The following is a 57,671-nucleotide window of genomic DNA, read 5'->3' on the forward strand; positions in this document are numbered from 1 at the left end:
GTTTGGGACTATCGATTTTCGATTTTCGATTTTCGATTTTCGATTGGGGAATATTTACTCAGTAGAGGTTTGGGACTATCGATTGCGCGATTTTAGATTTTAGATTTTAGATTTTAGATTGGGAAAGATTTACTCAGTAGAGGTTTGGGACTATCGATTTTAGATTTTAGATTTTAGATTTTCGATTGGGGAATATTTACTCAGTAGAGGTTTGGGACTATCGATTTTCGATTTTCGATTTTCGATTTTCGATTGGGGAATATTTACTCAGTAGAGGTTTGGGACTTTGGTACAGTACGCTGTGCAGCGTAAGCGTTGCGATCGCAATCAAAGCAATCGCAGAGGGTTAAAATTACTTGAGCGATCGATCGATTCTCTGAACAATGCTATGACATTTGAATTCGACCATCTTTTCATCCTTACTGATATTGGTGCTTCGGAAGCTAATCGTTTATCATCCTTCGGTTTAGTCGAGGGCTCCTCTAGAACACATCGCGGACAAGGTACAGCCAATCGCTGTTTCTTTTTCCATAACGCAATGTTGGAATTGTTATGGATTCACGATCCAGAAGAGGCGCAGTCTGAGCTAATTCATCAGACTCGTCTTTGGGAGCGATCGACCAATCGGAATAATGGTGCGTGTCCGTTTGGCATCTGTTTGCGTTCAGCCAAAGATTCTGATGACACAATTGCATTTTCTAGTTGGGCATATCGTGCACCTTATTTACCTGAAAAAATCAGTATAGCGGTGGCTACAAATAGTGATGTGTTGACAGAACCGATGCTTTTCCAAATTCCCTTTGGTAAACGTCCCGATCGATACTCTGCTGATAAGTCACAGCCTTTGGAGCATGGTGTTGGTTTACGCGAAATTACTCGTGTAGAATTAGTCAGTCCTGCTGCCCATAATCCGTCACCTGAAATGCAAGCAGTGCTTGACACAAATCAGGTAAAGTTACGGATAGGAACCGAGTATTTTGTGGAGCTTGGTTTTGATGGAGAAGTGCAGGGACAACAGGTAGATTTTCGACCGGAATTGCCGCTTATTATCAGTTGGTAATCTAAAGCCGACAGCTAACAAGGAGTTCTATAAGCTGTAGCAGTCATAAGCTGTTGCGGCCTTTAAATTGTCTGTCAAAAAACAATCAAACAATGAGTGGGGTGTCCCGCCCGCCGAGTATGTGCAATTTAAATGCGCGACAGCTTAGGAGACTCTAACCAGCAAGCTACTTTGAGAAAATTTTTTAGTTTTTTACTCGATGCCTGCCTAAGCTGTACTGCATTTAAATTGTATGTTGAGGGCGGGATATCCTGCCCAACCCCTACTCCCCACCAGAGTGAAAATTCATTTGACCGTGCAATTTATTTAAATGCGGATTAGGTTAGCGATCTTTTTTTCTCAAACGCTTTGATACCTTTAATTTTGCTTTCATACGATAGTGTAATTGCTTGTGTAATGTTTGATATTTTACTGATATTTGATAGTTATCTTCTACCCATTGACCAATTTCTTTATAAGTCTTAAAATCACAGGATTCTTCACTTAATTTTTGTGAAAGTCCGGCTATTACCGCTGAGGGAATTACTCGGGGTCTACCAGTTGCTTGCCGTATTTTTAACAGTTCTTGCAGACCGCCCGCACTATATTGTTTTAACCATCTATGTACAGTAATTCTATGTACGCCTAAACGTTCAGCTACATCTGTAAGGCTTTGACTCGCTCCAGTTTTTAACCAATAAAGTGCCTGAATTTTTTGTTTATTAGGTAGAGTTCGATGCTGCGACAGAATTATTTTTAACTCTTCTGCTGTTAAATCTATTCTTTCTGGGTAGTTTACTTTCATAAAATATTCCTCAAACTCTCAGCATGATTATAGCATCGTTTTTTGGAAATGATATCATTCACTAAATTTCCTTTTTCAGTAACGTCAGCCTGCCGCTTAAAGACTAGCAACGTAATATCATCAAACACTTTCTGTTGACCGATATGTTGCCGCACATCTACAATTACCGCATCCTTAACTTCTGCTGCAGACTTGTGCCAATTTTGACCGATCACTTCACACAGTTGCTTCAGTCCATACTGCTTTTTGCCGATGTTATAGGCTTCTGGAATGCCATCAGTATAAAGCACCACGCCATCCCCAGGTTCTAGCTCAATCAGGATGTGACTGATGAAGTTTGCGATATCATCATCTAAAGCGATCGGGAAGCCTAAATCCATCGTGTCGATGCGCTCAACTTTTCCATTTTTTCGCACCACTAGCGTTTCTTCATGCTGACCGCTGATGCCGATCCGTCCTTCGGAATAGTTCAAAATCGCCAGCGTCAGACTTTTCTCAGAATTCATGCGCTGCACGTTTTTGTAGAGGGTACGGTTGAGTACATCCAGGAATCGAACGGGGTCTAGTTCGCGAATCTCTTGCAGGGTGCGAACTGAGGTTTGCGCCATCAGCATCAGAATACCGCTTTCCAAACCGTGTCCGGTGACATCACCGATAGCCAGTGTGACAATACCATCTATCTGTAGCACGTCGTAATAATCACCTCCTACTTCATCGGCGGATTCCATGTATGCGGCGATATCTAATCCGTCAATTTCCAGTTCATCAGGGTTGGGCAAAATCATTTGCTGGATATGACGCGCCACATTCAATTCTGCACCTAAACGGAGGTTGTCTTCTTTGAGTTTTGCATTGAGGGCAATGATTTCTTGATTAGCATTAGCTAGTTCTGCTGTTCGTTCTTTAACTTTGGCTTCGAGGGTTTCAAAGGATTCTTGGAGTTGCCCCGCCATGCTGTTGAAGGATCGTGCCAGCAGACCGATTTCGTCTTGCGATCGCATCTTCACACGGATGTCTAAGTGACCGGCCGTAAACTGGGCAACCGCTTGGGTGAGGTAAATCAGAGGCTTTGTTAATAGTTGTGCGATCGCAAAGGCGATGATAGTTACAATTGTGGCGATGATTGCTAATAAAATAAGTGCATCGCGTATTTGTTTTTCTACAGGTGCTAGGGCAACGCCAATGGGCTGTGCGAAGAGGACTGACCAAGGTTTATATTGCAGGCGGGCGATCGCTAAGAGGCTCAACTCATTATTACCCGTAGCTGCCAATCGTGTGGTTAGATAAGGCTGTTTAGTGTCTAATGCTTGCTTGAGGTCGGGCAAATTGATTGCAAGTTCTTTAGTTAGAGTCTTAGGCAAACGCCCTTCGCGTTGCAGTTTCGCTACAACATTGGGTGACAAAGGTACAATCGATTTGAAAAGGAGTTGAGGTGTAGTGCTATGTGCCAGATGGATATAGTTTTCATCTAAAAGAACTGCTAACGATTTCGCACCTGCGCGTTCAGTTTGTCGAGTCACCAACTGCTGGACAGATGTGGCATTGTATGTCACCCGCAATACACCCAATATATTTCCATTCGCAGCGCGAACAGGACTGCTAAAGAAGAGCGTAACGAGGTTGGGAATTGTCGGCGATTGCCTAATACTAGAAACAAAAGATAGTTGAGTTTTGAGCGGTTCTTGGAAGTAATCTTGACCGGATTCATCTCGTCCAACATCCCGTGTATTCGTATCGAGTACATTCTGTCCCTTTAAGTTGAGCAAGGCATAGGAGATAATATTAAGCATATCTTTGCGACTGAGCCGGGTTAAGGTTTCAGTCGCTAATATCTCTTGGGGACTACCATTTTGCCGTTCTGGAGGTAGGCTTAGATAGGCGGCCAAACCTGGTAAAATCCCTTCTACGCGCACGGCATTGAGATTCTCATCGATAAACGCATCTATTCTGTTAGCGGTTTCGTGAGCCGCCGCAGATAGGGCTTGTCGTGCGTTGTCGGTCAATGCCTTTTCAGTTGTCTGCTTGTCGATAAATGCTAACAGCAGCAACGGAATCAGAGCAACGACTAGAAACGACACGATTAACTTTGTACGAATGCTTTTGAAAAAATAGCGCTTCATGGTTTCAGACTAGGAGGGGGGGTTAAGAAAGAAGAATTGAACAAGGTTTCTAGATTGGGAAGGCGCGTCACATTGCCAGCGCGAATAAAAAAGTCTGCATATTTCTTGGCGGTTTTGTAGATATAATTAGGACTATTTGATTGAAAGAACTTTTGATTTTCTGCAAAGTCAGTGAGGTCTATTCCCTCGAAAGAGAGTGTATTGCTGGGAATATTCAACGCTTTGCTCGCGATCGCGTTTCCTTCGGGAATATTTGCTTCCCAATAAGACAAGGCTTGAAGCCAGCCTCGCACAAAGGCGCGAATATCTTCGGGGCGATCGCGTATGACCTCACCCCGAAACGCGACCACATCTAAAATTAAGCCTGGGGTTTGTTTGCTTGTAAACAAAATTTTTGCCCCTAATTTTAATGCTTCAGAAAGATACGGTTCCCAAGTGTGTCCTGCTTGGATAGCATTGTTTTGTAAGCGCTGGGGAACTTCTAAAGCATCGACTTTAACCAGCCTAACATCATCGCTCGTCAGCTTAGAGGTTTTCAACATCTCAGTAACGAAGACTTCGCTAAAGCTGCCTAGATTTGCACCAAGCTTTTTTCCTTTCAAGTTAAAAATTGTTTTAATCTCTGATTGCGCGACTACCACATCTGCACCTGTCGATTCATCCACAACCATCACAGCTTGGATATCAGGATTTGTGGCACTCAAGATAATCAAATTGCCCAAGGCCAATCCGATCCCATCATACTTCCCTGCAATGAAATCCGCTTGTTGCAATTTTGAGTAGTCTGCATAACTAAGTTCCACGTCTATCCCTTGCGCTTTGAAGAATCCTTTCTCTCGAGCAATGATGGCAGGTATATAGCCAACAAAAGGAACACAAGATACTTTCAGGGGAGGACGTTTTACTTTTAGAGATTCCGGGGAATGACAAGCAAACAGCAGCCAGCCGAGAATAATAAATATACAGATGTAATTGAGTAGTTTAGACATACTATCTAGAGCATTCCTGGTGTAGAAAAGGCGACTCATATTTTCTCGAGCCCGATCGACCTAAGTGCATCCTCCGCAATCGCCGCTAAACCTGTTGCGGTGGCTATATCTAGAACTTGCTCGCCCGATCGCACTTTTGCCAATTCTACTAACCGAGTTGCAGCTTGTTTGTGAAATTCATTTTCGCAGCCGGGACGGTTGTTGAAGTCATTGAGAATAAGTTGTTTGTAGGCACTTAGCGAGTAAGTCATGCCGAATTACTGGTTTAACTTTCTACATTGTGGCAGTTATGGTCGATCGCGACGAGAGTCGCAGGTGACATCAGTCAATCGATTGCGCGATTTTAGATTTTAGATTTTAGATTAAAGAATTGAAGGATTGACCCAGCCCAAAAACGGATACGCTGCCACGTACTTAAGTCGTGGAAAGATCAAAATTTTAGACCAAGGTTCAAGCTCCCAGATTGCATCTGTGGGGTAAATCTAAAATCTCAAATCTAAAATCTCAAATCGACTGACCCCACGGATCGAGTCGGGGGCTCCTTTATCGGATACAGGTTTTTTATTTCTGGACGGATGAATCACGTGGCGGGTATCCTGGATGCTTTCGGTTTGCAATCTCTACAATGCGCGCAAATGTACGCAAAACCGCTACCGAGTATCAACTCCCGCGCCACAAACACCCGCAAAATTGGGAGCGCGAAGCTGTAATCAGCTACAATCTGTGTTTGGTAAAGAATTTTTACGAGTTCGCTGCCCATTACAGCCTTTGCGGCTTGTACTACCCAACCTGCGTGAAAATATGGATTTTGCTACTCTTGCCGCCCAGCTAAATGCTGGAACTATCTTACCGGAGGGAATTGTCATCATCACCCTCTTGGTTGTTCTCGTCGGCGATTTAATCGTAGGCCGCAGTTCCTCGGGTTGGACTCCCTACGCTGCCGTTGCGGGTTTGCTGGCCGCCGTCGCTGCCTTGTGTTTGCAGTGGGATAACACGGATACCATCTCGTTTCTGGGCGGTTTTAACAGCGATGCCTTGAGTTTAGTATTTCGCGGAATTATCGCTTTGACTGCGGCTGTCACTATTTTGATCTCCGTCCGCTACGTACTGCAAACTGGTACTGCTTTAGCGGAATTTATCGGCATTTTGCTCAGCGCTACTTTGGGCGGAATGTTCCTCAGCGGCGCTGATGAATTGGTGATGATTTTTATTTCGTTGGAAACTCTGAGTATCTCGTCTTATTTGCTGACGGGTTACACAAAACGCGACCCGCGTTCCAATGAAGCTGCTTTGAAATATTTGTTAATTGGTGCATCTTCTTCGGCGGTGTTTCTCTACGGTATTTCGCTGTTGTACGGGTTGTCTGGCGGCGAAACTAAACTGAGTGCGATCGCGGCTAACCTTTCTACTGTGAATGAAGGTCAATCTCTCGGTTTGGTGATTGCTTTGGTTTTTGCGATCGCCGGAATCGCCTTCAAAATCTCTGCGGTTCCCTTCCACCAGTGGACTCCTGACGTTTACGAAGGTTCTCCTACACCCGTGGTTGCCTTTCTTTCTGTCGGTTCCAAAGCAGCGGGTTTTGCCCTAGCAATCCGCTTGTTAACAACTGCTTTCCCCGCACTTACCGAACAGTGGCACTTCGTATTCACGGCCTTAGCTATTCTCAGCATGGTGTTGGGCAATGTGGTTGCCCTGGCCCAGACTAGCATGAAGCGGCTTTTGGCTTATTCGTCGATCGGGCAAGCCGGTTTTGTAATGATTGGTTTGGTTGCAGGAACAGAAGCCGGTTACTCCAGCATGATATTTTATCTGTTGGTTTATCTGTTTATGAACTTGGGCGCTTTCGCCTGCATCATCCTGTTCTCGCTGCGGACTGGAACCGACCAAATTAGCGAATACTCGGGTTTGTATCAAAAAGACCCGCTGCTAACTTTAGCGTTGAGTATTTGCCTGCTTTCTCTCGGCGGAATTCCGCCGCTGGCTGGATTTTTCGGCAAAATCTATCTGTTCTGGGCCGGCTGGCAAGCTGGACTTTACGGCTTAGTTATTCTGGGATTAATTACCAGCGTGGTTTCGATTTACTACTACATCCGCGTCGTCAAAATGATGGTAGTGAAGGAACCTCAAGAAATGTCAAATGCGGTGAAAACTTATCCCGAAGTTCGCTGGAACCTTCAGGGAATGCGGCCTTTGCAGGTCAGCGTTGTACTCACCTTGGTTGCGACAACCTTGGCAGGGATTTTGTCTAACCCTTTGTTTAATTTGGCTAATGATGCTGTTACCAAAACTCCCATATTGCAGTCGGCATTGAGTCAGGTGCAACCTGTTGTGGCTGCAAAACTAGAATCGAATTTGTTGTCTAGCCGGAATTAATTTTTCCTGGTTTTGAGAGATTGAGAAACGCCTGACTTTTTGAAGTTGGGCGTTTTTTTTGTGGGTGCGATCGACTCAAATCATGGCGACGCAAGGGTCTTTGTAAATACGCTCGCTGCTTTGTGTAACCAAAAATCGATCGAGGATGTCCTGCGCCGGGGGCATAACCGCTTTGGCAGTTGCTATAATCTTAAGAAGGGAGCGAAAAAATATGATGGTAATTTGAGGGGATATTCATAGATGAATCTTGTTTTGGAAGTTGAAGCGCCTCCTTTTCGAGAAGATGCAACCGGAGCTATTCGGGTGGGAAACTCAAGAGTTTTGCTGGAATTGGTGATTAGAGCTTTTCAGGATGGTGCGTCGCCGGAATCTATTGTACAGCGTTATTCAACTCTGTCATTGTCTGATGTCTATAGTGCGATCGGCTATTATCTCCGACACCAAGAAACAGTAGAAGCTTATCTGAGTTATCGCGAGCAGTTAGCAGATTCCGTCCGTCAGCGTTTGTTTACTATTCAACCCGATCTGGGCGTTATTCGATCGCGTTTGTTAGCCCAAAAACAATCTTGAGGGTTAACTATGCTGCGGCTGTTGAGCGATGAAAATTTTAATGGCGATATTGTTCGAGGGCTTTTCTTGCGTCAGCCTGACCTTGACTTGCTGCGCGTTCAGGATGTTGGTTTGCGAGAAGCTGACGATCCAACAATTCTCAACTGGGCGGCCCAGAACGATCGCATTGTGTTAAGCCATGACCGAGCAACTATGCCCGATTTGGCTTACGAACAGTTGAGGGATAAGGAACAAATGTCAGGTTTGTTTGTAATTAACGATCGAATGCCAGTTAGACAGGCTATTGATGAACTTCTGGTGCTGGTTAACTGTAGCGAACAATCGGAGTGGAAAGGAGTTGTGTTGTATCTGCCTTTGTAACAATTAGCTATATATTTAGGACTATTCTCCAACCATTTTAACATACTGTTTTAACACAGGTGGAATCGTGAAAACTATTTCAGATTCACAGCTCAATTTTTCGATCTTTCCCCGTCTTGCTAAAGATTGAATTGCTTGACATAATTCGCGCTGCGAACCTTGATATTTTGTCATAAATTGGGGAAACGAAACAGGTTCAATTTCATTACTAAGTTGCAAAATAGCCTGTTTTTCTATTTCCGACAACCGCTGATATAGCGTTTTTCATAGCTATGAGGTACACTTAGTAAAGTAAAATTATTTAGAGCAAAATCATCAATGCAACCCTATTCAATAGACTTGAGAAAAAAATCATAGAATTGAGACAACAAGAAAATATTTCAATAAGAAAACTAGCAGAAGGTTTTAAGGTAGCCAAGAGCTTTGTTCAAAAATTACTAAAAAGATTTGAAGAGACAGGAGATATCAGTCAAGAATGCTCGAGGAGGAAGTCCACCCACAAAATTAATAGGGCGAACAATTAGTGACTTTAGTGGAAATAATAGAAGAGAATAATGATGCAACTTTAAAAGAGTTAACTGAATTGCTTGAGTCAAAAACCGGAATAAAAGTAAGTATAAGCTGTGGAGCATTTAAACCATTAACGAGCTAGGTAAGGTGCGTCAGCTAGAACACTTACTATACATGGGAAACGCTTCTCTACGCCCGGCACCCTACTATCCTCCTTTAAATGCCGAACAGCTTATCGAGTATGGGAATAATTAGCAATTAACTTAATTATACATTTAAAAAAAAACACTCACTAGCGGCAGAGAAAAGAAGCGAACGAGGTCAAAAAGCCCGAGTGGAATTTTGGGATAAAATCAGGGATGTCAGGGCACAAGACCTGATTTTTATAGATGAATCAGGAGTTAATCTAGCAATGGTACGACTATAGGTCAGAGCATTAAAAGGTCAAAGAGCGAGAGGAGAAAAACCACTAAAAAGAGGAACAAATATTTCTTTGATATCTGCTTTGTCGTGCGCCGAAGTAGTGGATTCAAGAAATATTTATGTGCAGTAAATAGAATAACATTTGAAGCATTTATCCTGAGAGAATTAGTCCCTAAACTTTGGAAAGGTGCTTGTGTAGTTATGGATAATGCTAAAATTAATTGCGGAGAAATGGTGAAAGAATTTATCGAAGAGGCAGGAGCAAAGTTAATTTATTTATCTCCTTACTCTCCCGAGTTTTCCCCATAGAAAATTTTTGGTCACAAGTGAAATCTATATACCAGAAAACTTAAAACCAGAAATTATTTAGACTTAATTGATGCAATTACAGATGCTATGCTACAAGTTACTAAAAAAGATATTCATAACTGGTTTGCTCATTGTTGCTACTGTACCTCATGACTGTAGGAAACGCTATAATTGGGTTGGTGGTGATGACTTTAGTCTTCTAATTTTTAGGAGGGAAGATATGGATAAGTACCGAATTGTCGAAACTTTGACTGACAGCCAGATTTCTGACTTAATGGATTTATACAAAAACGAGTTTTGGAGCGACAAGCGGACGCGGGAGGATGTTGTCAAAATGCTGGCTTCTACTGATGTTATCATTGGTTTGGTCGATGAGAGCGATCGACTAATTGGCATTACCCGCGTCATCACCGATTTCGTATACAGAGCCATGATTTTCGATCTCATTATCAAGCCGACACACAGAAAAATGGGACTGGGTGCGAAGTTGATGGATGCAGTTTTAAGTCATCCCGAACTGCAAGCTGTCGAGAGTTTTTCTCTTAGTTGTTTGCCGAACATGATACCGTTTTACGAGCGTTGGGGTTTCACGGATGATATGGGCGAACTTAAGTTTTTGCGGCGAACAACAGGCTGAACTCAACCCGTTGAAAGCCCCAATTTTTCTCGAATTGCGTCTTCTTTGAAACCTACTAAAACAGCCGTTCCATCTTTAACGAAAAGAGGACGTTTCAGCAGCATCGCATCCTTAGCAAAAGCCTCCACCCACTGTTCGCTAGTCCAATTTTTCTTGTCGTCGCCCAAAGCGCGGTAAGATTGACCGGAAGTATTTCGCATGGGTTGAAAACCCAAAGCAGTTACCCAGCTTTGAATTTTTTCGCGAGTTGGCGGCTGTTCTTTTGTGTTAATGAACTCGTAATTAATGTCGCTATCTTGGAGCCACTGAAAAGCTTTTTTGCAGGTGCCGCAGTTCGGGATTCCGTAAACTTGAATTGACATAATAATGACTGTTGACTGTTGACTGTTGACTGTTGACTGTTGACTGTTGGCTAATAACAACTGACAACTGACAACTAATAACCAATAACTAATAACCAATAACTAACGACCACTGACTAATGACTAATGACTAATGACTAATGACTAATGACTAATCTAGCTTGTTGAACCCATTTTTGCACGCGATCGACTGAAGGAGTCAAGTCATTGCGCTGCATTGTCGCTACGTGCAGCCTTAAAATTTGTTGGTGCAATCTCTCCACGGGCATTTGAGCCAATTGAGCCGGAGAAGCAACGCCGGCGTGCAGTAACAGCCCGCAATACTGACAGCCTACACTCGGAATTCGAGCCAAATTTGCCATCGCTACCCATTTATTAACGTATTGAATGTTAACCTGTAATTGATGCGCTAGCAATGCTTTCGCAGCCTGCGTTTTCGTCATGCGAATTAGTTTTCCGGTTGTTGTGACGCCGCATCCTTCCAGTTGAGATTGGTTTTCTTTGCTCAATCCCGGTAAGTGTGCGATCGGCCAGTCGCGTACTTGTACGGAAGTTTGATGAGCTTTGGGAGAAATTTTCATGTTTTTTCAGTGAATTTTACTTATACTTTAAAGTCTCAAATATCAAACCGTCAATACAGGCGATCGCTTATGTTACAAAATCAACAAAAACCCGACCAACAAATTTCGCTAATTGCAGGTATGGTGACATTTCTGCTAATTGGCTGCCAAGTAGGACTTTCAGCCTTTTTGTCCTCGCAGTCGGCAGGGTTCCTGCTTAACAAAATCATGCCGGCGATGACGGCAAATACGATTAAAAAGACCGCCCTAAAAATGATAGCAAAAAATCAGAGCAAGATGAGACTTTTTCCAAAAATGGCTGCCAAGTTGGCAGTCAGGACTTTAGTGCTTTAATGCCGAGAATCAAACGACTTCCGCTTTATTGCAAACCCAACTCAAAATAATCGGTTTTTACCTATGAGAATTACAGCAGGTGATGATTTGTTAACTAATACTCTACACCAACGGCGGCAAAAACTGGCCAATTTAATTAATTTTCCGGTAATTTTATGGTCGGGGCGCAGCATTCCTCGCAATTATCCGGCACTTCCTTATCCTTTTCGCGCCAGCAGTCACTTTCTATATTTTGCTGGTTTGCCCTTAGAAAATGCTGCCATTCGCTTAGAATCGGGCAAATTAGAACTGTTTTTAGATGACGCACCTGCTAGCAGCACGCTTTGGCACGGAGAAATGCCGAAAAGAGCAGAAATTGCCGAACTAATTGGGGCTGATGCTGCTTTTCCAATGGCCGAATTGAAATCGCGATCTACAAATGCAGCAACGATCGCCGTTCAGGATTCTTGGACTCAGTTGCAACAGTCTCAAATTCTCGTAGCTTGCGGGGCGGGACGCCATCGCCCTCTGGCACCGCCCAACTCGCCAACCGGAATCGACCTAGAATTAACTCAGGCGATCGTATCTCTGCGCCTGAGCCACGATGCAGCCAGTTTGGCCGAATTGCGTCAAGCTGCGGCTGTCACCGTAGAAGCTCACAAAGCGGGAATGGCGGCAACTGGAAATGCTCAAATTGAAGCAGGGGTGCGCGCTGCAATGGAAAGTGTCATCATCTCGGAAAATATGACCTATGCCTATCCCAGTATCGTGACAGTACGTGGAGAAGTTCTGCACAGCGAACATTATCACAATCCCCTACAAGCAGGAGATTTGCTGTTAGCAGATGTCGGTGCGGAAACCTCAACGGGATGGGCGGCTGATGTGACTCGCACTTGGCCGGTTTCTGGCAAATTCTCGCCGACTCAAAAAGCAATTTATGATGTGGTTTTGGCAGCGCACGATGCTTGTATCGATAAAATTAGTCCGGGCGTGGAATATCAAGACATTCACCTGTTAGCTGCTCGAATTATGGCGGAAGGATTGGTTGATTTGGGCATTTTGCGGGGGAATGTTGAAGATTTGGTAGAAATGGACGCTCACGCGCTGTTTTTTGTGCACGGTATCGGACATTTAATCGGTTTAGATGTTCACGATATGGAAGATTTAGGAGATTTGGCGGGTTATGAAGAAGGGAGAGTTAGAAGCAGTCGGTTTGGGTTGGGATTTTTGCGGCTGAATCGAGTTTTGCGTCCGGGAATGCTGGTATCGATCGAACCGGGGTTTTATCAAGTTCCGGCAATCTTAAATAACTCGGAAAATCGCGCGAAATATAAAGATTTTGTAAAGTGGGAAAAGTTGGAAAAATTCGCAGATGTGCGGGGAATACGCATAGAAGATGATATACTTGTCAGCGAACAGGGTAGAGAAGTATTGACAGGGAAATTGCCAACAAAAGCTCTGGAGATTGAGGAGTTAGTTGCGGTAAATACGTAAGTATCGATCGAATTCGATCGATCGCCCTCAGTTCGATCTGGTGTGAAAAAAGATAAAGAAACATGAATAAAGCTTGGCAAATAGGTCTTTTGATGCTCGTTGAAAAACTGGCCGCGCAAGTCCAAAAATTCGCAGCACAGAGACTTGCGCGGATTTTTCGGAAACCTGTATCCTCGCCGCCGATGCAAGCTGCACCTTTGCCCAGCAACGAAGCAGAGAGGCTAGAAGCACTCTACCGCTACAACATTCTCGATACAGATGCCGAAGCAGCTTTTGATGACCTAACAGCTTTAGCATCCTATATTTGCGGCACTCCTATTGCTTTAGTCAGCTTAATAGATTCTAACCGACAGTGGTTTAAATCAAAAGTCGGTCTGGAAGCGCTAGAAACTCCGAGAGAGTTAGCTTTTTGCGCCCACGCTATTTTAAATCCCAACGAATTGCTAGTTGTACCGAATGCTCTAGAAGACGATCGCTTTGCCGGCAATCCGCTAGTAACTTCCGATCCCAATATTAGATTTTATGCTGGAGCCCCGCTAGTAACTGCTGACGGTTTCCCGATCGGCACTTTGTGCGCGATAGATACAGTTCCTCGCAATCTGACGCCAGAACAGCTAGAAGCGCTGCGGACTTTAGGACGGCAAATTATTAACCAAATGGAGTTGCGAATTAATCTGACTAAATTAAAGCGCGCCAAGTTTCGGCAGAAACAAGTTGAAGGAAAACTCCGTTCAAGTGACGAGCAAATTGTCAATTTTTTAGAAGAAATGAGCGATGCTTTTTTTGCTCTCGACCCCCAGTGGCGATTTACTTACGTCAACTACAAAGCATCGCAATTTTTGCACCGATCGCCGGAAAAACTTTTTGGTAAAATTTTTTGGGAAGAGTTTCCCGAGTTAGTAAATTCGGTATTTTATGAAGAGTGTCATGAAGCTGTAGCCAAACAAGTTGGAGTGAGTTTTGAAAAATATTCTCATCCCTTAAAAGTCTGGTTGGAAGTCCGGGCTTTTCCGAGTCACGACGGTATTTCTGTGTTTTTTCACGACATCACCAAGCGCAAGCAGATGGAATCTGCACTCAGAAAAGAACAGAAAAAAACTGAAAGTTTACTGCTAAATATTTTGCCAGAAGCGATCGCCGACAGGTTGAAGTACCAACCGGGGGTGATTGCAGACAAGTTTGAAAAAGCAACAATTCTTTTTGCAGACTTGGTGAATTTTACCCAAATTTCTACTACCATGCCCGCCACTAAATTAGTATACTTGCTGAATGAAATTTTCTCAGCTTTTGACGAACTGAGTGACAAGCACGGGTTAGAAAAAATCAAGACGATCGGGGACGCTTACATGGTAGCAGGCGGTATTCCCATTGAACGTCCAGACCACGCAGAGGCGATCGCCGAAATGGCGCTGGATATGCTAGCAGCAATTAAGGAATTAAATGTGAAGCTAGACGCCAAATTTGACCTCCGAATCGGGATTAATAGCGGCCCGGTGGTAGCGGGGGTAATCGGGACTAAAAAATTTATTTACGATTTGTGGGGAAATGCCGTGAATACAGCCAGCCGCATGGAATCTCACGGCATAACAGGTCGCATTCAAGTCAGCCACTATACTTATGACTTGCTGCAGGATAAATATGAATTTGAAGATCGCGGCGAGATCGAGATTAAAGGTAAAGGGGAAATGCGGACTTATTTGCTGAATGGTAGAAAAACAGCAAGCGAGAACGAAATCGGAGAGTAAATAGGGAGCATCCCGATTTTATAAAAAGCGTTTTTTTAGGAGTGTTCGCTGTGAGAGCTCGAAGGGAGATACAGCCATTGTAGGGACACGGCAATGCCGTGTCCATTGGTGTCAACTTAACGTCAAATCTTGAGTCTCTCTTGTTTATATCAAAGCTTAGATCCCCCCTAACCCCCCTTAATAAGGGGGGAACAAGAAATTTTCTCAAAGTCCCCCTTATTAAGGGGGATTTAGGGGGATCTAGACTTTGCCTAAAAGCGATATTTATTATAGGTTTCAGTCTTAAGTTGACACCAATTGGCACGGTGGAGTGTCCCTACGGGGAACGAGAAAGCGGCTGCGATCGCCCTGTGGCAGAACGGCCGCAGCAGATGAACAAAATCAGATTATGCTATAGACAGAGATATCCGAGCAATTCTATGCGCGGTACTCGACGTTATAAAAATACTAAGTTGAAGTCCTCGGAGCCTTTAATAATGGTTCAGTTTCATATTCAAACAGATAGCGATATTCCAGCATCCACCCAACTATTCAATCAAATCAGGTTTGCGATCGCCTCGCGACAATTTCCGCCCGGGCACCGCTTGCCCAGCACCAGGCAACTAGCCATGCAGACGGGTTTGCACCGCAACACCATCAGCAAAGTATACCGACAGCTCGAAAATACGGGACTCGTAGTAGCCCAAGCAGGATCGGGTATTTACGTCCGCGCTCAAGGCAACGAACACGGCAACAAACTCAAATCCCCGATCCTCGAAGAATATCCTCTTGCCAACAAAATAGTGCAAGAAAGTATCGATCAACTGCTGGGAGAGGGCTGTACGCTCAACCAAGCGAGGGAATTATTTTTGGCCGAAATTGACTGGCGGCTCAGGTGCAGCGCCCGAGTGCTCGTCACAGCCCCCACAGAAGACATCGGCGTGGGCGAGCTGATGGCGAAAGAACTCGAACAAGCTCTCCGCATTCCCATACAGTTAGTGCCGATGGAACAGCTAGGTACTTTTCTGGATCAAATCTCTTCGGGAACTGTGATCACCAGCCGGTATTTTATCGGAGAAGCAGAATCGATTTCGGCACCGCGTTCGGTGCGAGTCATTCCCGTAGACATCTACGACTACAGCCAGGAAATCCAGCTAGTGGGGAGTTTGCCGAAAGACAGTTATTTGGGTCTCGTCAGCCTGAGTCCGGGAATGCTGCGATCGACCGAAGTCATCATCCACAGCATCCGGGGAGAGGATTTGCTGGTGATGACGGCCTTGGTGTCAGACGAGTACAAGATTAACTCGATCGTGCGATCGGCCAGAACAATTCTCTGCGACCAACCGAGTTTTGCTACAGTAAAAGCTGCCATTAACGCCGTCAGAGAAGATATTATTCGTCCCCCTCAACTGGTATGCTGCGAAAATTACATCGGCTCTAAGTCGATTAATTTGCTCAAACGCGAGTTGGGCTTGGGATAAGTCATTAGTCATTAGTCATTAGTCATTAGTCATTAGTCATTAGTTATTAGTCATTAGTCATTAGTCATTAGTCATTAGTCATTAGTTATTTGTTGGTTCCGATGCCCGATGCCCGATGCCCGATGCCCGATGCCCAATGCCCCAATGCCCAATGCCCAATGCCCAATGCCCAATGCCCAATGCCCAATGCCCAATGCCCAATGCCCAATTACCGATTACCAATAACCAATAACCAATAACCCATGACTATTGAAATCCAACCTTCAATTAATGTTAAAACCGCGATCGAAAGCCGGCGGGCCGCGCGCAGCTTCAAACCCGATCCGATTCCCCCAGCAATATTGGCAGAGATTTTGCGATTGGGAGTGCGATCGCCCTCCGGTTACAACTTGCAGCCTTGGCGGTTTATCGTACTTCAAAACCCAGCAAGCAAGGAAAAATTAAAAGCTTGCGCTTTCGATCAGCGCCAAGTGGTAGAAGCCCCAGTAGTATTAATCTGTTGTGGCGATCGGCGCGCCGGTGAACCCGAAAACACCGAAGCCGTCATCGAATTGGGCAAAGCCGCAGGCGCAATGAATGACAATTTAGCCGGTTATATGCGACAAGCAATCCCGCAATTGTTCGAGAACCGTCCCTGCTTCGAGTCCCTAGAAACTTGGACAAACAGGCATACAATGCTCGCAGTAGCCCACTTAATGATTGCAGCTAAAAGCTTTGGGGTAGACAGTTGTCCGATGGAAGGTTTTGTCGGCGCTAAGGTGAAAGAAGCCTTTCAAATTCCCGAAGAAGTAGATGTTTGCTGTTTGCTGCCGCTTGGTTATGCAGCAGAACCTTTGAAACAATACGGCGGGCGTTTTGAGGTGACTCAAGTTTATTACAGCGAAAGTTATGGAGAGACCTTGCAAATTGAGATTTGAGAGTTAAGATTTGAGAGTTAAGATTTAAGAATTGAGATTTGAATGAGTCGGTACAAGTTCAAACAAATCGGAAATACCGACAATTTCGCTATTTCGCAATCCGAAATCTAAAATCTCAAATCTAAAATCTAAAATCTAAAATTTCAAGTGGTGATATCAGACAGAGGAAAAATATGACAGTAGCAGCGCGACAAAGCAAAGCCCAAATTCTAGAAGTAAAGTTGCAGCAGCACTTACAAGCAGCCGGATTTAAAAAATTACCGCTTTATCTCAGTTGCGATTTTCGAGATGAATCTTTAACGGTTGTGGGAGAACACCCGCGCAGTTTAGTTCTCAAAGCCAAACCAACTTTTGCCGTGCTAGAAGCAGCAATTCTCGAAATAGAACCGGAATCTATTCAACAGATAGGACTTTGCCTAAAAATCACCGGGCAAAAACAGCCTTATGCTTTCCATTCTTTTACAATGCACAACCCTGTTTTGTCAAGACCAAAAACAGTGCAGTTGTTCAAAAAAGCCGAGAATATCCCGGCAGCAGAAACGGGGATGGTACTAGCAGAAAATGCTGCCCAGACTGCGGATGTAGAGAAGGAGATACCGTTAGAAACGGATGAGAAAGATGCGTGGGATGAAGAATATTTCCCCAATTTTTCTGAGAGTTCCAGCAATTCCGATCCGATCGCCTTTAAGGTAGCTGCAATCCCGGCAGATATTGGAGACAATCCATTCAATCCGCTGGATATGGAGCCAGCGGTAACAGTTACTCAAAAACCCAAGCATTCACCGTTGGCGATGCTGGCTGCTGCAGGAATCGTCAGCATGGCGGCGCTAGTTTTGGCAGGCGGTTATTACCTGCTGAGCCGCCCCTGCGTCATCGGAGAATGTACTGCACTAGCTAATGCCAAACAGTTGAGCGAGAATTCGGCTAAGACGCTGAAAACGTCAAAAGTTGCCAACAGCCCCCAAGAAGCGCAGGAACAGTTAAAACAGGCGATCGCCCTTTTGGAACCGATTCCCTCTTGGTCAATTCATCGCGGTGAAGCTCAAACCGCCCTGGAAAACTACCGGGAACAAAGTCAGAATTTAAACTCTGCGATCGACGCCGCGCGCCTCGCACGATCGGCAGCCCAGAAAACCCAAAATCCGCCTTATTCTGCCGAGAACGGGCAGGAAGCGCAAACTCTGTGGCAAAGTGCGATCGCCGAACTCGGAGAAATCCCCACAGATAGCCCAGTTTATCCGTTTGCTCAGAGAAAGTCAAAAGAATACCGGAAGAATGTAGCAACTGGAAATCGGCTGTTAAGCACAGAGAAACAAGCCGAAAAAACGCTGCTCGCCGCCAAAAGTACAGCCCAAATAGCAGAAGCTCGCGAAGCCGTAGCTCAGACAGCCGAGACTTGGGCTCAAGTGCAATCAGGTTGGGAAGAATCCCTCGACATCCTATCAGGAATTCCCACGGGCACGACATCTTACCAACAAGCTAAACTGCTAGTTCCGAAATACGAAACCAAACTTTCAGAAGCTCGCGAGCGCAAAAATGTCGAAGGAATTTCCGAAGATGCCTACACTCAAGCAGTGACTTTAGCAGCTCAAGCTAAAATTTTGGAGGGGAAAAACGGTTGGTTTAAAGCATCAGAATACTGGCGGAGAGCTTTGAGTTACGCGGAGCAAGTGCCGGCGGCAACTTCTTATTCCCAGAAAGCCCAACCGCTGATCGCTTCCTACAAAACTTCATTGCAGCAAGCAGAAGTAAGGTTGGAGGAAGAAAGAAACCTGCAAAAAGCCCGCACGGATTTAGATAGAACTTGCAAAGGCAACCCCAAGATTTGCGACTATACTGTTAGCAAAGGTTTGATTGCGGTGCAGATGACTCCAGGTTACGTGCAGAAACTGCAACAAACTTTCATCCAAGCAAATAACAACAATGCTGTGAAGACTCGCCAAGCTGTAGAAAAGCACGTTCAAACGTTGCAAAAAGCTTTGGAGGCGATCGCCGAAAACGCCAAAATCCCGATGCAGGTGTACGATGGCGAAGGCAAGCGGATTGCGAGTCACGAACCGAAGTAAGCTGTTACGGCATTTAATTTTAGTTTTTGGGGCGGGCTAGGAGCAACGCCCCACTCATTGTTTCAAGAAAAATGATTGTTACAATTAAATGCGCGCTAACAACTTAGAACATCCGAACACACACTACAATTTCGGCAATCAAAAAGTATAAAAGGATGTTAGCCATCAAATGCTACAAAAGGTAAAACTTCATAACTTCAAAAGTCATCAAGATACAGAACTTAATTTTGATAATTCACGCCTACACGCACTCGTAGGACAAAACTGTTCGGGTAAAACATCAGTGTTGCAAGCAGTGCATTATCTCAGTCGGCTTGCTAATTCATCATTTGAAAATATTTTTCAGCATGAAATAGCGCCTCAATTTATTACAACAATTGGGCAAGATAATATGTCTGTTAGTGCAACTGGTTTTTGGAAAAACCCAGATATAAATAATTGGAAAGCTTCCTATAAATGGAGCGTAGACGTTAATCATGGGTGGGCGTTTAGAGCATCATGGAATGCCAATAAAAACCCGGAATATAGGCAAGTAATCTCTGAAACTTCCTTAATGACTACGGAAGAGCCAATTCAGCAATCTTTGAGAAACGCAGTTCATCTGAAGCTAGTAGCTACTAACCTTGCTAAAGCAGCTTACAGTGATGCAATTACACCGCGAGTTGAGTTCGATGGTTCCGGGTTAGCACCTACCTTAGACTATCTTCGTGACGAAGCTCCAGATAAATTTAAATCTTTACAGAAAATGTTGAAACGGATTGTACCAGGTGTATGCGAGGTAGGGGTAAGGCGAGCTAAGGTTATGGTCAATCGCCAACGCTTAATCGAAGTCGATGGCAAATCTATCTCCTACGAAGAAAGTCAGGAAATTGCAGGGCAAGAAGTTGTCTTAGACATGAATACTGGTAAGCGTATTCCAGCCCATGCCATTAGCGAAGGCACAATGCTCGCTCTCGGATTACTGACTGTTTTGATGAATCCCAATCAACCTAATTTAGTGTTACTAGATGATGTTGAACAGGGACTCCATCCAAAAGCACAACGAGAATTAATCGCTGTTTTCAAGGAAATTATTCAAGCCAACCCCAATCTGCAAATTATTTTTTCTACCCATTCTCCTTACATTGTGGATGAACTTATTCCTTCTCAAGTTCATGTATTAAGTAATAATAACTCCGGTGTGACTCGTTGCAAACGATTGGATGAACATCCTGATGTAGAATGGGCCAAACAAACTTTAACCACCGGAGAATTCTGGGATGCGGAGGGAGAAGATTGGGTGGTTGCAGGGGAAATCAATGATTGAGTTTGTTGTAATTGTGGAAAGTAGCGCAGACGCACGAACCGCTACTAAATTAGCCGATCGCATTTTAGTAGAAAAAATTGAGTGGTTAGAGCACGAGACGCTGCAACATCTAGTTCAATGGAGTGGTTTAGAAGCTGGCACAGAGAATTCTTGCTGGAAAAATATTAATCAAATTATAGATAATTTCCAACAAAGCTTAGGATTCCGTCCTCCAAGGTATTTAGGTCATCGTAAAGATGGAGCATTAAAAGCTGATGGTGCAGCAGCTATAAAAATTCTGAATTTAGTACGATTTATTCAAAAAACACGACAGATTGAAGCAGTTCTCCTAATCCGCGATCTAGATAATCAACCTGAACGAAGACAAGGGATCGAGCAAGCGCGTTCAGAACACATCGATCGACAACCTAAATTAGCAATTATTATTGGTACAGCCGATCGAATGCGGGAAGCTTGGGTGTTGAATGGGTTTATTCCATCTAATCAAGAGGAAAAACAAATTCTTCAAGAGATAACGACCGAATTGACGTTTAATCCTTGCGAAGAGTCACACAGGCTGCGATCTAACTCATGGGAAGAACCCGATCGCATTAGAAATCCTAAAGTTGTTGTCGAAAAGCTAACAGGTGGCAAGATGGAACGCGAACAACAGTGCTGGGAAGACACGAGTCTGGAACTTCTACGAAAAAAAGGTGTTCATACAGGCTTAACAGCCTATATTAATGAAATCGAGGAACGATTAATTCCAATTATTTCATATGACTAAAAGACTAATTCAGGATTTACGCATCACTTCTATATTGCAGGTTTGCACTGCGCGCCTTACCGCGATGAGTAGCGCGTAAAATTACTTCTTGCATAAGTCCTGTTCATTCAAAACTAATCGGTATCCCCAGCAATTTCACCCGCAGTCAATCCAGCTTGAAAAACTTGTTGCGCCGTCAATTTAAACTCTGGAAAAGCTGCGGACTCGATGTTGTCATCTCCCCGAAATTGACTAACTTCATACTCATCATCAACCAACCGATAAATCGAAATAGTCGGTTGCTTGGGATTCCCGATAAACCTGCGGCCGCCCAAACCGAGATAATCAACAATCCAGTATTCAGGAATCCCGATTAGTTCGTATTCGCCTACTTTTTTGATGTAGTCATCTTGCCAGTTAGTGCTAACTACTTCAATAACCAGCGGAATAGATGCCCCTTGAGTCACAGTTGAGAACTTTTTCCACAAAGGTTCTGATGCTAAGTTGGGGCGATTCAAGATCGGAATATCGGGCGAATAAGCTGATTGGTTTTCCAGTGGCTTAACTAATGCTTGTTTGGGGATGAAGTACGGAAGTTTTACCTTTCTAAACTCAGCAGTTAACTCTGAGGCTAAAAAACCGATAACTTCTTCATGGTCTCCTAATGGCTGTGACATTTCAACAATCTCTCCATTGTGCAGTTCATAACGTCCGTTTTCTGGCTTCCATTCCGCAAATTCTTCAAAAGTTAGCGGTTTAGTTGCAGTTTGAATCATGGCTATTCTCCTTAGTGATGACTGGGGCGGGCTATTCTGCTCACCCCACAAGATAACTCACTCTGTGTGGAACAGGCCGGAAAGCCTGTTCAATAAAATAAGGCTAAATGCAAGTTCCTACCTATATTATATTATCAATTCCATATCCAATGCCCAATGCCCAATGCCCAATGCCCAATGCCCAATGCCCAATGCCCAATTCCCAATTCCCAATTACCATTTTATCAATTGTGCATCTTGATTAAAAAACTTCCGAGACAATCCCTCAGTCAACAGCAGAGTGGCGATTAAAGTTGCCAGCGCTAACACAAACATAATCAAAATCTGGTAAGATGCTGCATTGAGAGGACTGACACCGCTCAGCATTTGACCTGTCATCATCCCGGGTAAAGTCACGATTCCTACGACTGTCATTGTGTTTAATGTCGGGATTAATCCAGCTTTGATCGCATCTTTGCGGTACTGTTTTACGGCTTGCTGCGGGGTCGATCCTAAACTTAAATGGGTTTCTATTTCTAACTGGCTGCTATTAACTGTACTGAGAAGTCTTTCGCCGGCGATCGCCCCGGAGTTCATGGCATTGCCCAATATCATACCCGCTAAAGGAATCAGGTATTGCGGTTCGTACCAAGGGTCAGGTTGCAAAATTAGCAAGTTTGTATAGGCGAGAGTAAACGCCGTACCGATCAATATTGAACCCGAAACTAACGGGAGTAGGTTCTTGATTTTTTTGCTGATGCGGTTGCTGGCAACCATGCTAGCTGTTGTCAGCATGATTGCTAAAACTGCTAAAACCAGCCAAGGATTTTTACCCTCGGGATCGAATATGACAGCGAGCACGTACCCGACTAAGATTAGCTGGATCAGGGTGCGCCCCGCGGCGATCGCGATCGCCCCCTCCAATCCCAATCCCTGCCACGCCGAAAGCCCGATCGCGATCGCCACCATCCCCAAAGCCCAACCCAAATCAGTTAAATCTAGCGGAATTAACACCGGCGCACCCTTTCGATAATGTGATTGTTTGCCTGTCCAAATATAAGATATTTGAATAAACGTTTCTGGAAAACAGTTTTGCTGCAAGAATTTGCTTTGATGATGGTTGAAATTTGTGGTGTGAAGAGTGAATAATGTTCCCCCCCTCGACTTAACCCGCCAGTACGCCTTAATTGGCGACGAGATAACTGCTGCGGTGCAAAAAGTGCTTGCCTCTGGCGGCTACGTAGGCGGCCCCGCCGTAAAGAGTTTTGAACGAGAGTTCGCCGACTACACGGGAGTTTCCGAGTGCGTGGGCTGCAACTCCGGCACAGATGCGCTGATTTTGGCTTTGCGAGCTCTCAAAATTGGCCCCGGCGATGAAGTGATTACCACTCCTTTTACCTTTTTTGCTTCGGCTGAGGTAATTAGCGCCGTCGGCGCAACTCCCGTATTTGTCGATATTGACAGCGGGACTTTTAATCTGGATGTCGAACTCCTCGAAGCGGCAATTACTGAAAAAACCAAGGCAATTATGCCAGTCCACATCTTCGGCCAACCGGCAGACATGACTCGGTTGATGGAAATTGCGACTCGGCACAATTTAGCCGTAATTGAAGATTGCGCCCAGTCTGTCGGCGCCGAGTGGCAGTCTCGAAAAGTCGGCAGCATCGGCCATGTCGGCTGCTTCAGTTTTTATCCAACCAAAAATTTAGGCGCTTGCGGTGACGGAGGCGCGGTGACGACAAACGATCGAGCCCTCGCAGCTTCAATGAGAATGCTCAAAGAACACGGACAGTCTTCTAGGTATTTCTACGAAGAAATCGGCTGCAACAGCCGTTTAGACGCCCTGCAAGCGGTGATTCTCAGCATTAAATTGCGGTATCTCGACAGTTGGAACGCCCAGCGGCGGGAGAAAGCCGAACTCTACAGCGAATTTCTCTCCCGCGTGCCCGGAGTTGCCCTCCCCAAAGAATTACCGTTCGCAAAAGGAGTTTGGAATCAATACACGATCCGGCTGACAACTCCAGAAGACGCGCAAAATCCCTCTGGCAATTTTCGAGATTGGATGCGGGCTCAGTTGCAGGAATGCGGCATCGGTTCGATGGTTTACTATCCGTTACCTTTGCACCTCCAACCTGTTTACAAATCTTTGGGCTATCAAGCAGGTCAGTTGCCGCAGGCCGAGCAAGTTTGCCGCGAAGTCTTGTCTTTGCCGATGTTCCCGGAACTGTCGAGGGATCAACAAGAGCGGGCGATTTATGGTCTGAAAGATTGCTTGGCTCAGTCCGTGAAGTTTTTTGACTGAACACTTGTACTTTTATGTACTATATTTAATGAAAAGAAACAAATTTAGGCTGGCAATCCGCCTCGAACGGGTGCATTTTCCGCTCGCCTAAAACTTGGAATGCGATCGGTCAATGATGAAGAAGGAAAAGGGAAGAAGGAAGAAGGAAGAAGGAAGAAGGAAGAAGGAAGAAGGAAGAAGGAAGAATTAAAGAATGTTGGAACTTTCGACTTCTAATCCCTGATGCCCGATGCCCGATGCCCGATGCCCGATGCCCGATGCCCGATGCCCTATTCTCGATTTAACCTGTAATTTTCAGAAGATAAGAGGAAAATAAACGAGTGCCTCAGTATCAATTCACTCAGGCTAGACGCTACGATCGACAAGCGATCGCTCAGTATTACCGCAACCGTCCTTGGAAAGCAATTTGGCGAGCAATTACCGTTATTTGGTCTTTTGCAGGCTTTGTCATCGGGATGCTGTGGGACAGTTGGCAGCACGAAGTCGCAGCACACCAGCCGGAACGGGCCACCCACCTGCGACAAATACTCACTCGCTTGGGCCCCACTTTCATTAAAGTCGGCCAAGCTCTTTCTACCAGACCGGATTTGATCCGCAAAGACTTTCTCGAAGAATTGATCAAACTTCAGGATCAGTTGCCGCCGTTTGACTCCGTGCGAGCTTTTGAGATTATTGAAGCGGAACTCGATCGCAAAATTAGCGAAACCTACAGCGAAATCTCCCCCGAACCTGTCGCCGCGGCAAGTCTCGGTCAAGTCTACCGAGCTCGCCTCCTCACCGGGGAAGCAGTAGCAGTCAAGGTTCAGCGACCGAATTTGCTACCAGTCTTGAGCCTCGATCTTTATTTAATGCGCTGGGCGGCTGGATTGTTGGGCCCGTTGCTGCCGCTGAATCTCGGTCACGACCTTTGTTTAATAGTCGATGAATTCGGTATCAAATTGTTCGAGGAAATTGATTATATCAATGAAGGCCGCAACGCCGAGAAATTTGCTACAAATTTTGCCGACGACCCGACAGTAAAAGTTCCGAGCATTTACTGGCGCTATACTTCAAACTGCGTTCTCACTCTCGAATGGATTGACGGCATCAAGCTGACAGATATGGAACGTGTTAAAGCCGCAGGTTTGGATACCGATAGTTTAATTGAAGTCGGAGTCCGCAGCGGTTTGCGGCAGTTGTTGGAACACGGATTTTTTCACGCTGACCCCCATCCGGGAAATCTGTTTGCCTTAGCGGACGGCCGCATGGCTTACATTGATTTTGGGATGATGGATCAGATGGAAGAAACAACTAAAGAAACTTTGGTTGATTCTGTCGTTCATTTGATCAACAAAGATTACTTACAGTTAGCCAAGGATTTTGTGAAACTTGGCTTTTTGACTCCAGATACAGATATTATGCCGATCGTCCCGGCGCTGGAATCTGTGCTCGGCGATATCGTCGGCGAAAAGGTGTCAGATTTTAACTTCAAGACGATTACAGACCAGTTTTCGGAGTTGATGTACGATTATCCTTTCCGAGTGCCGGCGAAATTTGCCTTAATTATTCGCTCTCTGGTGACAGAAGAAGGTTTGGCCCTGACGCTGAATCCCGATTTCAAGATTGTTGAGGTGGCGTATCCTTACGTAGCGCGGCGTTTGTTGAACGGGGAATCTCCGGCACTGCGGCGGCGACTGATTGAGGTATTATTCAAGGATGGCAAATTCCAGTGGAACAGGTTGGAGGAGATGATCGCGATCGCCCGATCCGATCGAAGTTTCGACTTGCTCCCCACCGCCCAACTAGGCTTGCAATTTTTGCTGTCAGAGGAAGGGTCGTTTTTGAGACGCCAGCTAATATTAGCTTTGATTGAGGACGATCGACTCCACACCGAAGAAGTTCGCCGCCTGTGGAACTTAGTCAAGGAAGACTTGCAACCAGGTCGCCTGTTCAACGTTGCTCTAGGCGCTTTGGCGGAGTTTTCCACAGAAGGAGCCGCGGCGCTGACTCGGTTTTAATTAGAAGGAAGAAGGAAGAAGGAAGAAGGAAGAAGGAAGAAGGAAGAAGGAAGAAGGAAGAAGGAAGAAGGAAGAAAAATAATTCTACTCTTGCCAATTGCCAATTCCCAATTGCCAATTCCCAATTGCCAATTCCCAATTGCCAATTCCCAACTTCCAATTACCCAAATTAAGGAATTATTCGTGTATTATTTTCCCGAACCTCCATATTTTTTAATGTCCGCTGGATTACTAGCAGGTATGGCTTCCGGTGTAGCCTTTGAAGCAACTCTCAAACAAGCCGTACAACTGTGGTCTAAAAATCGTTCTACTCGCACTTTGGCTAACCTGCAAGGGCTACAATTGCTGATACCTTTTCTGGGAATGGCTGGCGGAATTTGCGTATTTTTAGCTTCGGGGATGGAGATTTTTGGCTTCCCAAAATTACTTTCTTATGTTCTAGCTTTGCCACTGACGGTACTCACGGGCTGGCTAGTTTGGACTCAGTTGGGTAAGCTTTTAATCGAGCTAGAACGCGGAGGTTCCAAAGCGCTGGATCTAGATTCTTTTGAATGATGAAAGTTAACTATTAACCCTCTGTTCCTGAGAAGGAAGGGGGTTGATAGTTCTCTAATGTTATCCTAATTTGATGCTTTTTGAACCGCAGAGGGCGCAGAGAACGCAGAGTCAGAGAAAAAAGAGGCTCACAATTTATGCAGGAATTTCTGTATAAAATTTCAACAAATATAAAATCTAAAATCTAAAATCGAATGGGTAATTTTATTGTTACGGGTGCAGCAGGATTTATAGGCTCTAATCTAGTAGAAACTCTTTTAAATCGAGGGGAGAGGGTGATAGGTGTTGACGAGTTCAACGATTACTACGATCCGGCTCTCAAGCGCAAGAATATTGCACACTTTGATAAGTATCCTGGTTTTAAATTGGTGGAAGGCGATATTTTATCTCTGAATTGGCGATCGCTTTTATCCGATACAGAGGTGATTTTTCACCAGGCGGCGCAAGCGGGAGTTCGTGCTAGCTGGGGCGACGGTTTCCGCAGCTATACCGAACGCAATATTAACAGCACTCAAGTATTGTTAGAAGCGGCCAAAGATGCGCCAAGATTGCAAAAGTTTGTTTATGCTTCATCGTCTTCAATTTACGGAAATGCTGAAGCTTTCCCCACGAATGAAAACGCTTGTCCGCAGCCGGTTTCTCCCTACGGAATTACGAAGTTAGCCGGTGAACGTTTGTGCGGACTTTATTACAAAAATTTTGGGGTTCCGACTACTTCGCTGCGCTATTTTACGGTTTACGGGCCGAGACAGCGCCCCGATATGGCTTTTCACAAGTTTTTTAAGTCGATTTTGTTTGACGAGGCAATTTCAATTTTCGGCGATGGATTGCAAACGCGGGATTTTACTTTTATCAGCGATTGCGTTGCTGCGAATTTAGCGGCGGCTGAGGTTGCGGAAGCTGCGGGGGAAGTTTTTAATATTGGCGGGGGAAGTCGGGTAGTTTTGAAAGAAGTTATTGATACAATAGAGAGAATTGTCGATCGACCTATTCGGATAGATTTTACTGAAGCTGCGAGGGGAGACGCGCGGCACACTAGCGCGGATGTGTCTAAAGCCAAGAAAATCTTAGGTTATCAGCCGCAAGTTGCTTTAGAAGAAGGTTTAAGGCGCGAATGGGAGTGGATTCAGTCTTTGTACAGTTAGATGCTATCTATCCCAAAAATTCCGCAACTTAAATTGAACATTATTAAGTTTTTGAATTGCCCAACTTTTGAGATTTCTCTGCAAGCGAACCAGCAAATTTGGAGGCGCGAGTTTTGGCTGTGTTTCCGGCGAATTCAAATATCGGTAGTGCAGAAATACGTCTCGGTAGGGAATCTCAACATCTTCGCCAGCACACAATCGAGTAAACTTTGCAGCCGAAATACTCATGTAGTGCAAGTAAGTCAGCCGCCGTCCTTTATCGTATAGAACATTATCTATCACATCAAATTGAGAAGACCAATGATTTCCCGTTACCTGTTCGGGTTGATGATAAGCAAAGTTATAAAAAGAGATGCCGCTGCGGGCGACTAAATAGTTAAATAAAGGTTGGTCTGTTCCCCGCAAAGACAAAATTTCTGCTTCTCCTGAAGTCAATTTATCTAAAAGCTGGATTGAGTTATTTCTATTTAAAATACCTTTTTTTGAAGCAAACCAACCTGCACAGAAAATCCGAGATTGCAGTTTGTCAATATTAAAAATATGTGAGAATTTATCGGATGATAAATCAAATACATAATTAGGGTCAGACTTGTATTGAAAATCGTTTGCTACCCAATCAAATTCATCAAGCTTTTGATAGATGTAATTTAGAGAACCCATTAACAGAGTGTCCGCATCAAAATAGATAAATTTATCAAAAGGGCCGTCAAAACAGCAAAATTTTCGGTGCATTCCCAAACAGTGAACTTGCCGCCAACCTTTAGCTTGCCAAACTTGTTGAGCTTTGCGGTGAGATGTCCAAGCTTGAGTTGCAAAACTTTCCCAAAAATTGATGGAGTCGGTATTTTCAAAGAGGGTGACATTGTGTAGGGGGGAAATGTGCGATCGTACTTTTTTTAGGTTATCATCGAAGGGAATAATGCAAACAGGAATATCTTTTGCCCCGTTGACCTCAAGACTGTTCAATAAAGCGACTAAGTGGTCGAAAACAACATCGTTTGCCAGAATATAAATGCCATCAGCCATCGGATTTTAGATTTTAGATTTTAGATTTTAGATTTTAGATTGAATAATTCTACTCGTTACTAGGTGCAGCCTGTAAACCAATTAATTTCTTATTCCGCGTGGACTTCGTTTGTGTGCTTGCGTTGCTAGCGATTTCAATCGCCGTGTGACTACAAACAATATTATTTACCATGCCAATATCGAAATATTTTTTGCACTAAATTTTGTTTTTTCTCTTCCTCATTGAGATAACGATAATGTTTCCAAAGTTTCCAATAAGGGCTACCCGATTTAATCGGTATTCCAGCCCAGTGAAGATATTTTAACCTTTTGCCTTTGTCATAAAGAACATAATCTATTTCTTGAAAATGCTTGGAACCCGCCCAGCTTCCAGGTTCTGTTGGTGAAGCTGTAACAAGATTGCAGCGTTTGGGAATCAGCTTGAGAATGATATAATTTAGTATAGGTTGGTCTGTGACATTTTGAGTAAAATCAAAATATTCTCGATGCTGCGAACATTCTCGCAAAATTTCATACATTTGGGATTCTGCAATAGTTCCTTTCCGGGAAGCCCAAAAGCCGCTGTTGAATACATCTTGAAGTTCTAAATCTGTGAAAATAAGCTGTTCTTTTACAACAGGTGAAAATACATTTCGCAGTTTTTCGCTGAGGTGGTGGTAGTCGCAGCAAAAGAAATCTACTTCTGATAGTTTGTTTAAGTTGGCTGCGATGTCTTCAAAGACGATGATGTCGGTATCGATGTAGAGAAATTCGTCGAGGGGGCCAAACCAGGCGGCGAGTTTTCGCATTTTGTTGGGGAGGGCTAAAAAGTTGCGATCGAACATTTGGCCAATTTGTCTGGTAAACTGTTCCACAAACTCCAGATTTGGGAACAATTGCACCCCGTGGAGACTGCTGAGTGCGGCTGCTACTTGCTGATAATTGTCGTCGAAGGGAATCAGAAAAATTGGTACTTGACAATTGTACATACGTATGCTGTTTAGAAGGGCGATCGCACTTTCGATCACCTTATCATTCGCAACAATATAAATACCGCGACTCATACATTTATCCTCAACCTTCTCAATACCCTTTTTAACAAATTCGGCGTCAAAACCTCAGTATAAGACTTTAGCGCTTGGGCAAAAATTGGACGCTTGGACGGTTCGCGGAGATAGCGGTAATGCAGGAACAAATCGCGATAGGGAAACTCAATATTTTCCCCTGCACAAACTCTCCGAATTAAATCCGGCTGCACACCAATATAATGAATGTAAGTAAGTCGGTTTCCCTTGTCGTACAAAATTTTATCTTGTTCTTCAAAATGTTTAGAAGTGACGCTGCACCCAGTTTTTTCCACATCCGGGAGGCTATAAGCAAAATTATAGCTATTCACCTTATTTTTCATCACCATATAATTGAGCAACGGCTGTTCTCCCGCACCTGCATAGAGAATTTCCGCCTCGCCAGATTGCAGTTGAGCTAACAGCCATTCTCTAGTATTTCTGTCAAACAATCCTTGCTTGCTGGCGTAAAATCCCGAACAAAATATTTCCGATTCTATCCGATTTTGCTCAAAAGTTTCGAGGAGTTTTGGTGACTGAATATTGTATACTTTAGTTGGGTCGCGAAATTGAAAATCATAAACCACAAAATCCGATTCCTCTAACTTCTGAAAAACCGCATCAAGGGAATTCATCACCAAAGTATCGGCATCCATGTAGATAAACTTTTCAAACGGGCCGTCGAAAGCGCAAAAGCGCCGGTGTGCGCCGTAAAGCCGGAATTTTTTGCGGTTCAAACGCTCTGGTGCGGCTGCTTGCATGAATTCGTCCCATCGCTGAATTGAGGCGCTATCTTCATAAATAAAGACGTTGGGACGGTTGACGATTGCAGCTTTTATTTGCTCTATCTGCTCGTCGAAAGGATAAATGCAGACGGGAATATTTGAGCCTAAGATAACTTCAATACTGTTGAGCAAGGCAATTAGTTGGTCGTAAACTGTATCGTTGGCTAGCGTGCAAATTCCATTCATATATAGTAAAGAAAAAGTGCAGAGGGCTAAAGGGTAAAAGGATAGACAAGAGTCCTCGCGGAAAAACTATGCCGAGGGAGAAACCGACGCTACCGCTACGCGAAAACCCATCCAACTCCACCTACTGCTGTTGCCCGCCGAGTCCGACAAGCGAAAGGCACAGCGGCAATTGACCGCAAGGTGGAACCAAGAACCTCCACGCTGCACTCGGTTATTATCTGTGCCAGTTTCCCAGGAACTTCCGTCAGTTGGTGCGCCGTTATAGTTGCTGTGCCACCTATCGCTGCACCATTCCCAAACCTGACCGTGCATATCGTACAGCCCAAAGGCATTAGGAGGAAAATTCCCTACATAGGTTGTTTGTTCGGGGTAAAGTGACTTGGGTACATTTGCGTAGGGTCTGTTTCCGTCATAGTTAACATCGTTGACTAATTCCGGGGTAATGCTTTCGCCAAAATGAAATGGGGTTCTTGTTCCCGCGCGACAGGCGTATTCCCATTCTGCTTCACTAAGGAGACGATACTTTTTCCCGGTTTTTTGCGATAGTTTGCCACAGAATTCGACAGCATCGGGCCAGGATACACCTACCACAGGAAGTTTTTCACGTTTTAACAAACATGGGTTGTTTCCCATCACTTCTTGCCACTGTGCTTGGGTGATGGGATATTTTCCTGCATAAAAAGCGGGTACTGTTACTTGATGCTGCGGACTTTCACAACTGTCTCTACCTTCCTCTGTTGCTGGCGAGCCCATCATAAAAGTGCCGCCGGGAATCGATACCATTTCCAGCACAACTCCGTTCCCTAAGTCTTCTGCGAAGAAGTGAGCATAATGACGGCTGCGACGGTTTTCTTTTCCATACGAATCAACTGTTATTACATCAAAGTCAAAAATAGGCAAATATTTTTGTAACTGCTCTTTGATACTTGGTTCATCTCTATCCTTCAGCAGCGAATAGGCTGTAAATTTCACCGCCATTGATTCATCTTGTAGTGCCCCAATTATTAAATCTAAACCTGCATCTCCATATTGGAGCGCTTCAGACAGTGCAGCAATTTTCACCTCGACAATTGGTGAAGCCAAACGACTCTTAACGCCTGGAATCCCGCCTAAGACAGCAGCACCGAGGGGGGGAGGATTTTGACCGCCGAGTACGGCATCGTATTCTCTGGGTTGATTTTGGTTTTCTGTCATTGCGCTATTTCCTGAGATACAAACTTAGACAGCCAATTGAGCAAGTTCAATTCGTGGAGAATGATTTGTCTGGCTTCAGCAATTTTCTCCCTCGCTTCATGCCAATAATCCGCAGTAGCAACCACCTCTTTAATAAATTCTACTCCTTTCTCATCCAAACTCGGCAGCCTCAGAAAACTCCCCGCCGGCAACAACTTATCCGCCGCCGAACCGCCGTAATAAATTGGCAAACACCAAGCTAATAAAGCATCCCAAAGCTTCTCGCTGACATACCAATCGTTTTCGGCATAATTTTCTATAGCTAAGTTGTAATAGTATGGTGCGACGGCGTGCCATTTATTGTTTACAGTGCCGTTTCCCTGTGCCCAAGTTGGCAAGTTTCGCCCGTAAAGGTCAAAATCCAATTCTTGCGATCGCAGCAATTTGATAAAGTCTAATCTCTGGCGGTGATTGGCGGTGCGGCTAACACCTGAAGTTATCCAAGAACAGGATTTAGTTTTTGGCGGCGCGGGCATTTCATCCAGTTCTCGAAACGAGTTAGAGTGATACCAAATCGCGGGCATATAATTGGGGTTTGGTGCGAAATCGTCTGGGCCGGAAACGTAACCGCAATAAAGTTTGGCTTGTTCGTAGTTGGCTTTGGTAATTTCAATAACTTCTGGTAATGGCGGCTCGCGGATTAGGTAAATTATGCGTTCTTTGGGGACTCCGCGCAGTTTTTCTCGAATGTCGTTTTCTGGAGTTTGGGGGCTTGGACGGCGGATTTTGTCGAGCCAGGATTGCTTTTTGGAAGGTTGGGGAAAATCGAATTGATACATGAGTAAAAAGTCTGGTTCTGGGTGGTTGGCGAGCATTTGAATGTTTCCCCATTTGCCGAAGTTGTGGGGGGTTTGTTGCCACAGCCAGTCGCTTTGGTTCATGCCTGGATAGGTGGTGATTGTGCCGATAATTTTTTGCTTCATAATTAGTAGTATGTAGGGTGCGTCAGCTTGGGTGATTTTCGCAATAATTGATAATTTAAAAGCTGACGCACCGCACAGTTAATGGTGCGTCAGTTTTGATAATTTTATCAATTGTCTGTCGCCTGCGGACTGACGCACCCTACCAATGACTCATCTACATAACTCAAAATTCTCTCGATCCTATTTTCCCAGGAAAATTGCTTGACAAGATTCAATGTTTCTGCATAACCTTCGATTTTCCTCGGATATTTGGTTAAACAATCTCGAATGCTTTGCGCGAATTTGTGCGGGTTATCCGGTTCGCACCAAGTTGCTGCTATATTTCCCGATTTAAATTCCATTAAAGATGCAATCTCCGTCGCTACAATCGGAGTTCCCGATGCCATATAATCAAAGAACTTCAAAGGAGATGTGAAGGTCGCGGCTTCTGTCAAACAGTGCGGGTGAGTCAAAACATCGGCTGCTTGCAGCAAGCTAGCCAGTTGATTTTGAGGCAGGTAGCCGAGAAATTTAATGTTGTTAACTTGCTTGTCTTTGGCTAATTGCTGGTAGGCTGTTACTTGGGATGAATCACCGCCTGCGATCGCAAATTGAACCAGCGGCAATTCCTCAGCCACATCCACTAGCATATCGACACCTTTAAACGGGTAAAGTCCCCCTGCATAAACTGCTAAATACTGTCTTCCATCTGTTAATAACTGCTGTCGCCAATTCTGGGCAGCTTCAGTTTGTCTCGCGAGAAACAAATGGTTAAAACCGTTGTGCAGCATAATTACTTTTTCCGGTGGCATCCCATTCTTAATCATGCTGTCTCGGACAGTATCTGCAACAGTTACAGCAATTTGAAATAGAGGATTGCAAACGATTTCTGGCTCAAAATTTTTGTCTTCGTGGTGGTGCTGTTCGTAGATAGCGGGAATTCCGTTTTTAACTGCTGCTTTGACAAAGTTCCAGTCGCGGGTGTGGACAATTTTAGTGGATTTAAGCAGGTGAATTGGTAAATAGTATTTTGACACGATCGTACTCGCACTCGTCCACTTGCTGTCCCAAAGGTCGATCGGCCACGGCATCGGTAAATCTGCTACTTTTAATCGATCTTGAATATTGTATATTTTTGCGAGTTTTTCATCCGGTTTTCTCGGTTTAAAAGGACGAAGTAAATCAACGGTATTCCAAGCATTCCATCCTTTGCGGAGGTATACCAAAACTGCTGGATAACCGAGATTTGCTGCGGCATTTGCAGAGTGGACAACTTGAACTAAGCTCGCTACATTGGGTTGCGGCAAGACATTTCTGGTAAAAAATACATAATATTTGGACATGGCATTGGCCAAACAGGGCATCGGGCATTGGGCATTGGTAAATTGGATTCAGTGCGAGCGTCTCGCTCGCGATCCATGCCGCGAGCGACACGCTCGCACTACATATAGCCTTTCTCAAAAAGATGAGGTATGACTGACAGCTTACATAACCACCCAGACGCTTGAGGGCTGAAGCCCAACTACGTACCTCATCTTTCTGAAAACCGCTATAATTCCGATCCTATCGCATTTGATATCACCAATAACCAATAACAAACAACAAATAACCAATAACAAACAACAAATAACCAATAACTACTTTTTAACAGCTTGACGCTTAATAGTATTTTCTATAAATTCTAAAGTCGTGAAAATATTAGCAGCCGAGTGAAAGGATTCTCTGATTAACTCGTCTCTTTCTTCGGGAGAGTCTACCATTTCATCTACTAGCAATTTGAGGTAAGCTATCATGGGAGTCAGGCGAGTGCGAATTTCGTAAGAACCTCTAATTAGAGCTTCATCGCGAGCGGTTTCTTCGGCAAATTGCACTGAATACAAGCGCGTGTAGTAACCTCCTTTTGCGAGCAATTCTTCGTGGGAGCCAATTTCTACTACTTGTCCGCGATCGATCACGGCGATTTTGTCGGCTTTTTGGACTGTGGAGAGGCGGTGGGCGATGACTAAGGTTGTGCGATCGCAACTCAAGTTCTCGATCGCTGCTTGCACGTACCTTTCCGAAACCGTATCCAGCGAACTCGTTGCCTCATCTAAAATTAAGATTTCCGGGTTTTGCAGCAGGGCTCTAGCAATTGAAATTCTCTGACGCTGCCCTCCCGATAATATCACCCCCCGATCGCCAATTTGAGTATCCAACCCCTCCGGCAACAGTTCGATAAACTCGTAAGCATTCGCTCCCTTCGCCGCTTCCACAATTTCTTCCTCAGTCGCTTGGGGCCTAGCGTAAGCAATATTTTCGCGCACTGAAGCATTAAACAAAAACGTATCTTGGCTAACAATACCCATCGCTTGTCTGAGACTTTTCAGCTCAAATTCGCGCAAATCCCTGCCATCGATCGAGATATGACCTTCAGTAGGATCGTAAAATCTCGGCAGTAAATCTGCCAAAGTTGACTTACCAGAACCCGAAGTTCCTACCAAAGCCAACGTAGTGCCGTGAGGTAGAAATAAATCAACTCCTTTAAGAACTAAATTTTTGTGATTCGGATAACTAAAAGATATTTTATTAAAATGAATTCCCGATCGCAAATGATTGTAAGGCACAGAACCGTTCAGCATAAACGGCTTGTCATCGCAGCTCAAAAAATCATTGACCACCTCTACACTAGCCGATGTATTCGCAAATTGACTGCGCCCGCTATTCAACTGAGAAATGAAAGGAATCAACCGAAAAAGTACCAATAAATATGTCAACAAAACTGTAGAAATAGACTCTATTTCATTGGAAAATATTGTCCGACCTATAAAGACAATCAAAATAATAACTATCACATTAACAACTTCGTTAATTGGGGCGATCGCCGCATAATTTACCTGAGCCTGAAAATCCGCTTGTTCTCGCCTGTGAATTAAATGCTTGATCCGCTCATACTCCCTTTCCTCGTTCCCGGTTGACTTGACCAGCCGAATCCCAGTCATGGTTTCGAGCACCCTAACCGAATAATCTTTCGACATTTCAGAAAGCAGGTGGCCAAAATGCTTGGAACGGTTAATAATATGTTGATTCGTCCAAGCAACTAACGCCAGCAAAACTGTAGATGTCACCGTCAATTTCCACGAAATAGAAAGCAACAAACCCACAAACACCAAAACGGTGATTGAGGTAGTAAACATTCCGATCGCGGTGCCAACTGCACTAGCAGTCCGACCAATCTCTCCGCCCAATCTATTAATTAAATCCCCGACTTTAGTTTTAGAATAAAAATCTAAATCTACTTCTAATAACAACCGCAAACCTGCTTCTCGCAAATCAAAAGTCAGAGATCGCGTCAGAGAAGTAGCTACTAAAGTATTGATATAACTCGCAACATTTTTTAAAATAATGGCCAGAACAATCGCCACAGTCATCAACATTAAACGCTGATTTTGGGGCATTCCCTCAAAGGGATACATCAAAGTTTTAATTAAAGATGGAGCCCCGCGCAGCTCAATAGCTTCCTCTAAAAAACTTAAAAGCACTGGTACAATCAGAGTAGTGCTGATACCGTTGAATAAAGCCCCAGAAAAGCCCAGCATAACAGTTAGCACAATCCTGCCGGGATATCGTCTGGCAAATTTTAGGAGTAGCTTATTGGCAGACATGAAGCATTCCCAGCTAAACAGTACGGCATCTCAAAATATTCTTTAATTACAGCCAGTGTTTCTTCCTCCATTCAGTCGCTTGAAAGTTAGCTCGATATACCTGAAATTATATCTGAAAGTATCGGTGCCATTACTTGAATGCTATATTTTTTCACGCATCTTTCCCGAGCTTTCATTCCTTGCAAATTCGCGGCGGTCAAATTTTGAAATATCCATTTAATTTTTTGGGAAATTTGAGCGGGAGAACTCGGATCGACTAAATAACCTGTTCCCCCTAAAATTGCTGGAATATCCCCCACTCGCGTAGACAAAACAGGCTTAGCCATTGCCATGCCATCTGTCAGCTTGAGCGGAAACTGAGCCACGGCTGTGAGAGTTTCTCGCTGAGGAACAACGACAACGTGAGCCGCCGCTACAACGGACGGCATCGTCTCCACTGGAAACCTTGGCAGTTTAACAATCCAACGCCCCCATTGTTTCACAAGTTTATCATCATAATCATCATAAGGACTCCCACCGACGATCGCTAATTTTAAATCGGGCTCATTTAACTGTTCGAGGGCCATCAAAACATCCTCAACACCTTTGTGAGGTCGCGGTGCCCCGGGAAACATCAGAACTCTATACCCGGACAAGCCGTAACGCTGCCTGCTCAATTCAGCATTGTATTTAGCGGGGTCGAACATTTCAGTATCTTTGCCATTCGGCAAATACACGCCCCCAAAACGCTGTTTTAAAAACTCAGTATCGACGGTGACGGCATCAGCACGGGAAACTAAACTTTCCATCCACTTGACATATAGCGGATGATCTGGTTCTCTCAATTGACCGTTTTGTTTGAAAATATCTCGATAAAGTTGTTTGAAAGAGGGACGGTATTTCCATTCATCTCCACCGAACCAGCTAAGTTCCCAGTCATCTATATCTAAAATGACAGGGCGGCGAGTATCCAGTTTTTTTAGCAGCGATAAACCAAAGCTTGTAGGTTTAGGTTTGATTGCATAAATAATATCCCCATCTATTTTCCCCCAAACTCTTTGAGCACCCATCACAAACCCCGGATCTTTTTTACCAGGTATCGCACATACCGGGATGTCTCTGGGAGGAATAGCATACAATTCCTTGCCAAACTGAAATCCGACAACTTCTACCTCACATTTAAGCTCGATCAGGACTTGAGCTAAGAGAAAAGCACGAATTGCACCTCCTCCAGACAAATCGCTCACCACTAATGAAACTTTCACTTGGTAATTTATTTTGAAAAAATTTGCTTTATTTTCCTGCTTAATCGAGCTTTTGTCAAGGGTAGCAAAGCAAAAAATACTTGTTTGAGGGAAATCCTCGGATCTTTTAAGGCTAAAGCATCTTTGATTTCTTGTCTTAATTTGGTGGCTTCTGATACTGTTCGCAAATAAAACTGCGGATGAATTATGGAAAGCTGAAAGATGTTAGTTCTATCTGCCTCTTTTTGCAAGACGGGATTTGTTGTTAAATATTCCACTTTCGCAAATATAAGTATATTTTGGGCATAGTACCATTTTACTCGATCGTTTTGCCATATTTTATTTCTCACGCAGTCAATCGCCACATATCCTTGCTCTTGAAATAGTTTCGCCCAATAGTCTGGCCACTGTTCGTTAACGTGATTTGTTCCCCCTTGAAATGGTACTGCGGCAGAGAATAAAATTACTGGACCAAGTTTCACTAAAGACTCTACAAATACCCGGGCGCACTCTGAGGGCAAGTGTTCTGCCACTTCTAAGGAAACAACTAAATCAAATTGTTGTTCGACGGGCAAAGGCTGGGTTAAATCTAATACTAAAAAGTTGGCATCTGAAATTTGTAGCATTTTTGGGTCAACCCAATCACCGTCGATTCCCAATATATCTTGAACGCCGAATTCTTTGAAGGCTGACAGCCAAGCCCCCGTACCGCAACCGACATCAATTACTCGCTTTGGCTGCACGAATTTCCAAAGGATAGGGATAATTTCTGTGGCTGATTCTTGGGAGGTTTTTTGCAAGTATTGATATAATTCTTTGGTATAATGTTGCACAGCCTAGAGTAGTAAGTTGGTCAAGTTTATTTTAAACGCCAGGGATTGTTAAGTTGATTTGGCAAAAATATTTTAGCCATGCGATCGACTATTCTAGTAAAGAGCGATCGCGTCACGTTCTTCGCGTACTGAGGGCGGTAAGGATAAGTGCAGTGCATTACCTTAATCGGTTTGTCGATCGCATAAACATCTTTCCACTTATCCAAGTAGTTGTAAACAGGGGACAAAGTTTTCATTTGCGGTTTCACAGCTTCAACAGCCGCCGCAAAAGCACCTTGATCCTTCAATAATAGCACATTTTGATTGACAACTACTATTTCAAAATATTTTTTGAATTTTTGGAAAAACTCATAATTTTTACTGCTTTTTTTAAAGGCGATAAATCCGCCATTGTATTGAATGCTCTTTTCGCTTAGCGGCAATCCGACAGACTGCAAAGTTGACAGAATATCTTGCTTAACTCTTAATAAATTGACCGCTTTAGCGATCGCAGGCTGCACATCTTCCGTCACCAACAAATCCACCTCATCAAGATCGGCAAAAACCTCATCTATTGGCGACAGCAAACAAATATCGCAATCCATATAAATAGTCTTGTCAAACAAAGATTCTCCGTACAAAGCCAGCTTAGCTTGCCGCGAGGCTAAAACAGGATTTTCGTGAGACGGTGCAGGTTTCAAAATGACATTTCCGAAAACCTGAAGTAAAGGATATAAAATTTGAGGAACTCTATCTATTAAAATAATAATTGGTTCGCGGTGAAACTTCCTAACAGACGCCAGAAAATGAACGCAATCTTGGAAAGAGTAAAGACCAGTTAAAATAGTGATAAATCCCTTAACTGCTAATTTATTTGAATTCATTAATTTACTTATTTACAAATTTATTTAGTTGTTTAAATAGGTGCTTAAAAATAAATATTACACGGGTAAAATGGGTTTTTAACTTCTCTTAATCGCATAAAGTAAGCTCGAATCTGGTCAGCGTACTTCCGCAAATTGGGCTTATCTTCTACATTTAAGGGTAAGGTGCGGAAGGCGCACCCTAAATACTAAGAGTTGTGGCGTTTTTGGTGCCACTGCCAAGCATGGGAGATAATGTTCTTAATGTCAGGATATTCTGGAGACCAACCCAAGGTTTTGATGGCTTTCTCGCTGCTACCAACCAAAGCAGGCGGGTCTCCCGGACGCCGATCGCACTCAACAGCCTTAATCTCTTTTCCCGTCACTTGGCGAGCCGTTTCTATCACCTCTTTCACCGAAAACCCGCCGCCATTTCCCAAATTAAAGAAATCAGATTGACCGTCATTTAACAAATACTCCAATCCCAAAATGTGAGCCGACGCCAAATCGTTAACATGAATGTAATCCCGAATACAAGTACCGTCAGGAGTATCATAATCCGTGCCAAAAATCGCGATCGAATCTCGTTTTCCCAAAGCAGCAAACAACACCAGCGGAATCAGGTGAGTTTCTGGATTGTGATCTTCTCCTAACAACCCGTTCGGATCTGCACCAGCCGCATTAAAATAGCGGAAACAAACAGACTTAAAATTGTACGCAGCGTCAAAATCCGACAAAATCCGTTCTACCATTAACTTAGTAGCACCGTAGGGGTTGATCGGGTTTTGTGGGTGGTCTTCTGTGAGCGGAATTTTCTGCGGTACGCCGTAAGTCGCGCAAGTAGAAGAAAACACAAATTTCTTCACCCCAGCAGCGAGCATCGCTTCCAAAAGCGTAATAGTGCCGATGACATTGTTGCGGTAATATTTAGCTGGGTCGGTAACAGATTCGCCCACGTAAGCGTAAGCAGAAAAGTGCATTACCGCATCAATATTGTGGGTAGCGAACAGGTTGTCTAGAAGATTGCGATCGTTCGTATCGCCAACTACCAACTCCACCTGCAAAACCTGCTCTACTAAATCTCGGTGGCCGTAAACTAAATTATCTAAAATCACCACACCGTAACCGGCGTTTTTCAGTGCTAACACCGCGTGAGATCCTATATATCCAGCTCCGCCCGTCACTAAAATAGTTGGCTTTTGTGAACTCATTTGATTCTGCCTGTTTTTGTAGCTGCAAGTGTCGATTACGTCGATTATATCGTGAATTTACAAGTTCAATCGATGAACTTGAGGCGACCAATTTGGAGATAATCAAATATCCGATTGATTTGATGTCGCTCCTCCTCTGAAATTTTATCATCAGAGAGGATAGCAGAAGTCAAAACTAAATGTTCCCGGCGAGAGATTTTGCCAGACGCGACAATCCGATCGACCATTTGAAATATTGTTACGTTCGATTTGTTTTGAGACGTTCGCATAAGTCATCGCGCTTTTATGTCAGAATAATCATAGCAGCTTGCAGTTCTTGACGAACTAGCTCAGCGTTTACATTCATTGTAAGTAAAAAGTTACTGTTGAGAGGCAGTTTTATATGCAGGTTTATCGGCTTCCGGTACTGTCCGACAACTACATTTTCTTGCTGCACGACCCCGATCGCCGCACAGCAGCCGTCGTCGATCCAGCCCGATCGCAGCCAGTATTAGAGCAACTGCGATCGCTCGGAGCCGAATTAACCGCAATTTTCAACACGCACCACCACAGCGACCACATAGGCGGCAATCAGGAACTGATCGATCGTTTTCCTCAAATTAAAGTTTACGGCGGCGCAGAAGATAGAGGCCGAATTCCGGGACAGCAAGTGTTTTTACAAGCGGGCGATCGAGTTTCTTTCGCCAACAGAACCGCCGAAGTCTTTTTTGTGCCCGGACATACGAAAGCTCACATCGCTTACTATTTCGCCCCCAGCAACCCCAGCGAAACTGGCGAGTTGTTCTGCGGTGACACCTTATTTGCTGGAGGCTGCGGCAGGCTCAAAGAAGGCACTCCCGCCCAAATGTTAGCCTCTCTGGGGCAACTGCGAAACTTGCCCGACAGTACGAGAGTCTGGTGCGCCCACGAATACACGCTGAACAACCTGCAATTTGCCTTGAGTGTGGATGGCGACAATCTAGATTTACAGCACCGCTTCGCCGAAGTCAAGGAAGCGCGCAGTCGATCGCAACCTACAATACCATCATCGATCGGCATCGAAAAAAGCACAAACCCATTTTTGCGCTGGGATTATCCCAACCTCCAATCAGCCGCCAACACCCGCGATCCAGTGCAAACCTTCGCTCGATTGCGCGGCATGAAAGACCGATTTTGATCTTAACGTTTTTGTTTCTTCAGGTAACTCTTAAACTTGAGTATCGGTTCCCTCAACCACTGGTCAAATCTTCTGTATTTTAGCTTAAATCTCGACAGCGCATTAAACTTATTTGGAATTTTTTTCAGTTCGTCCTTAAACGGTGTCTGAGACACCATATCGAGCCATAATTGATTGGGGGCGGAGCTTTCCCACGGTTTCGGTTTCGATATAAAGTGCATCACTTTAGTTGACATATCTTCAGTATTGTGGTTGTTCCATATTTGCTCTAATTGCTTCCACCTTCCCGCTAAAAATGAATTTAATGCACCCTGATCGTGATCGATCCAAAGGTTGGATAGAGCGTTTTGTATCAACTTTTCCGACAGTTGCTCTTCCTCCCAAAGCTTCAAGTTGTAAACTAAAACGCCACCATTTAAATAAGGGTTTCGATCTTGAGAATTGTTGGGATTTCCCCAGACGTTGGGTGCGGCTGCTAGCGGCATTGTTTGAAGATCCAGATTCCACAGAGGCTCTAAACTTCCCAGAACGATCGCGTCGCAGTCGAGCCAAATCAGTTTTTCTGTTGCCTTGGTATATTTTCGCGGCTCCAATTTAACGTAAGTAAGTTTAGAACCTGACAGCGAAAGAAGTTGGTCGTAATTAGATTGCAATTCTTGCCATTCAATCTGGTATTTGCAGCAATTCTGTAACTGTTCCTTTTGCTGTGGATCTATCCCGATAGATACAATGCTAATTTTTACCTGATCCTCCCCAGATTTGCTAGCATTGAGATCTACCGACTTAAGAAGTGCTGCTAACCCCAGAATATAGTTGCGATCGCCGGCAGTGAATATGTGCATAGGATTAAGTTAGTGAAATGAACAAAGGTAAAAGACGCGAGGTCAAACCTGACAAAAACGCGGGCAAGGAAGGAAGCAGGCGGCTCTGTATTGCGGTAAATGCGATCGCCCGTTGACCGTTGAGACGGTAATGCGAGCAAAATTTCCGATCGGGTTTACAGAAAGAAATGGGGTTTCTAAGTAGTTAGCCACAAATAAAGTTTACCATGTAACAGAATGTCAGGCTATCATAGCAAGAGCGATTGCTTCGTTTCACTCGCTCCGAGAGAGGCAGAGATGTATTCTCAAGCTTCATCCACTTATTTACCTGTACGCAAGTTTCATCTGTTCGCGCTCGAAAACGAGGAACAGGTGTTGGTAATATGCAACAACGCAGAAAACTGATGAGACTCACTGACCTCGCATTTGAAAAAGCCGGAAAATTGCCCGTCGCCTGTGCAGAATCTCGCAACTGGTTAAGACGTGGGATTTTACTATAAAATAAATTGTCTAGAGCTTGATATTCCAGCAGGACGATCGGCATCCCTATTAGGTTGGAAATGTCATCCCGATCGAATCAAAAGTTCCTCTGATTATTTCCCTATTATTGACGATCGCGATTGGCTTTGCCAAAAGTAAAATGAGCGTTGTTAGAAACCGATGCAAAATCCAGGCAATACTGAACCCCGACCGAAAATCGATCCCTCTGTTTCAACGGATTCTAACAAAGCGCTCTACCCAGGCGCGCCTTTGCCAACATATGTAGGGATGCTTCTGCAATTGGCAGATGGTAGCATTCAGGGGTGCAATTCTCACGCCCAGGAGCTGTTGGGGATGACAGCCGAACAGATGCTCTTATGCACTTCAATCAATAGTCTGTGGCAGACTGTGCGTGAAGATGGGTCGGATTTTCCCGGCGAGAAGCATCCGGCGATGGTGGCGCTGCAAACCGGGCGATCGTGCTCAAATGTCATTATGGGCTTTTATCGGCCACAGGGACAATTGATTTGGTTGACGCTCAATTCTCAACCTTTATTTCAGGGAGATCGATCGACTCCCTATGCGGTAGTAACAACCTTCACGGAGCTAGCTAAGCCTCAGCCCGAAGCAGTCTGTAACGCGCCCGCGCAAGAAGTGTCAGACACCCTCGAAAGTATTTCGGACGGGTTCTTTGCTTTGGATCGAGACTGGCGATTTACCTACCTCAATTCGCAAGCGGCGCGGTGGCTCAATCGACCCTCGAAAGATTTGATTGGCAACAGCATTTGGGAAGAGTTTCCCGAATCTGCGGGCAGTTTATTCGAGCAGGAATATCGCCGCGCCGCTACCTTCCAAGTTACGGTGAGTTTTGAATCTTTTTATCCGCCGCTCAATGCTTGGTATGCGGTACGAGCCTATCCGATCGCATCGGGACTGGCCGTTTATTTTCAAGATGTCACCGAGCAGAAGGCGGCTCGGGCTATTTTTATTAAACAAGCGCAAACGGCGCAGCAACAACTAGCAGAAATCGAGGCGATTTATGCTAGCGCGCCGGTCGGACTTTGCTTTATCGATACCGAATTGCGGTTTGTCCGCATCAACGATCGCCTAGCAGAAATTAACAGAGTTCCAGCCGCCGCCCACATCGGTAAAACATTGCGCGAAATCTTGCCAGAAATGGCAGATGATTTAGAGCCGCTTTACCGACAAGTTATTGAAACTAAAGTTCCCCTCAACCAGCTCGAAGTTCGCAGGACGAACTCAGCACAGCCGGAAGTAGAACAGGATTGGCTGTTGAGTCTCTATCCGCTGAAGGCCGAGAACGATCGCGTTTTGGGCGTGAATGTGACGGTGCATGAAATTACCGATCGCAAAGCTAGCAAAAAAGAAATTCAACGGCTCAACCAGGAACTAGAGCGGCGAGTTAATGAACTGCAATCGATACTTGATGCTGTACCCGTTGGCATTACGATCGCTGACGATCCAGAGTGTAAAGTAATTCGCGCTAACCGATTTGCTCAGTCGATGTTGATAGTGCCGCCCGATACCAATGTTTCTGGAACCGGAGAGCAAGCCGAACTCCTTCCGTTCAGACAACTCAGCAACGGAAAGGAAATTCCGGGAGAACAACTCCCCATGCAACTGGCTGCGGCTTCCGGCGTCGAAGTGCGAGATATGGAAATTCAAATGGTGCGCGAGGACGGGGTGGCCTTTGATTGCTTGGTGAATGCGGTGCCGTTATTTGACGAGCAGGGCGCAGTTCGCGGTTGTGTGGGGGCGTTTGTGGATATTAGCGATCGCAAACGAGCTGTTGCTGCTTTGCGCCGTTCCGAGGAACGCTATCGCACTTTGTTTGAGTCCCTAGACGAAGGCTTTTGCGTCATCGAAATGCTGTTTGACGACAACGAAAAGCCGATCGATTACCGCTTTTTAGAAATCAATCCGGCCTTCGAGAAACAAACCGGACTCGTACAAGCTGCGGGGAAAACGGCGCGACAGATGCTTCCAGATCACGAAAATTATTGGTTTGAGGTGTACGGCAAAGTCGCGCTCACGGGGGAACCCTTGCGCTTTGAGAACGGCTCCGAAGCCATGAACCGCTGGTTTGAGGTTTCGGCGTTCCGCACTCCTGAGCCGCACAGCCGCAAAGTCGCCGTACTTTTCAAAGACATCAGCGATCGCAAACAGTCGGAGAATCTCTTGCAGCAACAGTCCGAGCAACTGCGCCTGTTCGTCAAACATTCGCCTGCGGGGGTGGCGATGTTTGACCGCCAGATGCGGTATATGCTGGTGAGCGACCGCTGGCTGGCAAGTTACGGGCTCGACGCTCAAAACATTGCAGGCCGATCGCACTACGACATCTTTCCCAATTTGCCCGATCGCGTGAAACAAATCCACCAGCGCTGTCTGGCGGGAGCAGTCGAAACCTGCCAAGAAGATCCGTTACCCCGCCCTGATGGCTGCGTTGACTGGGTGCGCTGGGAAATTCACCCTTGGCGAACCAACAGCGGTGAGATTGGCGGGATCATAATTTTTTCCGAAGTAATCACCGAGCGCAAAAACGCTGAACTCGCCCTGCAAGCGGCCTCCCAGCAAGTCAGCAATATTTTAGAAAGTATTACCGATGCCTTTATGGCGATCGATTCGCAATGGCGCTATACCTACGTTAATGCCACTGCTGAAAAACTGCTTTCTCGATCGAGAAACGACTTGTTAGGTCGATCGATCTGGGAGCTATTCCCCGCCGATAAAGAATCCAATTCGAGGGTATATCAAGAATTTCATCGAGTTGTTAACGAACAAGTTTCTGTCAAGTTTGAAGAGTTTTCGCCTTCACTTCAAATGTATATAGAAGTGAGCGCATATCCTGCGGCCGAAGGACTTACGGCTTATTGGAGCGATATTAGCGATCGCAAACGCACTGAAGAAGAACTGCTGCAAAAGAATGCGATTTTGAACGTAATTAACGAGTCAGCACCCACGCCAATTTTTGTCAAAAATCGAGAAGGACAGATTATTTATGCAAATCCAGCCACGCTGGAAATAATGGGCAAACCTGCTTCTGAAGTAATTGGTGGTCGCGATATCGATTTATACCCAGTAGTAGAACTTGCAGTCACAGTCACGGAAAACGATCGCCGCATTATGGAATCTGGACAAACAGAAGTCCTCGAAGAATCTCACGATGGCATTCGGACATTTCTGGTAATGAAAGCTCCCTACCGCAATCAGGCGGGAGAAGTCATCGGCTTGATTGGCATCTCCAGCGACATCACAAATCGCAAACGAGCAGAAGTCGCCCGGGAAGAACAAACTAAGTTACTGCAAGTAATTATTGACAGCATTGGTGACGGTTTGATTTTGGCCAACCAACAAGGGGACTTTGTGCTGTTTAACCGAGCCGCCGTGGGGATATTCGGTCAGCTATCCAATGAAAAATCTTGTGAGGAATGGTCGAGAACCTACGGACTTTTTACTGCAGACAAAAAAACCCTCTTCGCCGACGCTGAACTACCTCTAGCCAAAGCAATCAAAGGTGAATATGTCAATGATGTAGAGGTATTTGTCCGCCGCGAAGATTCCGAAGATCGCTGGATCAGTATCAGCGGTTATCCGGTAGTTGATGCTAGCAGCGAGATCAAAGGCGGAGTGATTGTCTGTCGGGATATTACAGAACGCAAACAAGCCGAAGCAGCGATGCAAGAAAGCGAAGAACGATTCCGCAATATGGCTAACAACGCTCCTTTTATGGTCTGGGTAACAGACTCCACAGGCTATTGCACTTTTTTGAGCGAAAGCTGGTATGAATTCACAGGTCAAACTGAGGAAACAGGTTTGGGATTTGGTTGGGTAAATGCAGTGCATCCAGAAGACCGAGAACAAGCCGAGAAGGCATTTTTGACCGCCAACGAACGTCAGGAAGCTTACCGCGTGGAATTTCGCCTGGGACGCCCGGATGGTCGCTATTCTTGGGCGCTGGATGCGGCTGCTCCCAGATTTACTGAAAGCGGACAATTTGAGGGTTTTATCGGCTCTGCGATCGACATTACAGAGCGCAAACAAGTGGAAACCGAGCGCGATCTGGTTCTGCAATTAGAACAAACTGCCCGCGCGGAAGCCGAGCGAGCTAACCGCATTAAAGACGAGTTTCTGGCGGTGCTTTCTCACGAGTTGCGATCGCCCCTGAATCCGATTTTAGGCTGGTCGCAACTGCTCGTCGCCGGCAAGCTGAACGCGAGTCAAAGCGCCAAGGCTTTTGAGACGATCGAGCGCAACGCCAGACTGCAATCTCAATTAATTGAAGACTTGCTTGATGTGTCTAGGATTCTGCAAGGGAAACTCACATTAAATGTTGCTCCGGTGAATCTGGCAACCATTATTCCGTCTGCGGTGGAAACCGTGCAATTAGCAGCCGAAGCTAAAAAAATTCAAATCAAAACAATCTTAAATCCCGATGTCTGGCAAGTTGTCGGCGATACAAGTCGCTTGCAGCAAATTGTGTGGAATTTGTTATCAAACGCGGTAAAATTCACGCCCGAAGGCGGCCGAGTAAAAGTTCTATTAACACAAATCGAAGGCAAAGCTCAAATTCAAGTCACGGACACGGGTAAAGGTATTCTTCCCGATTTCTTACCTTATGTTTTCGACCATTTCCGACAAGAAGACGGCGCTACAACTCGCAAATTTGGCGGCTTGGGATTGGGATTGGCGATCGTCCGCCAACTGAGCGAACTTCACGGCGGAACGGTGTTTGCAGAAAGCAGCGGAGAAGGCCAAGGAGCGACGTTTACGGTGAGATTACCGCTATTAAATGATGATTCTAGAAGGCAGGAGGAGGAAGCCGTTAATTGGGCTGTTAGTCCCGATATCTCATCCTTGCCGTTAGCTGGATTGAGGATTTTGGTGGTAGATGATGAGCCTGACTCGCGAGATTTTGTCGCCTTTGTGCTTGAGGAAGCGGGTGCAGAGGTGATTTCCCTGTCATCTGCTGCTGAGGCGTTGCTGTCGATCGAACAAACTGCACCGGATTTGCTCGTCAGCGACATCGGAATGCCCGAGATGGACGGGTATATGTTGATAAATCGCATCCGCACTCAGCTTGCGCCTGAGTATCGGCAGTTGTGGGCGCTCGCCTTAACGGCCTATGCTGGAGAAGCGAACGAGCGCCAAGTTTTGCAAGCCGGATTTGACAAACACTTAGCCAAGCCGATCGATCCGACCCAGTTAGTTGCTACTGTAGCGCGATCGATCTTTGAGAGCGATCGCTCGCGACGCTTTGGTAGATAAGCTTCAAGACCAGCACCTCCCCGTTTGGCGAATTTCCCACTGAATTTGCCAGTTAAAAGATATTATGCCTGTCTTCCTTCTTCCTTCTTCCTTCTTCCTTCTTCCTTCTTCCTTCTTCCTTCTTCCTTCTCCCTTGCGATCGCCCCTCAAACTTCGCTATTATAAAAAGTTGCAGTTAAAACCCCACAACCAACGATCATGGCCAAGCGCGTCCAATTAGTTTTAAATAAAGATGTCAGCAAACTCGGCAAAGCTGGCGACGTAGTAGAAGTAGCCCCGGGCTACGCCCGCAACTACCTAGTACCCCAAGGAATGGGATTTAGAGCCACTCCGGGCATTCTCAAGCAAGCAGAGCGCCGCCGTGAAGAAGAAAGACTGCGCCAGCTAGAGCTCAAGCAGCAAGCTGAAGTCCGCAAAACCGCCCTGGAATCGGCCGGGCCTTTCATCATCTCCAAGCAAGTCGGCGAAGGAGACGCGATTTTTGGTACTGTCACCAACCAAGAAGTAGCAGAACTGATTTTCAACTCTACCAGTCAAGAAGTCGATCGGCGCGGCATTACCCTACCCGAAATCCGCCAAACTGGTACATACAAAGCTGAAATCAAACTACACGCAGAAGTTATCGCCGAAGTTGATATTCAAGTTGTCCCGATGTAACAGAAATTGGTAATTGGGCATTGGTAATTGGCCTGTGCAGGGCATAGGGCATTAATGCACTGGTCAGTTATTTTTCTAATAACCAATAACCAATAATATCAAGTTCGAGCGATCGCTTATATTTATTTTTGAGTGCGAGCGTCTCGCTCGCACTCAAATGATAACTGATTAACCGGACACGATATAATCAATAACCAATAACCAATAACCAATAACTAATAACTATTGACTAATGAGCGATTTGATGCCGACAAATATAGAGGCAGAAGAAGCAATTTTAGGCGGGATTTTAATTGACCCCGAAGCTATTTCCCGAATTGCCGAACTTCTGCGGCCGGAGTTTTTTGCCATCACCGCTCATCAAGTCATTTATCGATCGGCATTAGGGCTATTTTTACAGGGTCAACCTACCGATTTAATGACGGTAACAACTTCTCTAACCGACCGCAACCAGTTAGAGCAAGTAGGAGGACTAACTAAATTAGCACAATTAGTCGATCGCACAGTTTCAGCAGTCAACATCGACCAATATGCAGCCTTAGTTGAAGACAAATATCAGCGCCGGAAATTAATCGAAGCTGGCAACAACATAGTACAATTAGGTTACGAAACTGCAACACCGCTAGAAACAGTCTTAGACCGCGCCGAACAAGAAATTTTTAGCATAACTCAAGAACGTCCGCAACAGGATTTAGTATCGATCGGCGAAACGCTAAACCAAACATTTCAAGACCTAGAAAATCGCAATGAAGGCCTAACACTTCCCGGTATTCCGTGCGGTTTTTACGACTTAGATGCTATGACAGGAGGCTTTCAGCGATCGGATTTAATCATCGTTGCTGGGAGGCCGGCAATGGGCAAATGCTGTACAGATGAGTCCGTTATACTACAAAGCGATGGAAGCCTTGTTACCATTGAAGAAATCTATCAAAAACGTCAAGCTGAATTACTAACATTAGGAGAAGATTGGCAATTTCACCTAACTAGACCATCAGCTTTTATAGATGATGGAATTAAGCGTGTATTTCGGGTAACAACAAGACTGGGACGCTTTATAGAAACTACAATTACACACCCATTTTTAACAATTAAGGGATGGCGGCAGTTAGGGGAAATACAAGCAGGCGATAAAATTGGTGTACCCCGAAAGATGAATGTTTTTGGTAAAGAAACCATCCGCGACTGTGAAGTTAAGTTATTAGCTTATCTAATTGGCGATGGGTGTTTGACACAGAGTGCGCCACACTTCACCAATGGAAATACTGCTATACTGCAAGATTTTGCTGAAGCTGCTACTAGCTTCGGAGGTCTTACGCTGCGATTCAACGATAAAGGGAGACGCGCACCCGAATATCGCGTTATCAGCGATCGAGAAAGTTACACAAAGAAAATAGACCTCTTTGGTTGGAATCTACACAAAGTCCTCGAACAACGAGATTTGTATATCCAAGAATTTGCTCAAAAATTGGAAATTTCACCGATTTTAGTCTCGTCTTGGGTACAAGGAATTGCATTTCCAAATCAAGCACTATTTACTCGCATATGTGAAATTTTAGAAGTAGATCCAAAACAGCTAGCCGGGCCCGGAATGGATGCTATTAATACAACACACAAAAACCCACTGAGATTCTGGTTAGAAGAATTAGGTCTGATGGGAAAAAATGCTCATCAGAAAACAGTACCAGAAATAGTTTTTAAATTGGAGCGACCGCAAGTTGCCCTTTTCCTCAACCGCCTTTTTTCAACTGACGGCTGGGCCACCCTACTTACCAGCGGTCAATCTCAACTAGGCTACTGTTCTGTCAGTGAAGGACTAGCCAGACACGTACAGCATCTACTGCTGAGATTTGGCATAATTGCCGCCCTCAAAAAGCGTTCCGTCAAATACAAAAATACTCGCAACCCAGCTTGGTTTATCGATATTACTGACGCAAAATCTATCAATATCTTCATATCAGAAATTGGCATTTTTGGCAAAGAGGTAGCATTATTCAAAGTAAAAGAAGCATTAGAAGATAAAGAATACCACAGTAACCGCGATTTAATTCCTGTGGAGGCTTGGGAATACCTAGCATTAGCAAAAGGCAACGAATCTTGGGCATCGCTAGCAAAACGCGCAGGTATCAAAGGTCATTCAAATATCCATGTTGGTAAACGTGCGCTGTCCAGGGAAAGATTTTTAGTTTTAGCAACGGCTTTAGATAATTTATGGCTGAAACAACTGGCCGATAGCGAGGTTTACTGGGATGAAATAGTTTCTATTGAACCGATGGGAAACAAGCAAGTTTATGACTTAACTATCCCGGAGACACACAATTTTGTGGCTAACGATATCTGCGTTCACAATACAGCTTTTTGTACCAACATCGCCCACCACATCGCCGCCGGACAGCAAAAATTGCCAGTTGCCGTTTTCAGCTTAGAAATGTCGAAAGAACAGCTAGTGCAGCGCATCCTGTCCAGCGAAGCCAAAATAGAAAGCAACAGGTTGCGATCGGGTAGAATCAGTCAAAACGAATGGGAACCAATCAGTACAGCTATTGGCAACTTATCAGAACTGCCGCTGTTTATTGACGATACTCCGAATATTACCGTCACAGAAATACGGTCGAAAGCCCGCCGCCTCCAAGCAGAACAAGGCGGAGCCCTAGGATTAATCTTGCTAGATTACCTACAATTAATGGAAGGCAGCAGCGACAACCGCGTGCAAGAACTATCTCGAATTACCAGAAGTCTTAAAGGTTTAGCCCGCGAACTCAACGTGCCGATTATTGCCTTATCTCAGTTGAGTCGGGGTGTGGAAGCGAGGACAAACAAGCGGCCGATGATGTCTGATTTACGCGAAAGCGGCTGTCTCGGTGGCGATAGTTTAGTAACCCTGGCGGATAGTGGATTAGAAGTCCCGATTCGTGATTTAGTCGGCAAATCTGGCTTTGCTGTTTGGGGATTAAATTCAGATACCCTGAAACAGGAAAAAGCGATGGTGACTAATGCTTTTTGTACTGGAGTCAAGCCCGTCTGGAAGATGACGACTTGCTTGGGAAATTCGATTACAGCAACAGGCAATCATAAGTTTTTTACATCAGATGGTTGGAAGCGGTTAGATGAATTAAAAATAGGCGATCGAATTGCTACACCTCGCTCAATTCCTTGTACTGAAGTGCAGACGATGGGTAATGCTGAATTAGCTTTACTAGGACATTTAATTGGTGATGGTTGTACTTTACCCCGACATACCATTCAGTACACGACGCGAGAATTAGATTTAGCTGAATTAGTTGCACATTTGGCTAGAGAAGTATTTGGCGATAAAATTAATCCCCGCATTAAACGCGAACGCGATTGGTATCAAGTTTATCTCTCCGCTAGTTATCGTCTCGCTCCCAATATTAAAAATCCGATTACTAAATGGCTCGAACAATTAGAAATATTTGGTTTACGTTCCCATGAAAAATTTATTCCCAGTTTAGTATTTACCCAACCGCAAGAATCGATCGCTCTTTTCCTTCGACACCTATGGGCAACTGATGGTTGTATCAAACCTACTAAAGGGAAGAAATGCCTTTATCCAGCTATTTATTATGCCTCTAGTAGCGAGAAGTTAGCCAGAGGAGTCCGTTCTCTGTTGCTTAGATTGAGTATCAATGCGGCTGTCAGAGTTATTTCTCAAGGTAAAAAAGGGCGCGCACAATATCAAGTTTGGTTGGGAGGGAAGTCAGATATAGAAATATTTGCGAATGTAATTGGTGCAGTTGGTAATTATAAAAAATCTAGTCTGGCAGAGGTGAAAGTATATCTAAATAATGCTGACAGTGGGAAGACAAATCGGGATTTAATTCCGAATGAACTTTGGCGACATCAAGTCAATCTTGCCCAAAAACGCCTTGGTTTAACCGCCAAACAGATGCAAGATCGCCTAGGTATGCGTTATTCAGGCACAACGGATTACAAATGTGATATTGGTCGAGAACGTGCACATCAGTTGGGGAATATTTTGGATGCCGAAGATATCTTCAAGCTAGCTGTTAGCGATATCTATTGGGATAAGGTGAAAGAAATCATTTTTTGTGGCGAAGAAATGGTTTACGATATAACAGTCAAAAACCTTAAAAGCTTTGTCACACAAGGGTTATACGCCCATAATTCCATAGAACAAGACGCCGATTTAGTAATTATGTTGTACCGCGATGAATATTACAACCCTGATTCGCCCGATCGCGGAATTGCCGAAGTAATTATTACCAAACACAGAAACGGCCCCACAGGAATCATCAAACTATTATTTGACGCCCAATTTACTTGTTTTCGCAATCTGGCATCTCCGAAGCGATCGTAAATCAACCAGGACTTATACAACCCATTTGAAATCTTTTATTAAAAAATCAGGCACACAAACAAGCCGTCTCACATACCGCATATAAATGGAATATGCTGTATCTCACATTTTGCACCATTCTCAAGAACAGGCTCTCCGGCCTGTTCCATAAAAGATAACTTTTCTCGCTTCACAGGCCGGAAAGCCTGTTCATAAAACCCACATTCCGCACTTCTGGCTTTGATGACTAAGGTTTTTCATACATTCACCGTATGAAAAATATCTGTGCCTACGTTTTCTATTTTGAGTATCATTATTGTCGGATTTTGCCGATACATAAAAAATTTGAATTTACAAATATTTCCTAATACATTTATTTTGGAACTTCTGAACCAATTTCCCATAAATTAGACATTAAAATTATGACAACCTGATTGTTGTCTTGCTAATTATTTGGATTTATTCAACAATATTCTCAGGTTTATTTGGGTCTTTATCCATCTTCAACTATTAAATAATATTGACCGCAAACCTTTCCTAAATAATTTAATATATCCTGACGTTCTTTTGTTAAATTGCTCACCTGTTCGGCTCCATTTAGACTGACTAAGTGTACGGCCTGAAACATCTGAAATACCCACCGCATTGTCGGTTTATTTGTTAATTTCTTGACCTGGTTCCTGATGCTGGCATTTGCTGATGCTAATTCTTGCCTCAACTTTCTTTGCGCTAGGTTATATCCCACATTCCGCAGGTCTTTAAATAGAATTGATGCTTATAAATTTAAAAAATTCAACCCTGAAGTGCTTCTCCAGTAATCACTTCAGGGTTTTTTGAGATACAATGAACGAATGAGGAGCCAAGAGGAAAAAACCATGAATGAGCATCAAGAAGCCATAAAAGTCCTAAATTTAGACCATCTAGGAATAGTAGCAGGGATAATAGACGAGATGGAATTAGTAGAAGAAGTCAATAAAATAGTAGGAATAACAACCCAAGAAATGCTCAGCCCAGGACAAGTCATGAAAGCAATGATTTTGAATGGACTAGGATTTTTAAGCGCCCCATTATACATATTCGAGGAATTTTTTGTAGTCCAAGCAACATCACATCTAATCGGAAAGGGAATACTACCCAAACATCTAAACGACGATCGACTAGGAAGAGCCCTCGATAAATATTACCAAGTAGGAACCACAAAACTCTTCACAACAATCGCCATGAAAGCCGCCCATAATTTCCAAGTAAAAATGAACAGCATCCACGCTTGATGGAAGTTCAATGTACGTACAAGGAGAATATAAAACCAAAATTAAAAACAGCGACCAAACAGAAAAAGAACCCGAACCAGAAACATCCGAAATGAAACCAATAGAAATAGTTCACGGATACTCACTCTTACCATCGACCAGACCTGAAACAATTTATCATAGACATGATTGTAACAGGAGACGGAGACATACCACTATATCTAAAAATAGATTCAGGAAACATGGACGACAAAAGCGTATTCGTATCAAGACTAAAAGAATTCAAAAAGCAGTGGACATTTGAAGGAATCTGCGTAGCAGACAGCGCATTATACACCAGGGAAAACCTATCAGCAATGACAGGAATCAAATGGATAACAAGAGTCCCATTAAGCATAAAATCAGCCCAAGATCAAATCGTAGACATCCAAGAAAGCGAATGGCAATCAAGCTCAAAAAAAGGATATAAGATAGCCGAAAGAGCTAGCGAATATGGAAACATCCAACAAAGATGGTTAGTCATAGAAAGTGAACTCAGAAAACAAGCAAGTATCAAACAAATAGACAAACAAGTAAACAAACAAGAATCAAGCGCCCAAGCCTCGCTACGTAAGCTTTCCCGGCAAAAATTCGCTTGTGTGACCGACGCAAAAACCGCCATAAAAAATCTATCAGATACATGGAAATATCACCAGATTACCGAAATTGAATGTCAAGAAAACAGTCATAAAAAAACAAAACAAACCACCAACAAAGCTAGTAATATAGACACAATATCCTATCAAATAATCGGTAGAATAGAAACCAGACCCGAAATAATATCAGCCGAAAAAATCAAAGCAGGGAGATTTATACTGGCAACAAACATCTTAGATAAAAACGAAATAACCAACCAGCAAATATTAGAAGAATACAAAGACCAACAAAGTAACGAAAGAGGATTTAGATTTTTAAAAGACCCATTATTTTTCACATCAAGCGTCTTCGTGAAAAAACCCGAGAGAGTAGAAGCAATTGCCATGATAATGGGAGTATGTTTATTAGTATATAAGGTGATTTCCAGAAATATATTTACCCAATAAGCGGTTGAATCAGAATATCCCATTTGGGGAGTTCTGGATTGCGTTGTAGCCTCTGTTCAATCGCTTTCATTGCGGTCTTTGATAATGCCACTCCCTTCTCATAGACGTTCTGATTTAATTTAACAATGGGACAAATTCCCTTCCAGGTCATCGTTTGCGCCCAAAATAACATCGTTGTGACATCCCGTAATAACGTTCCGTTCCAGTGCTTCTCCAAAATGCCCCAACACCTCTCAATAGGATTATATTTACTATGATAAGGCGGATAGTAAAGCAGTTGAATCGGTTTACCAATCTGAGCTACAAATTTCACCATTCGATTGAGAAATTGCGTTCTAATACCACTACTTTCTGGTCCATTATCCACTTTGAGTTGGAGCAGTTCCATCGAGTTTTGTTCTTCTGTTGGCAAAGCTTTCCACCAGTTATGCAATTCATCAACAATGAAATCACTCGTTTTAAAAGAACTTCCGAACGAGACATACAGTTGACCACTATCTTCATCCACAATTCCAAAGGGAATGTACTTATCGAAGGCCCCAAAATCATGGTCTAATGCTTGATTCTCCCCGCGAGTTACCCCAGAACGGGAAAATTCACCCAGTTTGACCGTGGCTTTGCAATCTAGACTTAAACGCTTGGTCACAGAACTGCGGTTGGTTAAATCCATCGCTTTGAGATTTTTGAAGATAGCATCGGTCTCAGGCAGTTTTTTTTTTGGCTTTGCTTTGACCACCGGACGTAACCGATATCCCATCCGGTTGAGAATCATCGCCATAGAACTGGCGGACGGCAAGACTGGTTCAAAGCCTTGTTCTTTCAGGTGTGAAAGCGCTTCTTTGGCCGTCAATCGGGTGTAGCCAATCGTACTTTTGAACGTCGGGTCAAGTTGGCAATGGGCTTCGGCTAACTGCCTCAAGGCTGACGATGCTTCTGGATATTTTTCTTCCCAACGTTTGGCACCACTGTAGCCAGACTGACAACCGATACAAAGGATTCCTGTCCTTCGCTCATTTAAGCCCAACTCAACCGTCGCTCTCCCCCAGCCAATTAACCGTTCTGTTTGTCTGGCATTCCCCGAACAGTACTTGAGGGACATCTCGGCTTGAAAGCTACGACGATCCACACCCGTCATTTTCTGAGCCGCTAAACGTAAATCTGAAATTTGAGATGAACTTAGAATAGCGGAAGATTCAAGTATGACGTTCAAGCCTCTTCTCCTGTATTTATCGGTGATACTAGCAATTCTACCGCTTAGGGTAACTTCTTTTTTGGAAGTCACCTAATCTCGCCCAAAGAAAGTTGAGACAAGAATTAGAATCAGCCAATGCCAGCATCAGAAACCAGGTCAAGAAATTGACAAATAAACCGACAATGCGGTGGGTATTTCAGATGTTTCAAGCCGTACATTTAGTCAACCTAAATGGAGCCGAAGAAATAAGCAACTTAACAAAGGAACGTCGGGAGATATTAAATTATTTAGGAAAGGTTTGCGGTCAATATTATTTAATAGTTGAAGATGGGTAACTCGGAAAAGAAACCGGAGAATATTGTTAAATAAATTCAAATTGTTGGCAACATAACAATCATGTTGCCGGAATTGTGATGTCTGATTTAGGGAGAATGAGTTCAGATATTGCCGAAGGAATATATTAGGAAATATCTGTGAATTCCAATTTATTATATTTCGCGAAAATCGCAAAATAATGATACTAAAATTAGAAAAGGTAGGCACAGATATTTTTTCTACATTGAAGGTATGAAAATCCTTAGTCATCAAAGCCAGAACTGCGGAATGTGGGTTATATACTAGCAAACATAC

At 44.3% G+C, this 57,671-nt stretch carries 45 protein-coding genes and 5 pseudogenes (1 of these 50 only partly in view); 25 read left to right on the forward strand and 25 right to left on the reverse strand.

All coding sequences use genetic code 11. The annotated features are described in order from the left end of the window. The first annotated feature begins 286 nt into the window (after positions 1-286). Positions 287-1,060, forward strand: a complete 774-nt coding sequence (locus QUA56_RS19465) for a VOC family protein (RefSeq protein ID WP_333360538.1) — start codon at positions 287-289, stop codon at positions 1,058-1,060. Between the two features lie 322 nt (positions 1,061-1,382). Here QUA56_RS19465 and QUA56_RS19470 read toward each other — a convergent pair whose 3' ends face one another. From QUA56_RS19470 to QUA56_RS19485, 4 genes are read right to left on the reverse strand one after another with little or no spacing between them, the layout of a single operon-like run. Further along, complete coding sequence (locus tag QUA56_RS19470; protein WP_333360540.1) at positions 1,383-1,844, reverse strand: helix-turn-helix domain-containing protein; 462 nt, start codon at positions 1,842-1,844, stop codon at positions 1,383-1,385. After that, entirely contained in the window at positions 1,841-3,964 is a 2,124-nt protein-coding gene (locus QUA56_RS19475) for a SpoIIE family protein phosphatase (protein ID WP_333360542.1), read from the reverse strand. Before QUA56_RS19475 ends, QUA56_RS19470 begins: the two co-directional genes overlap by 4 nt. Next, positions 3,961-4,953, reverse strand: a complete 993-nt coding sequence (locus QUA56_RS19480; protein WP_333360544.1) for an ABC transporter substrate-binding protein — start codon at positions 4,951-4,953, stop codon at positions 3,961-3,963. The genes QUA56_RS19475 and QUA56_RS19480 overlap by 4 nt, the downstream gene beginning before the upstream one ends. 35 nt (positions 4,954-4,988) lie before the next feature. Next, positions 4,989-5,204, reverse strand: coding sequence for a hypothetical protein (locus tag QUA56_RS19485; protein ID WP_333360546.1), 216 nt, complete (start codon positions 5,202-5,204; stop codon positions 4,989-4,991). A gap of 550 nt (positions 5,205-5,754) precedes the next feature. Between QUA56_RS19485 and QUA56_RS19490 the strand changes: the two genes are divergently transcribed. The 6 genes and pseudogenes from QUA56_RS19490 to QUA56_RS19515 all read left to right on the forward strand — a co-directional run bounded on the left by QUA56_RS19490 (position 5,755) and on the right by QUA56_RS19515 (position 10,135). Then, positions 5,755-7,326, forward strand: a complete 1,572-nt coding sequence (locus QUA56_RS19490; RefSeq protein WP_333360548.1) for an NAD(P)H-quinone oxidoreductase subunit N — start codon at positions 5,755-5,757, stop codon at positions 7,324-7,326. A 240-nt stretch (positions 7,327-7,566) separates the two neighbouring features. Beyond that, positions 7,567-7,896, forward strand: coding sequence for a DUF433 domain-containing protein (locus tag QUA56_RS19495; protein WP_333360550.1), 330 nt, complete (start codon positions 7,567-7,569; stop codon positions 7,894-7,896). A 9-nt stretch (positions 7,897-7,905) separates the two neighbouring features. Next, positions 7,906-8,256 (forward strand): DUF5615 family PIN-like protein, encoded by a 351-nt coding sequence (locus QUA56_RS19500; RefSeq protein ID WP_333360552.1) that lies wholly within the window; start codon positions 7,906-7,908, stop codon positions 8,254-8,256. A 318-nt stretch (positions 8,257-8,574) separates the two neighbouring features. Further along, positions 8,575-8,922: pseudogene (locus tag QUA56_RS19505) on the forward strand (helix-turn-helix domain-containing protein); the annotation flags it as partial. 354 nt (positions 8,923-9,276) lie between these two features. Beyond that, entirely contained in the window at positions 9,277-9,498 is a 222-nt protein-coding gene (locus tag QUA56_RS36880) for a transposase (RefSeq protein WP_445242927.1), read from the forward strand. Between the two features lie 220 nt (positions 9,499-9,718). Continuing rightward, positions 9,719-10,135, forward strand: coding sequence for a GNAT family N-acetyltransferase (locus QUA56_RS19515; protein ID WP_333360554.1), 417 nt, complete (start codon positions 9,719-9,721; stop codon positions 10,133-10,135). A 2-nt stretch (positions 10,136-10,137) separates the two neighbouring features. On the opposite strand, the gene QUA56_RS19520 is transcribed toward QUA56_RS19515, so the two are convergent. Next, positions 10,138-10,596, reverse strand: coding sequence for a Spx/MgsR family RNA polymerase-binding regulatory protein (locus tag QUA56_RS19520; RefSeq protein ID WP_333360556.1), 459 nt, complete (start codon positions 10,594-10,596; stop codon positions 10,138-10,140). A gap of 38 nt (positions 10,597-10,634) precedes the next feature. Then, a complete protein-coding gene (locus tag QUA56_RS19525) occupies positions 10,635-11,078 on the reverse strand; it encodes a DUF4332 domain-containing protein (protein ID WP_333360558.1) in 444 nt (147 codons plus the stop codon). A gap of 69 nt (positions 11,079-11,147) precedes the next feature. On the opposite strand from QUA56_RS19525, the gene QUA56_RS19530 reads away from it, so the two are divergent. The 8 genes from QUA56_RS19530 to QUA56_RS19565 all read left to right on the forward strand — a co-directional run bounded on the left by QUA56_RS19530 (position 11,148) and on the right by QUA56_RS19565 (position 21,144). After that, positions 11,148-11,411, forward strand: coding sequence for a hypothetical protein (locus QUA56_RS19530; RefSeq protein WP_333360561.1), 264 nt, complete (start codon positions 11,148-11,150; stop codon positions 11,409-11,411). A 63-nt stretch (positions 11,412-11,474) separates the two neighbouring features. Further along, entirely contained in the window at positions 11,475-12,884 is a 1,410-nt protein-coding gene (locus QUA56_RS19535) for an aminopeptidase P family protein (protein WP_333360563.1), read from the forward strand. A 182-nt stretch (positions 12,885-13,066) separates the two neighbouring features. After that, entirely contained in the window at positions 13,067-14,629 is a 1,563-nt protein-coding gene (locus QUA56_RS19540; protein WP_445242930.1) for an adenylate/guanylate cyclase domain-containing protein, read from the forward strand. Positions 14,630-15,105: 476 nt separating this feature from the next. Beyond that, the gene (locus tag QUA56_RS19545) at positions 15,106-16,089 is read left to right on the forward strand and encodes a GntR family transcriptional regulator (RefSeq protein WP_333360632.1); all 984 of its coding nucleotides are present in this window, start codon (positions 15,106-15,108) and stop codon (positions 16,087-16,089) included. Between the two features lie 242 nt (positions 16,090-16,331). Next, positions 16,332-17,006, forward strand: coding sequence for a nitroreductase family protein (locus QUA56_RS19550; protein WP_333360567.1), 675 nt, complete (start codon positions 16,332-16,334; stop codon positions 17,004-17,006). A gap of 173 nt (positions 17,007-17,179) precedes the next feature. Then, positions 17,180-19,072 (forward strand): hypothetical protein, encoded by a 1,893-nt coding sequence (locus QUA56_RS19555; protein ID WP_333360569.1) that lies wholly within the window; start codon positions 17,180-17,182, stop codon positions 19,070-19,072. 169 nt (positions 19,073-19,241) lie between these two features. Further along, complete coding sequence (locus QUA56_RS19560; RefSeq protein ID WP_333360571.1) at positions 19,242-20,378, forward strand: AAA family ATPase; 1,137 nt, start codon at positions 19,242-19,244, stop codon at positions 20,376-20,378. Beyond that, positions 20,371-21,144 (forward strand): hypothetical protein, encoded by a 774-nt coding sequence (locus tag QUA56_RS19565; RefSeq protein ID WP_333360573.1) that lies wholly within the window; start codon positions 20,371-20,373, stop codon positions 21,142-21,144. The genes QUA56_RS19560 and QUA56_RS19565 overlap by 8 nt, the downstream gene beginning before the upstream one ends. A 113-nt stretch (positions 21,145-21,257) precedes the next feature. Here QUA56_RS19565 and QUA56_RS19570 read toward each other — a convergent pair whose 3' ends face one another. Next, on the reverse strand, positions 21,258-21,899 hold the full coding sequence (locus tag QUA56_RS19570; protein WP_333360575.1) for a Uma2 family endonuclease: 642 nt from the start codon (positions 21,897-21,899) through the stop codon (positions 21,258-21,260). A gap of 213 nt (positions 21,900-22,112) precedes the next feature. Beyond that, on the reverse strand, positions 22,113-22,892 hold the full coding sequence (locus tag QUA56_RS19575) for an ABC transporter permease (RefSeq protein ID WP_333360577.1): 780 nt from the start codon (positions 22,890-22,892) through the stop codon (positions 22,113-22,115). A gap of 127 nt (positions 22,893-23,019) precedes the next feature. Here QUA56_RS19575 and QUA56_RS19580 point away from each other — a divergent pair, with 127 nt between their 5' ends. From QUA56_RS19580 to QUA56_RS19595, 4 genes are all read left to right on the forward strand, one after another. Further along, complete coding sequence (locus tag QUA56_RS19580; RefSeq protein WP_333360580.1) at positions 23,020-24,180, forward strand: DegT/DnrJ/EryC1/StrS family aminotransferase; 1,161 nt, start codon at positions 23,020-23,022, stop codon at positions 24,178-24,180. A 320-nt stretch (positions 24,181-24,500) separates the two neighbouring features. Further along, positions 24,501-26,177, forward strand: a complete 1,677-nt coding sequence (locus QUA56_RS19585) for an AarF/ABC1/UbiB kinase family protein (protein WP_333360582.1) — start codon at positions 24,501-24,503, stop codon at positions 26,175-26,177. A gap of 90 nt (positions 26,178-26,267) precedes the next feature. After that, positions 26,268-26,732: a hypothetical protein gene (locus QUA56_RS19590; protein ID WP_333360584.1), complete on the forward strand. Its 465-nt coding sequence runs from the start codon at positions 26,268-26,270 to the stop codon at positions 26,730-26,732. Between the two features lie 194 nt (positions 26,733-26,926). After that, positions 26,927-27,877: an NAD-dependent epimerase/dehydratase family protein gene (locus tag QUA56_RS19595; RefSeq protein ID WP_333360586.1), complete on the forward strand. Its 951-nt coding sequence runs from the start codon at positions 26,927-26,929 to the stop codon at positions 27,875-27,877. A gap of 3 nt (positions 27,878-27,880) precedes the next feature. Here QUA56_RS19595 and QUA56_RS19600 read toward each other — a convergent pair whose 3' ends face one another. The 12 genes from QUA56_RS19600 to QUA56_RS19655 all read right to left on the reverse strand — a co-directional run bounded on the left by QUA56_RS19600 (position 27,881) and on the right by QUA56_RS19655 (position 41,071). Further along, positions 27,881-28,903: an Npun_R2821/Npun_R2822 family protein gene (locus QUA56_RS19600; protein WP_333360588.1), complete on the reverse strand. Its 1,023-nt coding sequence runs from the start codon at positions 28,901-28,903 to the stop codon at positions 27,881-27,883. A gap of 161 nt (positions 28,904-29,064) precedes the next feature. After that, positions 29,065-29,946, reverse strand: coding sequence for an Npun_R2821/Npun_R2822 family protein (locus tag QUA56_RS19605; RefSeq protein ID WP_333360590.1), 882 nt, complete (start codon positions 29,944-29,946; stop codon positions 29,065-29,067). Then, positions 29,943-30,917, reverse strand: a complete 975-nt coding sequence (locus tag QUA56_RS19610; RefSeq protein ID WP_333360592.1) for an Npun_R2821/Npun_R2822 family protein — start codon at positions 30,915-30,917, stop codon at positions 29,943-29,945. The genes QUA56_RS19605 and QUA56_RS19610 overlap by 4 nt, the downstream gene beginning before the upstream one ends. A gap of 66 nt (positions 30,918-30,983) precedes the next feature. Beyond that, complete coding sequence (locus tag QUA56_RS19615; RefSeq protein WP_333360594.1) at positions 30,984-32,111, reverse strand: formylglycine-generating enzyme family protein; 1,128 nt, start codon at positions 32,109-32,111, stop codon at positions 30,984-30,986. Continuing rightward, the gene (locus tag QUA56_RS19620) at positions 32,108-33,073 is read right to left on the reverse strand and encodes a glycosyltransferase family 10 domain-containing protein (RefSeq protein ID WP_333360596.1); all 966 of its coding nucleotides are present in this window, start codon (positions 33,071-33,073) and stop codon (positions 32,108-32,110) included. The genes QUA56_RS19615 and QUA56_RS19620 overlap by 4 nt, the downstream gene beginning before the upstream one ends. A 107-nt stretch (positions 33,074-33,180) precedes the next feature. Further along, positions 33,181-34,416 carry a glycosyltransferase family 4 protein gene (locus QUA56_RS19625; RefSeq protein WP_445242928.1) on the reverse strand — a complete coding sequence of 412 codons (1,236 nt, stop codon included), beginning with the start codon at positions 34,414-34,416 and terminating at the stop codon, positions 33,181-33,183. A gap of 273 nt (positions 34,417-34,689) precedes the next feature. Beyond that, positions 34,690-36,693, reverse strand: coding sequence for an ABC transporter ATP-binding protein (locus tag QUA56_RS19630; protein ID WP_333360598.1), 2,004 nt, complete (start codon positions 36,691-36,693; stop codon positions 34,690-34,692). 86 nt (positions 36,694-36,779) lie between these two features. Next, complete coding sequence (locus QUA56_RS19635; RefSeq protein WP_333360600.1) at positions 36,780-37,937, reverse strand: glycosyltransferase family 4 protein; 1,158 nt, start codon at positions 37,935-37,937, stop codon at positions 36,780-36,782. 8 nt (positions 37,938-37,945) lie between these two features. After that, positions 37,946-38,749, reverse strand: coding sequence for a class I SAM-dependent methyltransferase (locus QUA56_RS19640; protein WP_333360602.1), 804 nt, complete (start codon positions 38,747-38,749; stop codon positions 37,946-37,948). 26 nt (positions 38,750-38,775) lie between these two features. Beyond that, entirely contained in the window at positions 38,776-39,612 is an 837-nt protein-coding gene (locus QUA56_RS19645; protein ID WP_333360604.1) for a hypothetical protein, read from the reverse strand. Positions 39,613-39,800: 188 nt separating this feature from the next. Further along, positions 39,801-40,802 (reverse strand): UDP-glucose 4-epimerase GalE, encoded by a 1,002-nt coding sequence (galE, locus tag QUA56_RS19650; protein ID WP_333360606.1) that lies wholly within the window; start codon positions 40,800-40,802, stop codon positions 39,801-39,803. A 65-nt stretch (positions 40,803-40,867) separates the two neighbouring features. Beyond that, on the reverse strand, positions 40,868-41,071 hold the full coding sequence (locus tag QUA56_RS19655) for a hypothetical protein (RefSeq protein ID WP_333360608.1): 204 nt from the start codon (positions 41,069-41,071) through the stop codon (positions 40,868-40,870). Positions 41,072-41,184: 113 nt separating this feature from the next. On the opposite strand from QUA56_RS19655, the gene gloB reads away from it, so the two are divergent. Further along, positions 41,185-41,958: a hydroxyacylglutathione hydrolase gene (gloB, locus tag QUA56_RS19660; RefSeq protein WP_333360610.1), complete on the forward strand. Its 774-nt coding sequence runs from the start codon at positions 41,185-41,187 to the stop codon at positions 41,956-41,958. Between the two features lie 2 nt (positions 41,959-41,960). Here gloB and QUA56_RS19665 read toward each other — a convergent pair whose 3' ends face one another. Further along, positions 41,961-42,800, reverse strand: a complete 840-nt coding sequence (locus QUA56_RS19665) for a glycosyltransferase (RefSeq protein ID WP_333360612.1) — start codon at positions 42,798-42,800, stop codon at positions 41,961-41,963. A 639-nt stretch (positions 42,801-43,439) separates the two neighbouring features. Here QUA56_RS19665 and QUA56_RS19670 point away from each other — a divergent pair. Next, a complete protein-coding gene (locus tag QUA56_RS19670) occupies positions 43,440-48,545 on the forward strand; it encodes a PAS domain-containing protein (RefSeq protein ID WP_445242929.1) in 5,106 nt (1,701 codons plus the stop codon). A 3-nt stretch (positions 48,546-48,548) separates the two neighbouring features. Here the strand turns inward: QUA56_RS19670 and QUA56_RS19675 are convergent, their stop codons facing one another. Further along, a complete protein-coding gene (locus QUA56_RS19675) occupies positions 48,549-48,695 on the reverse strand; it encodes a hypothetical protein (RefSeq protein WP_333360616.1) in 147 nt (48 codons plus the stop codon). Positions 48,696-48,743: 48 nt separating this feature from the next. On the opposite strand from QUA56_RS19675, the gene rplI reads away from it, so the two are divergent. Further along, positions 48,744-49,202 carry a 50S ribosomal protein L9 gene (rplI, locus tag QUA56_RS19680; RefSeq protein WP_333025603.1) on the forward strand — a complete coding sequence of 153 codons (459 nt, stop codon included), beginning with the start codon at positions 48,744-48,746 and terminating at the stop codon, positions 49,200-49,202. Between the two features lie 232 nt (positions 49,203-49,434). Continuing rightward, positions 49,435-53,538 (forward strand): replicative DNA helicase, encoded by a 4,104-nt coding sequence (locus tag QUA56_RS19685; RefSeq protein WP_333360618.1) that lies wholly within the window; start codon positions 49,435-49,437, stop codon positions 53,536-53,538. A 472-nt stretch (positions 53,539-54,010) separates the two neighbouring features. Here the strand turns inward: QUA56_RS19685 and QUA56_RS19690 are convergent. Beyond that, positions 54,011-54,256 (reverse strand): annotated as a pseudogene (locus QUA56_RS19690) (IS1634 family transposase); the annotation flags it as partial. Between the two features lie 136 nt (positions 54,257-54,392). Between QUA56_RS19690 and QUA56_RS19695 the strand changes: the two are divergent. Further along, a pseudogene (locus QUA56_RS19695) lies at positions 54,393-55,846 on the forward strand (IS1634 family transposase); the annotation flags it as partial. Here the strand turns inward: QUA56_RS19695 and QUA56_RS19700 are convergent. Then, positions 55,839-56,984 carry an ISAzo13 family transposase gene (locus QUA56_RS19700; RefSeq protein WP_445242931.1) on the reverse strand — a complete coding sequence of 382 codons (1,146 nt, stop codon included), beginning with the start codon at positions 56,982-56,984 and terminating at the stop codon, positions 55,839-55,841. The pseudogene QUA56_RS19695 and the gene QUA56_RS19700 overlap by 8 nt on opposite strands. 149 nt (positions 56,985-57,133) lie before the next feature. Here QUA56_RS19700 and QUA56_RS19705 point away from each other — a divergent pair. Further along, positions 57,134-57,376: pseudogene (locus tag QUA56_RS19705) on the forward strand (IS1634 family transposase); the annotation flags it as partial. Positions 57,377-57,650: 274 nt separating this feature from the next. Here the strand turns inward: QUA56_RS19705 and QUA56_RS19715 are convergent. Beyond that, a pseudogene (locus QUA56_RS19715) lies at positions 57,651-57,671 on the reverse strand (IS1634 family transposase); its annotated part runs 1,404 nt beyond the window's last position; the annotation flags it as partial.

It is taken from the genome of Microcoleus sp. N3A4 (assembly GCF_036701805.1).
Lineage (GTDB): Bacteria > Cyanobacteriota > Cyanobacteriia > Cyanobacteriales > Microcoleaceae > Microcoleus.

Coding starts and splice junctions, on each gene's coding strand:
- QUA56_RS19470 (WP_333360540.1), bottom strand. CDS start 1,844: ATGAAAGTAAACTACCCAGAAAGAATAGATTTAACAGCAGAAGAGTTA.
- QUA56_RS19475 (WP_333360542.1), bottom strand. CDS start 3,964: ATGAAGCGCTATTTTTTCAAAAGCATTCGTACAAAGTTAATCGTGTCG.
- QUA56_RS19480 (WP_333360544.1), bottom strand. CDS start 4,953: ATGTCTAAACTACTCAATTACATCTGTATATTTATTATTCTCGGCTGG.
- QUA56_RS19485 (WP_333360546.1), bottom strand. CDS start 5,204: ATGACTTACTCGCTAAGTGCCTACAAACAACTTATTCTCAATGACTTC.
- QUA56_RS19490 (WP_333360548.1), top strand. CDS start 5,755: ATGGATTTTGCTACTCTTGCCGCCCAGCTAAATGCTGGAACTATCTTA.
- QUA56_RS19495 (WP_333360550.1), top strand. CDS start 7,567: ATGAATCTTGTTTTGGAAGTTGAAGCGCCTCCTTTTCGAGAAGATGCA.
- QUA56_RS19500 (WP_333360552.1), top strand. CDS start 7,906: ATGCTGCGGCTGTTGAGCGATGAAAATTTTAATGGCGATATTGTTCGA.
- QUA56_RS19515 (WP_333360554.1), top strand. CDS start 9,719: ATGGATAAGTACCGAATTGTCGAAACTTTGACTGACAGCCAGATTTCT.
- QUA56_RS19525 (WP_333360558.1), bottom strand. CDS start 11,078: ATGAAAATTTCTCCCAAAGCTCATCAAACTTCCGTACAAGTACGCGAC.
- QUA56_RS19530 (WP_333360561.1), top strand. CDS start 11,148: ATGTTACAAAATCAACAAAAACCCGACCAACAAATTTCGCTAATTGCA.
- QUA56_RS19535 (WP_333360563.1), top strand. CDS start 11,475: ATGAGAATTACAGCAGGTGATGATTTGTTAACTAATACTCTACACCAA.
- QUA56_RS19540 (WP_445242930.1), top strand. CDS start 13,067: ATGCAAGCTGCACCTTTGCCCAGCAACGAAGCAGAGAGGCTAGAAGCA.
- QUA56_RS19545 (WP_333360632.1), top strand. CDS start 15,106: ATGGTTCAGTTTCATATTCAAACAGATAGCGATATTCCAGCATCCACC.
- QUA56_RS19550 (WP_333360567.1), top strand. CDS start 16,332: ATGACTATTGAAATCCAACCTTCAATTAATGTTAAAACCGCGATCGAA.
- QUA56_RS19555 (WP_333360569.1), top strand. CDS start 17,180: ATGACAGTAGCAGCGCGACAAAGCAAAGCCCAAATTCTAGAAGTAAAG.
- QUA56_RS19560 (WP_333360571.1), top strand. CDS start 19,242: ATGCTACAAAAGGTAAAACTTCATAACTTCAAAAGTCATCAAGATACA.
- QUA56_RS19565 (WP_333360573.1), top strand. CDS start 20,371: ATGATTGAGTTTGTTGTAATTGTGGAAAGTAGCGCAGACGCACGAACC.
- QUA56_RS19570 (WP_333360575.1), bottom strand. CDS start 21,899: ATGATTCAAACTGCAACTAAACCGCTAACTTTTGAAGAATTTGCGGAA.
- QUA56_RS19595 (WP_333360586.1), top strand. CDS start 26,927: ATGGGTAATTTTATTGTTACGGGTGCAGCAGGATTTATAGGCTCTAAT.
- QUA56_RS19600 (WP_333360588.1), bottom strand. CDS start 28,903: ATGGCTGATGGCATTTATATTCTGGCAAACGATGTTGTTTTCGACCAC.
- QUA56_RS19605 (WP_333360590.1), bottom strand. CDS start 29,946: ATGAGTCGCGGTATTTATATTGTTGCGAATGATAAGGTGATCGAAAGT.
- QUA56_RS19610 (WP_333360592.1), bottom strand. CDS start 30,917: ATGAATGGAATTTGCACGCTAGCCAACGATACAGTTTACGACCAACTA.
- QUA56_RS19615 (WP_333360594.1), bottom strand. CDS start 32,111: ATGACAGAAAACCAAAATCAACCCAGAGAATACGATGCCGTACTCGGC.
- QUA56_RS19620 (WP_333360596.1), bottom strand. CDS start 33,073: ATGAAGCAAAAAATTATCGGCACAATCACCACCTATCCAGGCATGAAC.
- QUA56_RS19625 (WP_445242928.1), bottom strand. CDS start 34,416: ATGCCCTGTTTGGCCAATGCCATGTCCAAATATTATGTATTTTTTACC.
- QUA56_RS19630 (WP_333360598.1), bottom strand. CDS start 36,693: ATGTCTGCCAATAAGCTACTCCTAAAATTTGCCAGACGATATCCCGGC.
- QUA56_RS19645 (WP_333360604.1), bottom strand. CDS start 39,612: ATGAATTCAAATAAATTAGCAGTTAAGGGATTTATCACTATTTTAACT.
- galE (WP_333360606.1), bottom strand. CDS start 40,802: ATGAGTTCACAAAAGCCAACTATTTTAGTGACGGGCGGAGCTGGATAT.
- QUA56_RS19655 (WP_333360608.1), bottom strand. CDS start 41,071: ATGCGAACGTCTCAAAACAAATCGAACGTAACAATATTTCAAATGGTC.
- gloB (WP_333360610.1), top strand. CDS start 41,185: ATGCAGGTTTATCGGCTTCCGGTACTGTCCGACAACTACATTTTCTTG.
- QUA56_RS19665 (WP_333360612.1), bottom strand. CDS start 42,800: ATGCACATATTCACTGCCGGCGATCGCAACTATATTCTGGGGTTAGCA.
- QUA56_RS19670 (WP_445242929.1), top strand. CDS start 43,440: ATGCAAAATCCAGGCAATACTGAACCCCGACCGAAAATCGATCCCTCT.
- rplI (WP_333025603.1), top strand. CDS start 48,744: ATGGCCAAGCGCGTCCAATTAGTTTTAAATAAAGATGTCAGCAAACTC.
- QUA56_RS19685 (WP_333360618.1), top strand. CDS start 49,435: ATGAGCGATTTGATGCCGACAAATATAGAGGCAGAAGAAGCAATTTTA.
- QUA56_RS19700 (WP_445242931.1), bottom strand. CDS start 56,984: ATGACGGGTGTGGATCGTCGTAGCTTTCAAGCCGAGATGTCCCTCAAG.